Origin of the sequence: Pseudomonas sp. NPDC088890 (assembly GCF_044900155.1) — a bacterium.
Taxonomy (GTDB): Bacteria; Pseudomonadota; Gammaproteobacteria; order Pseudomonadales; family Pseudomonadaceae; genus Aquipseudomonas; species Aquipseudomonas urmiensis.
In genome coordinates this window covers 1-46,489 of record NZ_JBJDNG010000020.1, presented here as the reverse complement: position 1 = coordinate 46,489, position 46,489 = coordinate 1, and the positions used below count along the sequence as shown (strand labels likewise).

41 protein-coding genes and 1 pseudogene are annotated in these 46,489 nt (G+C 62.2%); 30 read left to right on the top strand and 12 right to left on the bottom strand.

Features of this window, described 5'->3' with window-relative positions; all coding sequences use genetic code 11:
• Positions 1–617: citrate/2-methylcitrate synthase (locus ACI2JX_RS24660; RefSeq protein WP_404691185.1), on the bottom strand; the 617-nt coding region annotated here is incomplete at its 3' end.
• A gap of 351 nt (positions 618–968) precedes the next feature.
• Between ACI2JX_RS24660 and sdhC the strand changes: the two genes are divergently transcribed.
• The 11 genes from sdhC (at position 969) to ACI2JX_RS24605 (ending at position 15,127) form a co-directional block, all read left to right on the top strand.
• Positions 969–1,355 carry a succinate dehydrogenase, cytochrome b556 subunit gene (gene sdhC / locus ACI2JX_RS24655; RefSeq protein ID WP_186555701.1) on the top strand — a complete coding sequence of 129 codons (387 nt, stop codon included), beginning with the start codon at positions 969–971 and terminating at the stop codon, positions 1,353–1,355.
• Positions 1,349–1,717 (top strand): succinate dehydrogenase, hydrophobic membrane anchor protein, encoded by a 369-nt coding sequence (gene sdhD, locus ACI2JX_RS24650; protein WP_186555702.1) that lies wholly within the window; start codon positions 1,349–1,351, stop codon positions 1,715–1,717. The genes sdhC and sdhD overlap by 7 nt, the downstream gene beginning before the upstream one ends.
• Before the next feature lie 3 nt (positions 1,718–1,720).
• Entirely contained in the window at positions 1,721–3,493 is a 1,773-nt protein-coding gene (gene sdhA, locus ACI2JX_RS24645; protein ID WP_186555703.1) for a succinate dehydrogenase flavoprotein subunit, read from the top strand.
• Positions 3,494–3,504: 11 nt separating this feature from the next.
• Complete coding sequence (locus ACI2JX_RS24640; protein ID WP_172231853.1) at positions 3,505–4,209, top strand: succinate dehydrogenase iron-sulfur subunit; 705 nt, start codon at positions 3,505–3,507, stop codon at positions 4,207–4,209.
• A 246-nt stretch (positions 4,210–4,455) separates the two neighbouring features.
• Entirely contained in the window at positions 4,456–7,287 is a 2,832-nt protein-coding gene (locus ACI2JX_RS24635; protein ID WP_186555704.1) for a 2-oxoglutarate dehydrogenase E1 component, read from the top strand.
• 42 nt (positions 7,288–7,329) lie between these two features.
• On the top strand, positions 7,330–8,553 hold the full coding sequence (gene odhB, locus ACI2JX_RS24630) for a 2-oxoglutarate dehydrogenase complex dihydrolipoyllysine-residue succinyltransferase (RefSeq protein WP_264234966.1): 1,224 nt from the start codon (positions 7,330–7,332) through the stop codon (positions 8,551–8,553).
• Positions 8,554–8,645: 92 nt separating this feature from the next.
• Positions 8,646–10,082 (top strand): dihydrolipoyl dehydrogenase, encoded by a 1,437-nt coding sequence (gene lpdA / locus ACI2JX_RS24625; protein WP_264234965.1) that lies wholly within the window; start codon positions 8,646–8,648, stop codon positions 10,080–10,082.
• Positions 10,083–10,254: 172 nt separating this feature from the next.
• Positions 10,255–11,421 carry an ADP-forming succinate--CoA ligase subunit beta gene (sucC, locus tag ACI2JX_RS24620; RefSeq protein ID WP_186555707.1) on the top strand — a complete coding sequence of 389 codons (1,167 nt, stop codon included), beginning with the start codon at positions 10,255–10,257 and terminating at the stop codon, positions 11,419–11,421.
• Positions 11,421–12,305 (top strand): succinate--CoA ligase subunit alpha, encoded by an 885-nt coding sequence (gene sucD / locus ACI2JX_RS24615; RefSeq protein WP_016393102.1) that lies wholly within the window; start codon positions 11,421–11,423, stop codon positions 12,303–12,305. Before sucC ends, sucD begins: the two co-directional genes overlap by 1 nt.
• A gap of 466 nt (positions 12,306–12,771) precedes the next feature.
• Positions 12,772–14,085, top strand: coding sequence for a branched-chain amino acid transport system II carrier protein (gene brnQ / locus ACI2JX_RS24610; protein ID WP_186555708.1), 1,314 nt, complete (start codon positions 12,772–12,774; stop codon positions 14,083–14,085).
• Between the two features lie 277 nt (positions 14,086–14,362).
• Entirely contained in the window at positions 14,363–15,127 is a 765-nt protein-coding gene (locus ACI2JX_RS24605) for a DUF599 domain-containing protein (RefSeq protein ID WP_404691184.1), read from the top strand.
• A gap of 51 nt (positions 15,128–15,178) precedes the next feature.
• Here the strand turns inward: ACI2JX_RS24605 and ACI2JX_RS24600 are convergent, their stop codons facing one another.
• Positions 15,179–15,454: a hypothetical protein gene (locus ACI2JX_RS24600; protein WP_186555710.1), complete on the bottom strand. Its 276-nt coding sequence runs from the start codon at positions 15,452–15,454 to the stop codon at positions 15,179–15,181.
• Between the two features lie 156 nt (positions 15,455–15,610).
• Between ACI2JX_RS24600 and ACI2JX_RS24595 the strand changes: the two genes are divergently transcribed.
• From ACI2JX_RS24595 to ACI2JX_RS24580, 4 genes are all read left to right on the top strand, one after another.
• Positions 15,611–16,090, top strand: a complete 480-nt coding sequence (locus ACI2JX_RS24595; protein WP_404691183.1) for a PaaI family thioesterase — start codon at positions 15,611–15,613, stop codon at positions 16,088–16,090.
• Entirely contained in the window at positions 16,087–16,545 is a 459-nt protein-coding gene (locus ACI2JX_RS24590) for a PaaI family thioesterase (protein WP_186555712.1), read from the top strand. Before ACI2JX_RS24595 ends, ACI2JX_RS24590 begins: the two co-directional genes overlap by 4 nt.
• A 95-nt stretch (positions 16,546–16,640) precedes the next feature.
• Entirely contained in the window at positions 16,641–18,548 is a 1,908-nt protein-coding gene (gene htpG / locus ACI2JX_RS24585) for a molecular chaperone HtpG (RefSeq protein WP_264234962.1), read from the top strand.
• Between the two features lie 59 nt (positions 18,549–18,607).
• Positions 18,608–19,333, top strand: a complete 726-nt coding sequence (locus ACI2JX_RS24580; RefSeq protein WP_368971521.1) for a dienelactone hydrolase family protein — start codon at positions 18,608–18,610, stop codon at positions 19,331–19,333.
• Between the two features lie 266 nt (positions 19,334–19,599).
• Here the strand turns inward: ACI2JX_RS24580 and ACI2JX_RS24575 are convergent, their stop codons facing one another.
• The gene (locus ACI2JX_RS24575) at positions 19,600–20,463 is read right to left on the bottom strand and encodes a pirin family protein (protein ID WP_404691182.1); all 864 of its coding nucleotides are present in this window, start codon (positions 20,461–20,463) and stop codon (positions 19,600–19,602) included.
• Positions 20,464–20,579: 116 nt separating this feature from the next.
• Between ACI2JX_RS24575 and ACI2JX_RS24570 the strand changes: the two genes are divergently transcribed.
• Positions 20,580–21,584 (top strand): amidohydrolase family protein, encoded by a 1,005-nt coding sequence (locus ACI2JX_RS24570; RefSeq protein WP_264234959.1) that lies wholly within the window; start codon positions 20,580–20,582, stop codon positions 21,582–21,584.
• Between the two features lie 296 nt (positions 21,585–21,880).
• Here the strand turns inward: ACI2JX_RS24570 and fabB are convergent, their stop codons facing one another.
• The 5 genes from fabB to ACI2JX_RS24545 form a co-directional block, all read right to left on the bottom strand.
• The gene (gene fabB, locus ACI2JX_RS24565) at positions 21,881–23,101 is read right to left on the bottom strand and encodes a beta-ketoacyl-ACP synthase I (RefSeq protein WP_186555717.1); all 1,221 of its coding nucleotides are present in this window, start codon (positions 23,099–23,101) and stop codon (positions 21,881–21,883) included.
• A gap of 11 nt (positions 23,102–23,112) precedes the next feature.
• A complete protein-coding gene (gene fabA / locus ACI2JX_RS24560; RefSeq protein ID WP_101318173.1) occupies positions 23,113–23,628 on the bottom strand; it encodes a 3-hydroxyacyl-[acyl-carrier-protein] dehydratase FabA in 516 nt (171 codons plus the stop codon).
• Positions 23,629–23,834: 206 nt separating this feature from the next.
• On the bottom strand, positions 23,835–25,766 hold the full coding sequence (locus ACI2JX_RS24555; protein ID WP_404691181.1) for a response regulator: 1,932 nt from the start codon (positions 25,764–25,766) through the stop codon (positions 23,835–23,837).
• On the bottom strand, positions 25,763–26,653 hold the full coding sequence (locus ACI2JX_RS24550; protein WP_264234957.1) for an ABC transporter substrate-binding protein: 891 nt from the start codon (positions 26,651–26,653) through the stop codon (positions 25,763–25,765). Before ACI2JX_RS24550 ends, ACI2JX_RS24555 begins: the two co-directional genes overlap by 4 nt.
• On the bottom strand, positions 26,653–28,800 hold the full coding sequence (locus ACI2JX_RS24545) for a TonB-dependent receptor plug domain-containing protein (protein WP_404691180.1): 2,148 nt from the start codon (positions 28,798–28,800) through the stop codon (positions 26,653–26,655). Before ACI2JX_RS24545 ends, ACI2JX_RS24550 begins: the two co-directional genes overlap by 1 nt.
• Positions 28,801–28,981: 181 nt before the next feature.
• On the opposite strand from ACI2JX_RS24545, the gene ACI2JX_RS24540 reads away from it, so the two are divergent.
• From ACI2JX_RS24540 to ACI2JX_RS24475, 14 genes are all read left to right on the top strand, one after another.
• Positions 28,982–30,007, top strand: a complete 1,026-nt coding sequence (locus ACI2JX_RS24540) for an NAD(P)H-dependent glycerol-3-phosphate dehydrogenase (RefSeq protein WP_186555721.1) — start codon at positions 28,982–28,984, stop codon at positions 30,005–30,007.
• Positions 30,008–30,043: 36 nt separating this feature from the next.
• Positions 30,044–30,391, top strand: coding sequence for a DUF4389 domain-containing protein (locus ACI2JX_RS24535; RefSeq protein ID WP_264234954.1), 348 nt, complete (start codon positions 30,044–30,046; stop codon positions 30,389–30,391).
• Positions 30,388–30,846, top strand: a complete 459-nt coding sequence (sixA, locus tag ACI2JX_RS24530; RefSeq protein WP_404691179.1) for a phosphohistidine phosphatase SixA — start codon at positions 30,388–30,390, stop codon at positions 30,844–30,846. Before ACI2JX_RS24535 ends, sixA begins: the two co-directional genes overlap by 4 nt.
• 96 nt (positions 30,847–30,942) lie before the next feature.
• Positions 30,943–31,284, top strand: coding sequence for a hypothetical protein (locus ACI2JX_RS24525; RefSeq protein WP_264234953.1), 342 nt, complete (start codon positions 30,943–30,945; stop codon positions 31,282–31,284).
• Between the two features lie 103 nt (positions 31,285–31,387).
• On the top strand, positions 31,388–32,176 hold the full coding sequence (locus ACI2JX_RS24520; protein ID WP_186555725.1) for an alpha/beta fold hydrolase: 789 nt from the start codon (positions 31,388–31,390) through the stop codon (positions 32,174–32,176).
• Complete coding sequence (locus tag ACI2JX_RS24515) at positions 32,173–33,027, top strand: alpha/beta hydrolase (protein ID WP_264234952.1); 855 nt, start codon at positions 32,173–32,175, stop codon at positions 33,025–33,027. Before ACI2JX_RS24520 ends, ACI2JX_RS24515 begins: the two co-directional genes overlap by 4 nt.
• A 109-nt stretch (positions 33,028–33,136) precedes the next feature.
• A complete protein-coding gene (locus ACI2JX_RS24510) occupies positions 33,137–33,919 on the top strand; it encodes a DUF4892 domain-containing protein (RefSeq protein WP_404691178.1) in 783 nt (260 codons plus the stop codon).
• A 12-nt stretch (positions 33,920–33,931) separates the two neighbouring features.
• Positions 33,932–34,984: an AI-2E family transporter gene (locus tag ACI2JX_RS24505; protein ID WP_264234951.1), complete on the top strand. Its 1,053-nt coding sequence runs from the start codon at positions 33,932–33,934 to the stop codon at positions 34,982–34,984.
• 367 nt (positions 34,985–35,351) lie between these two features.
• Positions 35,352–35,441: a K(+)-transporting ATPase subunit F gene (gene kdpF / locus ACI2JX_RS24500; RefSeq protein ID WP_404691177.1), complete on the top strand. Its 90-nt coding sequence runs from the start codon at positions 35,352–35,354 to the stop codon at positions 35,439–35,441.
• 9 nt (positions 35,442–35,450) lie between these two features.
• A complete protein-coding gene (kdpA, locus tag ACI2JX_RS24495) occupies positions 35,451–37,145 on the top strand; it encodes a potassium-transporting ATPase subunit KdpA (protein ID WP_404691176.1) in 1,695 nt (564 codons plus the stop codon).
• Positions 37,146–37,155: 10 nt separating this feature from the next.
• A complete protein-coding gene (kdpB, locus tag ACI2JX_RS24490) occupies positions 37,156–39,210 on the top strand; it encodes a potassium-transporting ATPase subunit KdpB (protein ID WP_404691175.1) in 2,055 nt (684 codons plus the stop codon).
• An 11-nt stretch (positions 39,211–39,221) separates the two neighbouring features.
• Entirely contained in the window at positions 39,222–39,773 is a 552-nt protein-coding gene (gene kdpC, locus ACI2JX_RS24485; RefSeq protein WP_404691174.1) for a potassium-transporting ATPase subunit KdpC, read from the top strand.
• Positions 39,774–39,833: 60 nt separating this feature from the next.
• Positions 39,834–42,488, top strand: a complete 2,655-nt coding sequence (locus tag ACI2JX_RS24480) for a DUF4118 domain-containing protein (RefSeq protein WP_404691173.1) — start codon at positions 39,834–39,836, stop codon at positions 42,486–42,488.
• Positions 42,485–43,174: a response regulator gene (locus ACI2JX_RS24475; RefSeq protein WP_404691172.1), complete on the top strand. Its 690-nt coding sequence runs from the start codon at positions 42,485–42,487 to the stop codon at positions 43,172–43,174. The genes ACI2JX_RS24480 and ACI2JX_RS24475 overlap by 4 nt, the downstream gene beginning before the upstream one ends.
• 159 nt (positions 43,175–43,333) lie before the next feature.
• Here ACI2JX_RS24475 and ACI2JX_RS24470 read toward each other — a convergent pair whose 3' ends face one another.
• The 4 genes and pseudogenes from ACI2JX_RS24470 to ACI2JX_RS24455 form a co-directional block, all read right to left on the bottom strand.
• Complete coding sequence (locus tag ACI2JX_RS24470; RefSeq protein ID WP_264234945.1) at positions 43,334–43,573, bottom strand: hypothetical protein; 240 nt, start codon at positions 43,571–43,573, stop codon at positions 43,334–43,336.
• Between the two features lie 12 nt (positions 43,574–43,585).
• The gene (locus tag ACI2JX_RS24465; protein ID WP_264234944.1) at positions 43,586–44,086 is read right to left on the bottom strand and encodes a hypothetical protein; all 501 of its coding nucleotides are present in this window, start codon (positions 44,084–44,086) and stop codon (positions 43,586–43,588) included.
• A gap of 349 nt (positions 44,087–44,435) precedes the next feature.
• Positions 44,436–45,596, bottom strand: coding sequence for a DUF6708 domain-containing protein (locus ACI2JX_RS24460; protein ID WP_404691171.1), 1,161 nt, complete (start codon positions 45,594–45,596; stop codon positions 44,436–44,438).
• Positions 45,596–46,489: pseudogene (locus ACI2JX_RS24455) on the bottom strand (hypothetical protein); the annotation flags it as partial. The gene ACI2JX_RS24460 and the pseudogene ACI2JX_RS24455, both read right to left, overlap by 1 nt.

The window sequence follows — 46,489 nt, the reverse complement described above, 5'->3', positions numbered from 1 at the left end:
GGGGTGTTGAACATCATGTGCAGGAAGTTCTCCGCGTACGACAGGTCGTTGCGCGGGTACATCATCGGCTGGCCCATGGAGTACTTGTAAACCATCGCGGCCAGGGTCGGCATCTTGGCGACCAGGCGCACCGCGGAGATTTCGCGGTGTTGCGGGTTATTGATATCCAGGGAGTCGTGGTAGAACGCCGAAAGGGCGCCAACCACGCCGCACATCACCGCCATCGGGTGAGCGTCGCGGCGGAAACCGTTGAAGAAGGACTTCAGCTGCTCGTGGACCATGGTGTGGTTCTTCACGGTGCTGACGAACTGGGCCTTCTGCTCAGCGTTCGGCAGTTCGCCGTTGAGCAGCAGGTAGCAGGTTTCGAGGTAGTCCGATTTCTCGGCGAGTTGTTCGATCGGGTAGCCGCGGTGCAGCAGGACACCCTTGTCGCCGTCGATATAGGTGATCTTCGACTCGCACGAGGCAGTCGCCATGAAACCAGGGTCGAAGGTGAAGTGACCGGTAGCCCCCAACCCGCGGACGTCGATTACATCGGGACCAACGGTGCCGGTTAAAATGGGCAGCTCGACGGGGGCAGCGCCCTCGATGACCAACTGCGCTTTTTTGTCAGCCATGTGGCCTCCTATTAATGCTAGAAATCATCAGACAGACCCCCCACGCAGGGCCCGCACCACTATAGAGGGATAAATTCGAATGTCAATTTGCCTAAAGGCTGGTTGAAATGCCCTCTAAGCCCTGATTTTTCACGAAATTGTCGCCCATTTACGCCTTTTGCTCGCTAAAGGCAATGCGCTATTTGGGCTAGCCCCTCACGTTGTCATAAGCAGCCTAACTGTCTATACTCGGCAGCCGACCGCCAGGGGCTTGCAAGCCCGACCTGATGGGGGTCGCCGTTCTCTGGGTGGTGGGTACCTGACCAGTACACTTACCAACAACTTTGCCCTGTTAGCTAGGGGCTCTTCAGTGTGAAAAAAGCCGTGAAAAGCCAACGACCTGTAAACCTAGACCTAAGGACCATCAAGCTCCCTGTCACCGCATACACGTCCATTCTTCACCGTATCTCCGGTGTCATCCTCTTCGTGGGTATTGCCATCATGCTTTATGCATTGGGCAAGTCGCTCGGATCCGAGGAAGGCTTCGCTGAGGTGAAAGCGTGTCTGACCAGCCCGCTGGCCAAGCTGGTGACCTGGGGCCTGCTATCCGCCCTGCTGTATCACCTGGTGGCAGGCGTGCGCCACCTGATCATGGACATGGGCATCGGTGAGACGCTGGAAGGCGGCAAACTGGGCTCGAAAATCGTGATTGTCATCTCCGTGGTGGTGATCGTTCTGGCGGGAGTTTGGGTATGGTAACCAATGTCACGAACCTGTCGCGTTCGGGCCTCTATGACTGGATGGCGCAGCGCGTTTCTGCGGTCGTTCTCGCGGCTTATTTCATCTTCCTGATCGGCTACCTGGTGGTGCACCCGGGCATTGATTACGCCCAGTGGCACATCCTGTTCTCCAACAACGCGATGCGTATCTTCAGTCTGTTGGCCCTGGTGGCCCTGGGCGCTCACGCCTGGGTCGGCATGTGGACCATCGCCACTGACTACCTGACGCCAATGGCGTTCGGCAAGTCGGCGACTGCGATTCGTTTCCTGTTCCAGGCGGTATGCGGCGTTGCAATGTTCGCGTACTTCGTCTGGGGTGTGCAGATTCTCTGGGGTATCTGATCCATGGCTAGCATTCCAACCATTTCCTTCGACGCCATCATCATCGGTGGCGGCGGCGCCGGCATGCGCGCAGCGCTGCAGCTGGCCCAGGGCGGTCACAAGACTGCCGTCGTGACCAAGGTCTTCCCGACCCGTTCGCACACTGTATCCGCCCAGGGCGGCATCACCTGCGCCATCGCTTCGGCCGACCCCAACGATGACTGGCGCTGGCACATGTACGATACCGTCAAGGGTTCCGACTACATCGGTGACCAGGACGCTATCGAATACATGTGTCAGGAAGGCCCGGCTGCGGTCTTCGAGCTGGACCACATGGGCCTGCCGTTCTCGCGCACCGAAACCGGCCGTATCTACCAGCGTCCGTTCGGTGGTCAGTCCAAGGACTTCGGTAAAGGTGGCCAGGCCGCCCGTACCTGTGCCGCTTCCGACCGTACTGGTCACGCGCTGCTGCACACCCTGTACCAGGGCAACCTGAAAGCCGGTACCACCTTCCTCAACGAGTACTACGCCGTTGACCTGGTGAAGAATCAGGAAGGCGCCTTTGTCGGTGTGATCGCGATCTGCATCGAAACCGGCGAAACCATGTACATCAAGTCCAAGGCCACCGTTCTGGCCACTGGCGGTGCGGGCCGTATCTACGCCTCCACCACCAATGCCCTGATCAATACCGGTGACGGTATCGGCATGGCCTTGCGTGCCGGTGTACCGGTGCAGGACATCGAGATGTGGCAGTTCCACCCGACCGGCATCGCCGGCGCCGGTGTACTGGTCACCGAAGGTTGCCGCGGTGAAGGTGGTTACCTGATCAACGCCCACGGCGAACGCTTCATGGAGCGTTACGCGCCGAACGCGAAAGACCTGGCCGGCCGCGACGTTGTCGCCCGCTCCATGGTCAAGGAAATCATCGCCGGCAACGGCGTGGGCCCGAACAAGGACCACGTACTGCTGAAGCTGGACCACCTGGGCGAGGAAGTGCTGCACAGCCGCCTGCCAGGTATCTGCGAACTGTCCAAGACCTTCGCTCACGTCGACCCAGTCGTCGCTCCGGTTCCGGTTGTCCCGACCTGCCACTACATGATGGGTGGCGTTGCCACCAACATCCATGGCCAGGCCATCACCATGGACGAAGAAGGCAAGGATCACATCATCCCTGGCCTGTTCGCCGTAGGTGAAGTGGCGTGCGTATCGGTTCACGGTGCCAACCGCCTGGGCGGTAACTCGCTGCTCGACCTGGTGGTGTTCGGCCGTGCGGCCGGCCTGCACCTGGAGAAGGCGCTGAGCGACGGCATCGAGCATCTCGACGCCAGCGACACCGACATCGAAGTTGCCCTGAATCGCCTGAACAAGCTCAACGAGCGCTCCACTGGCGAAGACGTTGCCAGCCTCAAGCGCGAGCTGCAGAGCTGCATGCAGAACTACTTCGGTGTATTCCGTACTGGCGAATACATGCAGAAGGGTATCGAGCAGTTGGCTGGCCTGCGTGACCGCATCGCCAACGTGAAGATCAACGACAAGTCCCAGGCCTTCAACACCGCGCGTATCGAAGCGCTGGAGCTGCAGAACCTGCTGGAAGTCGCCGAAGCTACCGCCATCGCGGCCGAAGCCCGTAAAGAGTCGCGCGGCGCTCACGCCCGTGAAGACTTCGAAGACCGTGACGACGAAAACTGGCTGTGCCACACCCTGTACTACCCGGGTGAGAAGCGCGTTGCCAAGCGCGGCGTCAACTTTGCGCCGAAGACCGTTCCGGCCTTCGAGCCAAAAATCCGGACTTACTAAGGGTGGCTGCTATGTTGAAAGTCGAAGTTTATCGTTACAACCCCGACACCGACTCGGCGCCCAAAATGGAGTCGTTCGACGTCGATACCGGCGGCAAAGACCTGATGGTGCTGGATGTGTTGGCACTGATCAAGGAAAAGGACGAGGGTTTCTCGTACCGTCGCTCCTGCCGTGAAGGCGTGTGCGGGTCCGATGGCATGAACATGAACGGCAAGAACGGCCTGGCCTGCATCACCCCGCTGTCGGGCGTGGTCAAGGGCAACAAGCTGATTCTGCGTCCGCTGCCAGGCTTGCCGGTCATTCGTGACCTGGTGGTCGATATGAGCATCTTCTACAAGCAGTACGAGAAGGTGAAGCCATTCCTGCAGAACGACACCCCGGCTCCGGCCATCGAGCGTCTGCAGTCGCCGGAAGACCGCGACAAGCTGGACGGTCTGTACGAGTGCATCCTGTGCGCTTGCTGCTCGACTTCCTGCCCGTCGTTCTGGTGGAACCCAGACAAGTTCCTCGGCCCAGCTGCTCTGCTGCAGGCTTATCGCTTCCTGGCCGATAGCCGTGACACCAAAACCCAGGAGCGCCTGGCGTCCCTGGATGACCCGTTCAGCGTATTCCGCTGCCGCGGGATCATGAACTGCGTAAACGTTTGCCCGAAAGGTCTGAACCCTACCAAGGCAATCGGTCACGTACGTAACATGCTGCTGCAAAGCGGCACCTGATTCAAAGCTGTTGCAAGTGCAAGACACCAAGGCGCGGGTGGTGAGCCCGCGCTGAGGTGAAACCCGAGCAAGGGCCCACAAAGCCCGCGCTCATTACCTATGAAGATATGAGACCAGCAGGGGCTTTCCGGGCTGGTACCCGGAAAATCTGCAGGATCCTCGGTGGCGTGGTTAGTCGCTGTTCTCGGGCTTTCTCATGTGTGCTGAGGCGCTTGCCGATCCGTCCCCGAACGAGGGTGACCAAGCATGCAAGAAAGCGTGATGCAGCGCATGTGGGAAAGCGCCCACCTTTCAGGTGGTAACGCTGCATATGTGGAAGAGCTCTACGAGCTCTACCTGCACGACCCTAACGCTGTGCCAGAAGAGTGGCGCACCTACTTCCAGAAGTTGCCCGCCGACGGCAGCACCGCTACCGATGTATCGCACTCGACAATCCGCGACCATTTCGTACTGCTGGCGAAGAACCAGCGCCGCGCCCAACCGGTTTCCGCCGGGAGCGTGAGCAGTGAACACGAGAAGAAGCAGGTTGAAGTTCTGCGACTGATCCAGGCCTATCGTATGCGCGGCCATCAAGCTGCCAAGCTCGACCCCTTGGGGTTGTGGCAGCGTCCTGCGCCCGTAGACCTGTCGATCAATCACTACGGCTTGACCAATGCCGATCTTGATACGACCTTCCGTGCCGGCGACCTGTTCATCGGCAAAGAGGAAGCGAGCCTACGCGAAATCCTCGATGCGCTGCAGAAGACATATTGTCGCACCATCGGCGCCGAGTTCACCCACATCGTCGATTCCGAGCAGCGCAGCTGGTTCCAGCAGCGTCTGGAAAGCGTGCGTGGGCGTCCGGAATTTTCCGCCGATGTGCAAACGCACCTGCTGGAGCGCGTGACCGCAGGCGAAGGCTTGGAAAAATACCTGGGCACCAAGTACCCAGGCACCAAGCGCTTCGGTCTTGAAGGTGGCGAAAGCCTGATCCCGATGCTGGACGAAATGATCCAGCGCTCCGGCTCCTACGGCACCAAGGAGGTCGTGATTGGCATGGCCCACCGCGGCCGCCTGAACGTGCTGGTCAACACCTTCGGCAAGAACCCGCGCGAGCTGTTCGACGAGTTCGAAGGCAAGAAGATGAACGAGCTGGGCTCCGGTGACGTGAAATATCACCAGGGCTTCTCCTCGAACGTGATGACCACCGGTGGCGAAGTTCACCTGGCCATGGCGTTCAACCCGTCCCACCTGGAAATCGTATCGCCAGTGGTCGAGGGTTCGGTGCGCGCCCGTCAGGACCGTCGCAACGACACCGTTGGCGACAAGGTGCTGCCGATCTCGATCCACGGCGACGCTGCCTTCGCCGGCCAAGGCGTGGTCATGGAAACCTTCCAGATGTCGCAGACCCGCGGTTTCAAGACCGGCGGTACCGTGCACATCGTGATCAACAACCAGGTCGGTTTCACCATCAGCAACCCGCTGGACTCGCGTTCCACCGAGTACGCCACCGACGTCGCCAAGATGATTCAGGCGCCGATCCTGCACGTCAACGGTGACGATCCGGAAGCGGTGCTGTTCGTGACCCAGCTGGCCATCGATTACCGTATGCAGTTCAAGCGTGACGTGGTCATCGACCTGGTCTGCTACCGTCGTCGCGGCCATAACGAGGCCGACGAGCCAAACGGTACCCAGCCGCTGATGTATCAGCAGATCAGCAAGCAGCGCACCACCCGTGAGCTGTATGCCGAGGCGCTGATCCAGGCCGGTCGCATCGACGCCGAGCGCGCTCAGGCCAAGATCGACGAGTACCGCAACGCGCTGGACAACGGCCTGCATGTGGTCAAGAGCCTGGTCAAGGAGCCGAACCGCGAGCTGTTCGTCGACTGGCGTCCATACCTGGGCCACGCCTGGACCGCGCGTCACGACACCCGCTTCGACCTCAAGACCCTGCAGGACCTGTCGGCCAAGCTGCTTGAGCTGCCGGAAGGCTTCGTGGTTCAGCGTCAGGTCGCGAAGATCTACGAAGATCGCCAGAAGATGCAGGCCGGTGGCTTGCCGATCAACTGGGGTTATGCAGAGACCATGGCCTACGCCACCCTGCAGTTCGAAGGTCACCCGATCCGCATGACCGGCCAGGACATCGGCCGTGGCACCTTCTCGCACCGCCACGCGGTGCTGCACAACCAGAAGGACGCCAGCACTTACGTGCCGCTGCAGAACCTGTTCCCGGGCCAGCCGCGCTTTGACCTGTACGACTCCTTCCTCTCGGAAGAAGCGGTACTGGCCTTCGAATATGGCTACTCGACCACCACGCCAAACGCGCTGGTTATCTGGGAAGCCCAGTTCGGCGACTTCGCCAACGGTGCGCAAGTGGTGATCGACCAGTTCATCACCAGTGGCGAGCACAAGTGGGGCCGTCTGTGCGGTCTGACCATGCTGCTGCCGCACGGCTACGAAGGCCAGGGTCCTGAGCACTCCTCGGCGCGTCTGGAGCGTTACCTGCAGCTGTGCGCTGAGCACAACATCCAGGTCTGCGTACCGACCACCCCAGCCCAGATCTACCACCTGCTGCGTCGCCAGGTGATCCGTCCGCTGCGTAAGCCGCTGGTGGTCCTGACGCCGAAGTCGCTGCTGCGCCACAAGTTGGCCATCTCGACGTTGGAAGACCTGGCCGAAGGCTCGTTCCAGACCGTGATCCCGGAAATCGACACGCTCGATCCGGCCAAGGTCGAACGCATCGTTCTGTGCAGCGGCAAGGTCTACTACGATCTGCTGGAAAAACGCCGTGCCGAAGGCCGCGAAGACATCGCCATCGTGCGTATCGAGCAGCTGTATCCGTTCCCTGAGGACGACCTGGTGGAGATCCTTGCCCCGTACAGCAACCTCAAGGCTGCAGTGTGGTGCCAGGAAGAGCCGATGAACCAGGGCGCCTGGTACAGCAGCCAGCACCACATGCGCCGTATCCTGGGCCGCCACAACAAGGCACTGGTCCTGGAATACGCCGGCCGCGACGCTTCCGCCGCGCCAGCCTGTGGTTACGCATCGAAGCACGCCGAGCAGCAAGAGAAACTGCTGCAAGACGCCTTCACTGTTTAATGCTTTCGCGCACCTGAAACCGAATTTAAGGAAACACTGATAATGGCTATCGAGATCAAAGCCCCAACCTTCCCGGAATCGGTTGCCGATGGCACCGTTGCCACCTGGCACAAACAGCCGGGCGAAGCCGTCAAGCGTGACGAACTGATCGTCGACATCGAGACCGACAAAGTCGTTCTGGAAGTGCTGGCTACCGCTGATGGCGTGCTGGGCGCAATCGTCAAGGGCGAGGGCGACACCGTCCTGTCCGACGAAGTCCTGGGCTCGATCGTTGAAGGCGGCGCTGCTGCCGCTGCGCCTGCTGCCGCCCCGGCTGCCGGCGCCGCTGCTCCGGCCGCTGCTGCCGATGCTGGCGAAGACGATCCAGTTGCTGCGCCTGCCGCACGCAAGCTGGCTGAAGAAAACGGCATCGACCTGGCGTCGGTCGCTGGCACCGGCAAAGGCGGTCGCGTCACTAAAGAAGACGTGGTTGCAGCCGTTGCCAACAAGAAGTCCGCACCTGCCGCAGCACCTGCTGCCAAGCCTGCCGCTGCCGCCGCCCCAGTTGTGACCGCCGCTGGCGATCGCACCGAGAAGCGCGTGCCGATGACCCGCCTGCGCGCCAAGATCGCCGAGCGTCTGGTCGAAGCCCAGTCGAACATGGCCATGCTGACCACCTTCAACGAAGTCGACATGACCGAAGTCATGGCCCTGCGTTCGAAGTACAAGGACCTGTTCGAGAAGTCCCACAACGGCGTCCGCCTGGGCTTCATGTCGTTCTTCGTCAAGGCCGCCACCGAAGCCCTCAAGCGCTTCCCAGCAGTCAACGCCTCGATCGACGGCAACGACATCGTCTACCACGGCTTTGCTGATGTCGGCGTCGCCGTCTCCAGCGACCGTGGCCTGGTGGTACCGGTACTGCGCAACGCCGAGCAAATGAGCCTGGCGGAAATCGAGAACGGCATCGCCACCTTCGGCAAGAAGGCGCGTGACGGCAAGCTGGGCATCGAAGAAATGACCGGTGGTACCTTCACCATCACCAACGGTGGTACATTCGGCTCGATGATGTCGACCCCGATCGTCAACCCACCGCAGGCGGCCATTCTGGGCATGCACAACATCATCCAGCGTCCGATGGCGATCAATGGCCAAGTGGTCATTCGCCCGATGATGTACCTGGCGCTGTCCTACGATCACCGCCTGATCGACGGTAAGGAAGCGGTAACCTTCCTGGTGACCATCAAGAACCTGCTGGAAGACCCGGCTCGTCTGCTGCTGGACATCTAAAACGCAGCTGCAAGCGGTAAGTGGCAAGCTCCAGGGGGAGTGCGCCACTTGCCGCTTGAGGCTTGCCGCTTGAAGCTTAAAAGGAATCTTTTATGACCCAGAAATTCGACGTGGTAGTGATTGGTGCAGGCCCTGGCGGCTATGTAGCCGCGATCAAGGCCGCTCAGCTCGGCCTGAGCACCGCCTGCATCGAGAAATATACCGACGCCGAGGGCAAACTGGCCCTGGGCGGTACCTGCTTGAACGTGGGTTGCATTCCTTCCAAGGCTCTGCTGGACAGCTCCTGGAAGTACAAGGAAGCCAAAGAGAGCTTCAACGTTCACGGTATCTCCACTGGCGAAGTGAAGATGGACGTGGCCGCGATGGTTGGCCGCAAGGCTGGCATCGTCAAGAACCTGACCGGTGGCGTTGCCACCCTGTTCAAGGCCAACGGCGTCACTTCGATCCAAGGCCACGGCAAACTGCTGGCTGGCAAGAAAGTCGAAGTCACCAAGCCTGACGGCAGCACCGAAGTCATCGAAGCCGAGAACGTCATTCTCGCTTCCGGCTCGCGCCCGATCGACATTCCGCCGGCTCCGGTCGACCAGAAGGTCATCGTCGACTCCACCGGCGCCCTGGAATTCCAGGAAGTGCCTAAGCGTCTGGGCGTCATCGGCGCTGGCGTGATCGGTCTGGAACTGGGTTCGGTATGGTCGCGCCTGGGTGCCCAGGTCACCGTTCTCGAAGCACTGGACACCTTCCTGATGGCCGCAGACACCGCGGTTGCCAAGGAAGCCCAGAAAACCCTGACCAAGCAAGGGCTGGACATCAAGCTGGGCGCTCGCGTGACCGGCTCGCAGGTCAACGGCAACGAAGTCGAAGTGACCTACACCGATGCCAACGGCGAGCAGAAGATCACCTTCGACAAGCTGATCGTTGCGGTCGGCCGTCGCCCTGTGACCACCGAGCTGCTGGCGGCTGACAGCGGCGTCAACATCGACGAACGTGGCTACATCTTCGTCGATGACTACTGCGCTACCAGCGTTCCGGGCGTCTACGCCATCGGTGACGTGGTACGCGGCATGATGCTGGCGCACAAGGCCTCGGAAGAGGGCATCATGGTCGTCGAGCGCATCAAGGGCCACAAAGCCCAGATGAACTACGACCTGATCCCATCGGTTATCTACACCCACCCGGAAATCGCGTGGGTCGGCAAGACCGAGCAGGCCTTGAAGGCTGAAGGCGTTGAGGTTAACGTGGGCACCTTCCCGTTCGCGGCCAGCGGCCGTGCGATGGCGGCCAACGACACCGGTGGTTTCGTCAAGGTCATCGCCGATGCCAAGACCGACCGCGTTCTGGGTGTACATGTGATTGGCCCATCGGCTGCCGAACTGGTGCAGCAGGGCGCAATCGCGATGGAATTCGGCACCAGCGCCGAAGACATCGGCATGATGGTGTTCAGCCATCCGACCCTGTCCGAAGCGCTGCATGAAGCCGCGCTGGCAGTGAATGGCGGTGCCATTCACGTAGCCAACCGTAAGAAGCGTTAATTATAAGAAACCACGGCGGGCTGCCCGTCGTGAGTCTTGCGTGCATGACTCACCGCGGAACGTCCGCCGGACCGGGCCTTTGGGACCACCCAATGGTTAAAGGTCACAGGTGGTGCGGCGCCGTAACTGGCGCAGCGCCGAAGCGCAGTACCTAACGAAGACGGTAAAAAGCATGAATCTTCACGAGTATCAGGGTAAGCAGCTGTTCGCTGAATACGGCCTGCCAGTTTCCAAGGGTTTCGCAGTCGACACCCCTGAAGCTGCAGCAGAAGCCTGCGAAAAGATCGGCGGTTCCGAGTGGGTTGTAAAAGCTCAGGTTCACGCTGGCGGTCGCGGTAAAGCGGGCGGCGTCAAGCTGGTTCGCAGCAAAGAAGACGCCAAGGCGTTCGCTGCGCAATGGTTGGGCAAGAATCTGGTCACTTACCAGACCGATGCCAACGGTCAACCAGTCTCCAAGATCCTGGTCGAATCCTGCACTGACATCGCCAAAGAGCTGTACCTGGGCGCTGTAGTCGACCGTTCGAGCCGTCGTATAGTGTTCATGGCTTCCACCGAAGGTGGCGTGGACATCGAGAAAGTCGCTCATGACACTCCTGAGAAGATCCTCAAGGCCACCATCGATCCGCTGGTCGGCGCTCAGCCGTTCCAGGGTCGCGAGCTGGCTTTCCAGCTGGGCCTGGAAGGCAAGCAAGTCACTCAGTTCGCCAAGATCTTCGTAGGTCTGGCCAAGCTGTTCAAGGATCACGATCTGGCCCTGCTGGAAGTGAACCCGCTGGTGATCAAGGCCGATGGCGATCTGCACTGCCTCGATGCCAAGATCAACATCGACGCCAACGCCATGTACCGTCAGCCTAAGCTGAAAACCTTCCACGACCCGTCGCAAGACGACGCCCGTGAAGCCCACGCTGCCAAGTTCGAACTGAACTACGTAGCCCTGGAAGGCAACATTGGCTGCATGGTCAACGGTGCCGGCCTGGCCATGGGTACCATGGACATCGTCAACCTGCACGGCGGCAAGCCAGCCAACTTCCTCGACGTAGGTGGTGGTGCTACCAAAGAGCGCGTGACCGAAGCCTTCAAGATCATCCTGTCCGACAGCAATGTCGCGGCCGTACTGGTCAACATCTTCGGCGGCATCGTTCGCTGCGACATGATTGCCGAAGGCATCATCGGCGCTGTGAAAGAAGTCGGCGTCAAAGTACCGGTTGTCGTCCGTCTGGAAGGCAACAATGCCGAACTCGGCGCTAAAGTACTGGCAGAAAGCGGTTTGAACATCATTGCTGCAACCAGCCTGACCGACGCTGCTCAACAAGTTGTCAAAGCTGCGGAGGGCAAGTAATGAGCGTCCTGATCAATAAAGACACCAAAGTCATCTGCCAGGGCTTCACCGGCTCGCAGGGTACTTTCCACTCCGAACAAGCCATCGCCTACGGCACCAAGATGGTTGGCGGCGTGACCCCAGGCAAAGGCGGCACCACTCACCTGGGCCTGCCAGTGTTCAACACTGTGAAAGAAGCTGTAGAAGCTACCGGCGCTGACGCGTCGGTGATCTACGTTCCGGCGCCTTTCTGCAAAGACTCGATCCTGGAAGCGGCCTTCGGCGGCATCAAGCTGATCGTCTGCATCACCGAAGGCATTCCTACCCTGGACATGCTCGATGCCAAGGTCAAGTGCGACGAGCTGGGTGTTACCCTGATCGGCCCTAACTGCCCAGGCGTTATCACTCCGGGCGAGTGCAAGATCGGCATCATGCCAGGTCACATCCACTTGCCAGGCAAGGTCGGTATCGTTTCGCGTTCCGGCACCCTGACCTATGAAGCCGTCAAGCAGACCACCGACGCCGGCTTCGGCCAGTCGACCTGCGTCGGCATCGGCGGTGACCCGATCCCAGGCTCCAACTTCATCGACATCCTGAAGCTGTTCCAGGAAGACCCGAAGACCGAAGCGATCGTCATGATCGGTGAGATCGGCGGTTCGGCTGAAGAAGAAGCGGCTGCCTACATCAAGGCCAACGTCACCAAGCCTGTCGTGTCTTACATCGCTGGTGTTACCGCACCTGCTGGTAAGCGCATGGGCCACGCTGGCGCGATCATCTCCGGCGGCAAGGGTACTGCAGACGAGAAGTTCGCTGCCCTGCAAGACGCTGGCGTGAAAACCGTGCGTTCCCTGGCAGACATCGGCAAGGCCCTGGCCGAGCTGACTGGCTGGGAAGCCAAGAAGTAAGTAACACGTAGTACCCCCCACGCGCACAGAGGCCACCTTCGGGTGGCCTTTGTCGTTTCTGGGGGCAAGATTGCTGTGGGCTGATCCGGTCTCTTGGCGGGCAAGCCCGCTCCCACAGCGCACATGAAGTCCCTGTGGGAGCGGGCTTGCCCGCGAAGAGGCCGGATCAGCCCACAGAAAATCGATCGCTTCAATAGAATTTTAAGCTTACGCCGTTCCCAGTCCTGCGATAATAGCCCGCGTCCTCGGTCGCGCAGACGACAAACACATACGCACATCGGACAAGCAGCACTGTTACAGTGCGTTTTCCAGGCAAAACGTTTAACCTACGCGCTCACTCTGTGCCCGTGCCCCAAAAGGGAACGACACGCTAAACGGGTCTGGCCTATCAAGCCGGGCAGCATTTCCCTCACCCATAGGGAAATCCCTCTCGAATCCCGATTTCAGCAGTGTGGTACGACCCTAAATGAAAGTGTTAAAAGGCCAGGATATCCTGGCACTTGGCTTTATGACGTTTGCGCTTTTCGTAGGCGCCGGCAATATCATCTTCCCGCCTATCGTCGGCCTGCAGTCCGGTCCGCACGTGTGGATGGCAGCCCTAGGCTTTTTGGTCACCGCAGTCGGCCTGCCGGTCATCACCGTGGTTGCCCTGGCCAAGGTCGGTGGCGGCATGGATGCGTTGAGCAGCCCGATCGGCAAGTTCTTCGGCGGCCTGCTGGCAGCTGTCTGCTACCTGTCGGTAGGTCCGCTGTTCGCCACCCCGCGTACCGCTACGGTGTCGTTCGAGGTAGGCGTGGCGCCGCTGACCGGTGAAAGCCCGTTGGCCTTGTTCATCTACAGCCTGGTGTACTTCCTGGTGGTGCTGGCGGTGTCGATGTATCCGGGCAAGCTGCTCGATACCGTTGGCCGCTTCTTGGCGCCGCTGAAGATCATTGCCCTGGCTGTGCTGGGCATCGCTGCCTTCGCGCTGCCAGCGGGGACCATTGGCGAAGCGCAACCGGCCTATGCTGCCGCAGCCTTCTCCAAGGGCTTCTCCGATGGCTACCTGACCATGGATACCCTGGGCGCCCTGGTGTTCGGTATCGTCATCGTCAATGCCATCCGCTCGCGCGGTGTCGAGTCGCCGCAGCTGATTACCCGCTATGCCATCATTGCCGGCCTGATTGCCGGTGTCGGCCTGGCCCTGGTGTACATCAGCCTGTTCCGCCTGGGTGCCGGTAGCCACGACATTGCGGCGGATGCCACTAACGGCGCAGCGGTATTGCATGCCTATGTGCAGCACACCTTCGGATCGCTGGGCAGTGGCTTCCTGGCGGTGTTGATCGCGCTGGCCTGCCTGGTAACTGCGGTAGGCCTGACCTGCGCCTGCGCCGAGTACTTCAGCCAGATCCTGCCGCTGTCGTATCGCGCCTTGGTGGTGATCCTGGCAGGCTTCTCGCTGCTGATCTCCAACCTGGGCCTGACCAAGCTGATCATGTTCTCGATTCCGGTGCTGACCGCCATCTACCCGCCATGCATCGTGGTGGTGGGCTTGAGCTTCGTCAAAGACCTGTGGAACTCGCCGACGCGCATTCTGGCGCCGGTGATGTTGGTCTCGCTGGTATTTGGCGTAGTCGATGCGATCAAGGGCAGCAGCCTGGCTCACGTGCTGCCAGACTTCATGGCTCACCTGCCGTTCAGCAATGAAGGCATGGCCTGGCTGGTGCCTTCGGTCATCACCCTGGCTGGGGCCGTGGTCTGCGACCGCATGCTCGGCAAGCCGCGCGAGGCCATGGCCTGATGGATTGAGACCAGGAGGCAGGCGCCGGCCACAAGCCGAAGGGCACCTGCAAATGGTTGAGACCAAAAACCCCGTATCCGTCAGGATGCGGGGTTTTTTTCTGGTCGGTCCCCACTCAGGCATCTGCGCAGACGTCGTGCGTGGGAGCGGGCTTGCCCCGCGATAAGGCCCGCACGAGCAAAGCAGATTATTCTCTCAAGTACGTGCCTTTTACCGAATCCAAACGTCGAAAACCGGTCAACATCCTTCTTTGCACCTGAACGGTCGAGAACCCTGCATGAGCTTCATCCAAAGCAATTTGAGCAATCTGTTGGCGGTCTGCTGGTTCGCCCTGTGCTGGGGTGGCTACACCCGCTACGCCATCTGGAAGGGCCGCGACACCGCTTGCCTGGCCAGCGTCCTGCACTTGTACCGCGAGGACTGGATGCGCCGCATGCTCCTGCGCGACAACCGCATCGCCGATGCCAGCGTAATCGGTAACCTGGAGCGCAACGCCTCGTTCTTCGCCTCCAGTACCCTGATCATCCTGGCCGGTATCCTCACCGTGCTTGGCGCCTCGGATCGGGCCTTGTCGCTGCTGGCCGACCTGCCCTTAGTGCAGGAGGCGTCGCAGGGCGTCTCGGAGATCAAGCTGTTGAGCCTGGCGGCGGTGTTCGTCTATGCCTTCTTCACCTTCAGCTGGTGCATGCGCCAATACAACTTTGCCGCCGTGCTGGTCGGTTCGGCGCCGATGATCGGCGAACGCCTGGTCAATGAACTGGAGCGCAAGGCGTTTGCCTCGCGCGCGGCGCGGGTGTTGTCGCTGGCGGCCAACCAGTTCAACTTGGGCTTGCGCTCTTATTACTTCGGCATGGCCATGCTCACCTGGTTCATTAGCCCCTGGATATTCATGGCCACTACAATCGGCGTAGTGCTGATTCTTTATCGCCGCGAGTTCCATTCGGATGTGTTGGATGTGATGGTGTTCACACCCACCGAAAGTGCACCGATCGACGCGGCTAAAGAAAGTTCCATCGCATCGACTGAAACGATTAACCCTTAAACTTCAGGCACAAAAAAACCCGACAATGTCGGGTTTTTTTGTTTAAACCGATTACTGCTTAGCTGGCTCGGTTGGAGCCGGGGTAGCAGGTGCGGTTTCTTCAGCGGCTTCTTCAGCAGCTTTTTGCTGCGCTTCGGCCTGATCTTTGGCGGCTTCGGCGTTTTCCTTGGCAGCCTCGTTCATTTTATCCTGAGCTTCGCCCGCTTTTTCCTGGGCTTGCTCAGCGTGTTGCTGTGCGTCCTGGGCTTTGTCTTCACTTGCCTTGTCGCAAGCGGCCAGACCCATGGCAGCGGCCAGCATCAGAGCAAAAGCAAAAGGTTTACGCATGGGGGTGTCTCTCCTTGGTGGAATAACTTACTTGTTCCTTCGAGCTCAAGTAAGCGGAATAAGTTCCGCGAAGATTACAGATATATAACGCCCCGTTCTACATAGACTTTTCACTGATTTTGTGCCGCTGACCAATCAGTACAAGGAAATCGCCCGATGAGCGACACGCCCTTGATAGCCATGGCTGAGCGCTTTCTCTCAGCATTGAAACATTGTCAGGTTTTGCAGATGCGCGTGCATCACGCTGACGCCAGTGGCATGACCCTGGTAATGCCCTGGTCGCCAATGATTGTCGGCAACCCCCAGTCCGGCGCCGTGCATGGCGGTGCGCTGACCACGCTGATGGACACCACCTGCGGCATGGCCACGCTCTGCGCGCTGGAGCAGTTCGAGGTGTGCCCGACCCTGGATTTGCGCATCGATTACATGCACCCGGCCGAGCCCGGCAAGGCTATCCACGGTCACGCATACTGCTATCGGGTGACCCGTGATGTGATCTTCACCCGCGGCACGGCCTATCAGGATGACCCCGAGCAACCCATCTGCCAGGTGGTCGGCACCTTCATGCGCCTGGGCCAGGAGGTCAAAGGGGGCATCCGCTTTGGAAACAGCTTGAACAAGGAGCAGGGCGTATGATCCCCCGCGATGTTCGCCAGCGCCTTAACGAAGCGCACGCGGCGGGCGACTACCGGCCGCTGCTGGCATTGATCCCTTATGCAGGCCTGATTGGCATCGAGTGCGAACGTCGCGGCGACGAGCTGCTGTTCCGCCTGCCGGCCAACCCGGACAACGTTGGCAATCCGCTGTTGCCGGCGATTCATGGCGGGGTGATCGCAGGCTTCATGGAGCTCAGCGCCGCGCTGTACCTGCTGATCTACAGCGAAAGCGTGAGCATTCCCAAGATCATCGATTTTTCCATCGATTACCTGCGCGCCGGCCACCTGCGCGACACCTTTGCCCACTGCCAGCTGTGGCGCCAGGGCAGGCGGGTGACCAACGTCGCCATCACCGCCTGGCAGGCGGATCGGGACACGCCGATCGCCACCGCCCGTGCGCATTTCAAGATCGAACCAGAAAAGCCCTTGAAATAGTCAGGCCAGCCCCCATCTGCTTGTCATCCCGCCGTAAAAGCTGGCCAATCGGGCCGCCGGGCGACAACTGCCATCAGATCGGAGTTTTGAAGACCATGAGTGTGGAGACACAAAAAGAAACCCTGGGCTTCCAGACCGAGGTAAAGCAACTGCTGCACCTCATGATCCACTCGCTGTACTCGAACAAGGAAATCTTCCTGCGCGAGCTGATTTCCAACGCCTCCGACGCCGCTGACAAGCTGCGTTTCGAGGCCTTGGCCAAGCCTGAGCTGCTCGAAGGCGACGCCGACCTGAAGATCCGCGTCAGCTTCGATAAAGACGCCAACACCGTGACCCTTGAGGACAACGGTATCGGCATGAGCCGTGAAGACGTCATCGCCCACCTGGGCACCATCGCCAAGTCTGGCACCGCCGACTTCATGAAGAACCTCAGTGGCGACCAGAAGAAAGATTCGCACCTGATCGGCCAATTCGGCGTGGGCTTCTATTCGGCGTTCATCGTCGCCGACAAAGTCGACGTCTACAGCCGCCGCGCCGGTCTGCCAGCTGCCGAGGGCGTGCACTGGTCGTCCAAGGGCGAGGGGGAGTTCGAAGTCGCCACCATCGACAAGCCACAGCGTGGCACCCGTATCGTCCTGCACCTGAAAAAGGGTGAGGAAGAGTTCGCCGATGGCTGGCGTCTGCGCAACGTGGTCAAGAAGTACTCCGACCACATTGCCTTGCCGATCGAGCTGCCCAAAGAGCAAGCCGCAGCCGCTGAAGGCGAAGAGCAACCTACGCAAGAGTGGGAAACCGTCAACCGCGCCAGCGCCCTGTGGACCCGTCCGCGGACCGAGGTCAAGGACGAGGAGTACCAGGAGTTCTACAAGCACATCGGCCATGACTTCGAGAACCCGCTGGCCTGGAGCCACAATAAGGTCGAAGGCAAGCTTGAATACAACTCGCTGCTGTACGTCCCGGCCCGCGCGCCGTTCGACCTGTACCAGCGCGAAGCGCCACGCGGCCTGAAGCTGTACGTACAGCGCGTATTCATCATGGACCAGGCCGAGTCGTTCCTGCCGCTGTACCTGCGCTTCATCAAGGGTGTGGTCGACTCCAACGACCTGTCGCTGAACGTCTCGCGTGAAATCCTGCAGAAGGACCCGATCATCGACTCGATGAAAACGGCCCTGACCAAGCGCGTGCTGGACATGCTGGAGAAACTGGCCAAGAACGAGCCTGAGCAGTACAAGGGCTTCTGGAAGAACTTTGGCCAGGTGCTCAAAGAAGGCCCGGCTGAAGACTTCGCCAACAAAGAGAAGATCGCCGGTCTGCTGCGTTTCGCTTCGACCCATGACGACAGCGGCGAGCAAAGCGTGTCGCTGGCTGACTACCTGGCGCGTGCCAAGGAAGGTCAGGACAAGATCTACTACCTCACCGGCGAAACCTACGCGCAGGTCAAGAACAGCCCGCACCTGGAAGTCTTCCGCAAGAAAGGCATCGAAGTGCTGCTGCTGACCGACCGTATCGATGAGTGGCTGATGAGCTACCTGAGCGATTTCGACGGCAAGAGCTTCGTCGACGTCGCTCGCGGTGACCTGGACCTGGGCCAGCTGGATTCGGAAGAAGACAAGAAGGCCCAGGAGGAAGTCGCTAAAAACAAGGAAGGCTTGGTCGAGCGTCTGAAGACGGCCCTGGGTGACAGCGTCGCCGAGGTGCGTGTCTCGCACCGCCTGACCGATTCGCCGGCGATCCTCGCCATTGGCGAGCAGGACCTGGGTCTGCAGATGCGCCAGATCCTCGAAGCCAGTGGGCAGAAGGTGCCGGACTCCAAGCCGATCTTCGAATTCAACCCGGCTCATCCGCTGATCGACAAGCTCGACAACGAGCAGAGCGAAGACCGCTTCGCCGAACTTTCGCACATCCTGTTCGATCAGGCCGCGCTGGCGGCTGGCGACAGCCTGAAGGACCCAGCGGCCTACGTTCGTCGCTTGAACAAGCTGCTGGTCGAGCTGTCTGCTTGAGTTAGTTGCTAGGAAAGCCCGCTTCGGCGGGCTTTTTTCATGGTGCAAGGAGGAGTTTGATGAGCAAGGTAATCGTCGAATCGCTGGTCTATCACCTGTCCGGCAAGACCTATGAGAGCCGCTTGGTGTATGAGCCCGGTGCGCTGGGGCGACCAGGTCTGGTGATGGCGCCGAACTGGATGGGCATCGGTGAAGGTGCCGAGCGTATTGCCAAGGAAGTTGCCGAGAAAGGTTATGTGGTATTGATCGCTGACCTGTATGGCCAGTCGGTGCGCCCGGCCAATGCCGATGAGGCAGGCAACGCGATGATGCCGCTGAAGAATGATCGCGCCGAGCTGCGCAAGCGCATGAAAGAGGCGTTGGATCAACTGCTGGGGCAGTCCAAGGCGCTGCTGGAGCCGGGTAAGGTGGCAACCTTCGGGTTCTGCTTTGGCGGTTGCTGTGCGCTGGAGTTGGCGCGTACCGGGGCGGATCTCAAGGCTGCCGTGTCGTTCCACGGCACCCTGGATACGCCGAACCCAGAGGACGCCAAGCGCATCAAAGGCTCGGTACTGGTGCTGCATGGTGCCTCGGACCCCTTGGTGCCGCGTGAGCAGTTGCCGGCGTTCGAGGAAGAAATGAATGCCGCCAAGGTCGATTGGCAATTGCTCAGCTATGGCGGGGCGGTGCATTCGTTCACTGATCCGAATGCCAATGTGCCGGGCAAGATGCAGTACGACCGCAAGACTTCAGAGCGGGCGTTCAAGGCGATGCACAACCTGCTGACAGAAGTGTTCAGAGGTTGAGTGTGCCGGGGCCGCACAGCGGCCCTTCGCGGGCAAGCCCGCTCCCACAGGGATTGCGGCGCTGTGGGGGTCAGTGGTGAGCTAGACCAGACGCCCTGTTTGGTGCGGGCTTGCCGGGCCGCCGAACCGCCGCAAGGAGTGGAAAACAGCCCCAACGCTTTTAATAAAGCTCTTTGCGGATCTAACTTAGCTCACCCCTGACCGGCGCAGCGCCGCTATCCCTGTGGGAGCGGGCTTGCCCGCGAAGGGCCGCGCAGCGGCCCCAACTAGCGCGGTAATTCGATCCGCTCGATTTCCCCAGGCACCACCGGCCAATCCCCAGCAGCCCAGCGCACTCGGGCCTGTTCGATCAGTGCCGGATCACTCGCGACAAAATTCCAGTTCATCCGCCGCGGACCATCCAGCGGCGCGCCACCGATCAGCACCAACTGGCATTCGCCCTCGGCATACAGCGTCACCTCTTCACCCTCCGGCAACACCAGCAGGCTGCACGGCTCGACCTCCTGCCCATTGAGCTGCAACTCGCCATCGAGCAGGTACAGCGCCCGCTGGGCATGTTCATTCGGCACCAGCAGGGTTGTCGCAGGTTGCATGCGCACATGGGCGTACAGGGTAGGGGAGAGCACTGGCACCGGAGATTCCAGGCAAAAGCCGTTGCCGGCAATCAAGCAGATGCGCACGCCCAGCGTTTCACTGACCGGCAGGCTCGCCGCCGGGTGATGACTGTAGCTCGCCAGGCCCTGCTCATGTTCACGTGGCGAGGCCAGCCATACCTGCAGCCCATGCAGGCGCGAGCCCTTGGCAAAACCCTCCGCGGGAGTGCGCTCGACATGGGCGACGCCGCGCCCGGCCGTCATCCAGCTGACATCGCCAGGCAGTACCCGCTGATCCGAGCCCAGGCTGTCCTTGTGCAGGATTTCGCCCTCGAACAAGTAGGTCAGGGTCGACAGGCCAATATGCGGATGCTGGCGGATATCCATGCCGCTGCCAGGCGCATAATCGGTCTCCAGCATATGGTCGAAGAATACGAACGGGCCGACGCTGCGGCACTGCGCCGAAGGCAGTGGGCGCAGGATCGGCTGGCCCTCGACCGATTCGGCGCGCGGACGGATGATCAACGGGCTGCTCATGTTCGGCTCCAGGCGGCGCGGTAAGTGCCCACCAGCATAACGGGTTGTGGTCGATTGCTGAACCGCGGCGAGCGCGCGCGGGTCTACTCTGTTCGAATCAGGATAAGGATGCTGCCATGATCGCCAGAACACTGGCTGCCGTGCTGGTTTCGGGCCTGCTGTGCCAGCTGGCCCAGGCCCGCGAGTACCGCTACAGCGATGCCCACCTGCACTACGTCGACTTCTTCCAGGAAACCGAAGGCATGCCGGCCTTGCTCAAGGCGATGGACCAGGCAGGGATCGACCAGTCGATGATTTCCGGGGTTTCGGTGGCCAAGAAATGGCATGAAGACGAACCCAAGCGCCCACGCTATTACGCGGGTGACGACGCCGATGCATATTGGTACAGCGCCACTGATATCTATGTGGCGGCTGCTCTTGAAAAGTTAACGCCGCAGCAGCGCAAACGCTTTCATCCGTTTCTGACCGGCTTCAATCCGGTGGACAAGAATGCTGTCAGCCATATCGAGCGCATGCTTGAGCTGTATCCGGGGCTGTGGCAAGGCATTGGCGAGGTGTTCACCCGCCACGATGACCTTACTGCCCTGACCAGCGGCGACACGCCCAGGGCTAACAACGAGGCGATGACGCGCATCTATCACCTGGCGGCCGAGCGCGATCTACCCGTACTGATTCACTCCAACATCACCTCCAAGCGCGAGCGCAACCCGCTGTACCTGGCCGAGATCGAGGAGCCGCTGCGCAACCATCCGCACACCCGCTTCATCTGGGCGCATGCCGGCACCAGCATGGAGATTCATCGGCACCAGACGCAGATGGACTTTCTCTTGCCAGTGCTGACCCGAATGCTCAAGGATTACCCCAACTTGTACATTGATCTGTCGTGGAGCGTGCTTGAGCCGTACTTGCTTGATGAGCAGGGCAGGCCGCGCCAGGCTTGGTTGGCGTTGGTCGAGCGCTATCCTGATCGGTTCATGCTCGGCTCGGATGTGGTGGGGCGGTTTGGTAGCTTGGGCGAGCAGTTGCATGGCTTTGATCCGTTCCTGGATGCATTGCCAGAGCAGGTCGCGCAGAAGGTGGCGAGGGAGAATTTTCTGGCGGTGTTGCCCAAGGGGCATTGAGCTGGCTGTACCGGCCCTATCGCGGGGCAAGCCCGCTCCCACGTAATGCGCGTACATCCACGCAATGCGCCTAGATCCACGCCATGCGCGTACAGCCACGTAATGCGAGTAGATCCACGCCATGCGCGTACTTCCACTCAATGCGCGTACTTCCACGCCATGCGCGTACATCTACGCCATGCGCGTACTTCACGTGGGAGCGGGCTTGCCCCGCGATAGCGTCGGCACAGCCCAACACCGCCACAAACAAAAACGCCCCGAACCAGTCGGGGCGTTTTCGCTTGAGCGCTAAGGTCTTACTTGCCTTCCCAACGCTTCAGTACCAGGGTGGCATTGGTGCCACCGAAGCCGAAGCTGTTGCTCATGACCGTATCGATCTTGGCGTTCTCGATGGTTTCGCGCTGGATCGGCAGGTCAGCGACCTCTGGGTCCAGCTCATCGATGTTGGCGGAGCCGGCGATGAAGTTGTTTTCCATCATCAGCAGGCAGTAGATCGCCTCGTGCACGCCAGCGGCGCCCAGCGAGTGACCGGACAGGCTCTTGGTCGAGCTGATCTTCGGCGCTTTGTCGCCGAATACTTCACGCACACCTTTCATTTCCGCGACGTCACCAACCGGAGTCGAGGTGCCGTGGGTGTTCAGGTAGTCGATCGGTGTGTCGACGGTGGACAGTGCCTGCTGCATGCAGCGGATGGCGCCTTCACCGCTCGGGGCGACCATGTCGTAACCATCGGAAGTTGCGCCGTAGCCGACGATTTCGGCGTAGATCTTGGCGCCACGGGCCAGGGCGTGTTCCAGCTCTTCGACCACCACCATGCCGCCGCCGCCGGCGATAACGAAACCGTCACGGTCAGCGTCGTAGGCGCGCGAGGCCAGCTCAGGGGTGTCGTTGCGCTTGGTGGAAAGCGCGCCCATGGCGTCGAACAGGAACGATTGACTCCAGTGCTCTTCTTCACCGCCGCCGGCGAAGACGATGTCCTGCTTGCCCCACTGGATCTGCTCCAGTGCGGTACCGATGCAGTGGGCGCTGGTGGCGCAAGCCGAGGAGATCGAGTAGTTGATGCCCTTGATCTTGAACGGCGTTGCCAGGCACGCCGATACAGTGCTGCCCATGGTCCGGGTGACACGGTATGGACCGACGCGCTTGACGCCCTTCTCGCGCAGGGTATCCAGCGCTTCCATCTGGTTCAGGGTCGATGCGCCGCCGGAGCCTGCTACCAGGCCGGTGCGTGGGTTGGAAACCTGCTCTTCGGTCAGGCCCGAGTCCTTGATCGCGTCCTGCATCGCCAGGTAGGCGTAGGCAGCCGCGTGGCCGACGAAGCGGAACACCTTGCGGTCGATCAGTTCTTCGAGGTTGAGGTCGATGGAACCGGAAACCTGGCTACGCAGCCCCATTTCCTTATATTCCGGGTTGTAGCGAATGCCCGGACGGCTCTTGCGCAGGTTTTCGGTGACGGTCTCTTTGTCATTGCCCAGGCACGATACGATGCCCAGACCAGTGATAACGACGCGGCGCATGCGAATAACCCTTAGAAATTGTCAGTGGAGGTGAACACGCCGACCCGCAGGGCTTCGGCGGTGTAGATCTCGCGGCCGTCGACGCTGACCGAGCCATCGGCGATGGCCATGTTCAGCTTGCCCTTCAGGACGCGCTTGATATGAATGTTGTAGGTGACTTTCTTGGCGGTAGGCAGCACCTGACCGAAGAATTTCACTTCGCCCGAACCCAGGGCGCGACCGCGGCCCGGCAGACCCTGCCAGCCGAGGAAGAAACCGACCAACTGCCACATGGCATCGAGGCCCAGGCAGCCCGGCATCACCGGATCACCCTCGAAGTGGCAGGCGAAGAACCACAGGTCTGGGGTGATATCCAGCTCGGCGACCAATTCACCTTTGCCGAACTTTCCGCCTTCCTCGCTGATATGCGTGATGCGATCGACCATCAACATGTTCGGGGCGGGCAGTTGCGCGTTACCTGGGCCGAACAGCTCACCGCGACTGCAGCGCAGCAGGTCTTCCCGAGTAAAGGCGTTTTGTTTGGTCATGCGAGCTCCTCAATAATCCCCATGCGGCAGGGGATGAATCTTCCCGGCCATCCCAGAGCACTATGAGCTCAAGGCGGCAGCCTACAGGTAGACTATTGCGTTGTGGTGAAAGTCACAGCGCACCTGGCAAATGAAGTACAGGTGTTCACTGAAACCAGTATTTTCAGGCCCAGCGGCGGTCCTGTCTAGTCTAAGACTGCCGCACTTTAGCATTTATCGCCAGTCGCGGCTGTCTGTCCGGGTAACCAACGCTGCAGGATCCGCTGCAGTTCCGTGCGTTTGAAGGGTTTGCTCAGGTAATCGTCCATGCCAGCCGCCAGGCAACGCTCGCGATCGCCCTGCAAGGCACTGGCGGTCAAGGCGATGATCGGTAGCCCGGCGCCTTGGCGTAGCTGACGAATGCGCCGGGTCGCTTCATAGCCGTCCATCAGCGGCAGGCGGCAATCCATCAGTACCGCAGCGAAGCGCTGCTGGTCGACCTGCTCTACCGCCTGCGCGCCGTCCAGCGCCACGCTGACCTCAAAGCCGAGGCTGCGCAGCATCGCCTCGATCACGCTTTGGTTGACCGGGTTGTCCTCGACCAGCAGGATCCGCCCGCCAGCCTCGCCTGGCTGGCCCTGCGCCGCGCGGCCTGGGAGCAGGGCGGCGGGCTTGCTGGCCAGGGCCAGGGGCATTTCCAGAGTAAAGGTCGAGCCCAAGCCCTCGCGGCTCTCGGCGCGCAACTGGCCGCCCATGCGTTCGGCCAGGGTGCGCGCAATTGCCAGGCCCAGGCCAGTACCGCCGTAGCGTCGGGAGATCGAACTGTCGGCCTGCTGGAAGGCGACGAACATCATTTCCAGGCGGTCGCTGTCGATACCGATGCCGGTGTCGCGTACCGCGCAGCTGAACCAGATCAACTGGCGGTCGAGCACCTGCCAGCGCGGCTCGACTTCGACCTGGCCGCGCTCGGTGAACTTCAAGGCGTTGCCGATAAGGTTCAGGAGAATCTGGCGGATGCGTGTCGGATCGCCGACAACTTCCAGGCGGTCCAGGCCTGTCGGCAGTTTCAACTGCAGGTCCAGGCCGCGCTGCTGGGCGCTGTGCTGGAACGACTGCACGCTGCTGCTGATCAGCTCGCCCAGGTTGAAATCGATATGCTCCAGCTCAAGGCTGGTGCGCTCGATCCGCGAGAAGTCGAGGATGTCATTGATCACCTTGAGCAGGTGCCCGGTCGATTCGCTGGCCACTGCCGTGTAGTCAGCCTGCTCGTGGGTCAGCTGGGTGGTTTCGAGCAATTGCAGCATGCCCAACACACCGTTCATCGGCGTGCGCAGTTCATGGCTCATCATGGCCAGGAAGTCCGACTTGGCGCGGTTGGCCTGTTCGGCCTCTTCGCGGGCCTGGATCAACTGCGCGATTGCCTGCTTCTGTTCTTGGCTGGCCTGCTCCAAGGCACTGGCCAGGTTGTTGATATGACGCGCCAGATGGCCCAGCTCGCTGTCGTCGACCACCGGCACCGGGGCATTGAACTCGCCCTGCTGGATCGCCTTGACCGCGTGGCCCATGTCGCTGATGGGCTTGGCCAGGCTCATGGCCAAGCGGCGCGCGAGGAGGAAGGTGAACAACAGGGCGAACAGGGCCAGGATCCCGGCCTTGATGACGATTTCCTGCTGGCGCTGGCTGAAGGCGTCGTCCGACATGCCGACGATTACCCGGCCCAGGTAGTCATCGCCAATGCGCGGCATCGGCGTCTTGCCTTGCTGCAGGAAGTCGTTGTCCAGGCGGATCTGCTGGAGGCGGATCGGCGCCTGGAACACTTCCACGCGCTGCGCGCGGTTGGCGCTTTCATCGGCTTGCTCGACGTACACCAGGATATGGTTGCGGCTGTCCTGCACTTCCAGAAAACGCACGTGCGGAATGCTCAAGGTCGCGCGCATCAGGCTTTCCAGCACCTCGTTATTGCCGGAGATCACCCCGTACTCCGAGGCCGGCGCCAGCTGGTTGGCGATTAGCTGGCCGGTGTGGTTGAGCTCCTGGCGCAAGTCCTGGATACGCACGAAGGTAAAGAAGCTGATCAGCAACAGCGTGAGCAACAAGGCCGGGCCAAGGCTGATGATTTGCGTGCGGGTATGGATGTCCCAGCTCAGGCGCTTTCTCATGGGGTGGGTTCTCCTTCGGCCAGGGCCAGGGCGGCGGCCTTCGGATCAATCGGCTCCAGGCCCAGGGCGCGGGCGACCTGTTGGTTGCCACTGACGCCAAAGTGCGAGGGATACAGGCTACGCGGCCAGCGCGCCGGGGACTGGTCGAGCAGCCGGTCGAGCACCGCCAGCCAGTCGTCCTGGTCGCTGTAGGTGCTGGCCAGGGCGCCAGCGCGGACGAAGCCGACGTTGGGGCCGATCAGTGCCAGCTGGCGGCCATAGCTGCTGAGCAGGACGTTCTTGGCGGTCTTGGAGTTGTACAGGTCGGGGTCATCGATCCCCAGCAGCACGTCGCTATTGCCCAACAGGTGCTGCAGCGGGCGGCTGTCACGCAGGTCGGGCCAGTCCTGGGCGACTATCTCCAGGCCCAGGGGCTGGGCGGCCTGGCGCAGTTCGTCGAGTAGAAAGCGGCTTTGCTCACCGTACAGCACGCCAATTCGGCGGGCCTGGGGCAGCAGCAAGCGTGTCAGGCGCAGTTGCCGGGCCAGCGGCGGGTCACTCCAGAGCAGGCACAAATAGGCCGGACGCGACTTTCCCAGGCGCTGTTCAACTTGCACCCGGCTGACCCGCATGGCCAAAGCCGGCGGCCCGGCGGTTTCGCCCAGGCGCCATTCCAGCGCGGCGCTGTCGAGCAGGATCAGGCGAATATCGCTTTTCAGCTGGCTGGGGCGGGGCAGCTCGGCCACGCTCTGAAAGCGCACCTGGTCATGGCTGCGACGGCTTTGCATGGCCTCGACGAAGCTGCGGATGCCAGGCTGATCGTCACCCCCGACCAACAGGATTTCGCTGGCTGACAGCGTCCCCAGTGGCCATAGGCAGAGCAGCAGCAGGCGCAGCAGACGCAGCATCAGAATTCCAGCTCCGCGCTGACGCTCAGGCGGTGACGGCTGTCATAACGGTTCTGGGGCAGGGTGATCGGCTCGTCGTCCAGGCGCTGCTGCCAGAGTGCGGCAAGCTCCAGGGTGGTGCCCTGAATGCGCAGGCGCTTGGCCACGCGCAGGTCGATGCGCTCGAAGCGATAGTCGTTGAGGTTGGCATCGCCATAGTAGAACAGCGCGCTGGACCAACCCGCGCCCCAGTCACGCATCCAGCCAGCCGAGCCGCTGTTGCGTGCGCTGTTCTGGCTGTCGTTGCGGTTGCTGGCCCAGGCGTCGACGTAGGCGTAGCTCAGTCGCAGACGATCGCGCCGGCTCGGGCGCCAGTCGACCTGCGCTTCGGTGCCGCGAAAACTGGCCTTGTTAGCGTTGCTGGCAATGTACTGGTTGTTGCGCAGCGGTTCACTGATCATTCCGGTGATCTCGTCGTAGAACAGCTTCACATCCATGCTCAGGTCGATATCGCTGAAGTTACCGTTGTAACCCAGCTCGCGCGAGCGCATCCGCTCCTGGTCCAGATCGCCCGGGCCGCGGGTCTTGACGAAGTACTCACCATTGCCCATCCAGGGTTGATAGGGCGTCAGGTTGTTGACCGTGTAGCTCCAGTTGACGTTGTTCTCGAACATGTCTGGCGAGCGCACCGCCTCAGAGTAGACGGCCCGCAAGCCATGACGCGGGGTGATCAGGTAATTGACCGCGACCCGCGGCGTCAGCGAGCTGCCGGACAGGCGACTGTCTTCGAACATCGCCCCGCCTTGCAGGATCCAGTGTTCGTCCGCGCGCCACTCCAGTTGGCCGAACAGGCGCCAGGTCTGATCGTCCAGGGTGCCATTGAAGTAGGTCTGCGAGTCGGCTTTGTCATAGCGGAAATTGGCACCACTGAGCAGGCGCAGGTTGTCGGTCAGGCTCAGGGTGTCCTGGATCTCCAGGTCATAGCGGGTTTCACGGGTGCTCTGGTCGACATCGCCACACACCACCTGGCTGCCACCCTGGCTGTCCCACTGCTGTTTCACCTGGTCACGCAACGCCTGCAAGGCGGGGTTGCTGTTGCCCGGGGGATTGGTGATGTTGCGTGCCACCTGCTCGGCATAGTTCGAGTCCAGCTGCCACAGACGAGTCAGTTCCTGGCTGAACGAGAGCGCCGCATCACAGGCCCGCCACACCTGCTGGCGGTCGAAGTGCTGCGCCGAACCCTGCACGTACAGGCTGTGTTCGGGGTTGATATCGATGCTCCAGCGCAGCGAACCCGCGTAGTCCTTGGCGTTGACATCAGCGCTGTCGCCGGCGCGGGTGACGAAGGGGAACACCGGTTTGTAGGTGTAAGGCCGTTGGTTGCTGCCTTCCTTGGCCGCCAACTGCCACTCCAAGGTCTGGTTGGGCGCGAGCATTTGACTGACATTGAGGTTGATCCGGTTCAGCCGGCGGCTGTCGCGGTAGTCACGGCCGTACTGGTCCTGATCGAAGCCGTCATCTTGCTGGCCAGACAGCGACAGGCGCAGGTCGCCACCGTCCCAGCCAAGCCCTTGGCTGGCATAGAAGTCATTGATGCCATCTTCACCGCGGGTCATTTTCAGACGCGTACCGTGGCTGTCGGCGGGGTTGCGGGTGAGGATGTTGACCACCGCCATCAGCGCGTTGGCGCCGTAGCTGACGGTGTTGGGGCCGCGAAACACCTCGATCCGCTCGATATCCTCGAGGGCTACCGGGATATCGCTCCAGTCCACCGTGGCCAGGCCTGCGCGGTACACCGAGCGGCCATCGATCAACACCTGCATGCGGCGGGCTTCGCTGACGTTACTGCCGTGGTAGTTGACCGTCGGCTGGTTGCCGGCGCCATAGCCGATCATCATCCCTGGCACCAGGCGCAGGAGCTCGGGAATATCCCGGGCGCCGCTGGCGCGGATCAGGTCGCTGTCGAGCACGGTCATGCTGCCCGGCACTGCGGCAGGGGATTGTTTCAGGCGGGTGGCGGTCAGAACTTGCGGCAGGTCCTGGTTGTCGATGAACAGATCGTCGGCCACAGCAGGGCCGCCGAGCAGGGCAGTCAGCAATAGCAGGCGAGGAACCGGTGGCGGGCCAGGAAACACGGTACGGCCTTGTATCAGTGTTGAAACAGGCATGTTAACTGACCTTGCGGGTTTTTCCAGCGGCTCAGGTCAAGGCTGAGTACTGTGTTGGCTTGTTCACGCGTGCAGGCTGCCTGCGACTTCGCAGCTCGCACGCGTCTGCCACTGGTTCTGACGCACACGGGCCGTATAATGCAGCGGTTGCCACTTAACTTATGGCTTTAACGGATTGGATATGACTGAACAGCAACCTGTTGCGGTGCTGGGAGGCGGCAGCTTCGGCACCGCCGTGGCGAACCTGCTGGCGGAAAACGGCAACCCGGTACGCCAATGGATGCGCGATCCAGACCAGGCCCAGGCCATGCGCGTCAATCGCGAGAACCCGCGCTACCTCAAAGGCATTCGCCTGCAGGACGGCGTCGAGCCAGTCAACGACCTGCTGGCTACCCTGCAAGCCGCCGAGCTGATCTTCGTCGCCCTGCCATCCAGCGCGCTGCGCAGCGTGCTGGCGCCGCATGCCGAGCTGCTGCGAGGCAAATGCCTGGTCAGCCTGACCAAAGGCATCGAGGCGCAGAGCTTCAAGCTGATGAGCCAGATCCTCGAAGAGATTGCCCCGCAGGCGCGCATTGGCGTGCTGTCCGGGCCGAACCTGGCCCGCGAGATCGCCGAGCACGCGCTGACCGCCACCGTGGTCGCCAGTGAAGACGAAGCGCTGTGCCAGCGCGTACAAGAGGTGCTGCATGGCCGCACCTTCCGTGTCTACGCCAGCGCCGACCGCTTCGGCGTCGAGCTGGGCGGTGCGCTGAAGAACGTCTACGCGATCATCGCCGGCATGGCTGTGGCGCTGGGCATGGGCGAGAACACCAAGAGCATGCTGATTACCCGTGCCCTGGCCGAGATGACCCGCTTTGCCGTGAGCCTGGGCGCCAACCCGATGACCTTCCTTGGCCTGGCCGGGGTCGGCGACCTGATCGTCACCTGCTCTTCGCCCAAAAGCCGCAACTACCAGGTCGGCCATGCCTTGGGCCAAGGACTGTCGCTGGAACAGGCCGTCAGCCGCTTGGGCGAAGTGGCCGAAGGGGTCAACACCCTCAAGGTACTCAAGGCCAAGGCCCACGAGGCGCAGGTGTACATGCCGCTGGTGGCCGGCCTGCACGCGATCCTGTTCGAGGGGCGAACGCTCAACCAGGTCATTGAACACCTGATGCGCGCCGAACCGAAAACCGACGTCGACTTCATTTCCACCAGTGGTTTCAACTGAGCCGTCAGCGGCTCTGACCAGAGCAAGGAGCAATACATGAACGATACCCCCGAGCGCGCCCAGCGCGAGTCGATCATCCTGCGGGTGCTGTGGATGCTGGTGTTCCTGGTGGTCTGGCAGCTGGCCGAGCTGCTGCTCGGCGGCCTGGTCCTGGTCCAGCTGATCTACCGGCTGATCTATGGCGCGCCCAGCGCCAGCCTGATGAACTTTGGCGACAGCCTCAGCCAGTACCTGGCGCAGATCGGTCGCTTCGGCACTTTCCATACCGATAGCAAGCCATGGCCGTTCGCCGACTGGCCAACCCCGCGTACCCCGGAAGGCGAGGCGCCGCATGCCGTTGCCCCAGCGCCCCATCCGGTGCGTGACGAGGAGCCCAAGCTGTGAAGCTGTGGGTGCTGCGCCATGGTGAGGCCGAGCCGCGCGCCAATACCGATGCCGAGCGACGCCTCACTGCCCATGGCCGCGAGCAAGTGTTGCACAGCGCTGCGCGGCTGCTCGGCCAGCCGCTGCAGGCGATCATCGCCAGCCCCTATGTGCGCGCCCAGCAGACCGCAGCACTGGTGCATGACACCCTGGGCTTCACCGAGCCGGTGCGCACCGTGCCCTGGTTGACTCCGGAAAGCGATGTGCAAAAGGTTATCGGTGAGATCGAGCGGTTGGGCCTGGAGCATGTCTTGTTGGTCAGCCACCAGCCTTTGGTTGGGGCGCTGGTCGGCATGCTCGAGCATGGCCATGGGCAACAAGCTGCGCCAATGAGCACCGCCAGCCTCGCTGAGCTGGAAGGCGATTGGCCGCTGGCGGGCCTGATGACCCTGCGCGCCCTTAGCCACCCAGGCTGATCCCTGGCAACTGGTAGTTTTGTCAGTTGCTTTGGCGTTGGGCGCGTTGCTAGCGTTGCCGGCACATCAAGCGAGCAGTGGGCCAGGGAGGATTGTATGAGCAGTCGGCGTCTGGAGTTGGTGCAGTCGGTAAAGCCGCAGGCGGCACTGGACAAACTCAATGAGCGGGGCGTCCCGGATTTTGCCGAGCACCGTTTGTTGCAAGACTGCGCAGATGCCAGCTTCAACCTGTTGCTGCGCAAGTTCGAGGGCCAATACGAACTCGAACAGCTGCGCCAGGCCAGTATGCGCATGGCGCACTTGCTGCAAACCAGCTGCCTGGCCTTGCGCAGGCTCAAGCTCAGTGAGCGCGATAAAGGCCTGGCGCGTGAGGCGCTGGAGTATCAGCTGGCGTATATGCACGCCTGTCTGCGCCGCTCGATGGCCAGTTTCGATTGACTTCGATGACCTGATCGCCCTTGGCGATGACCTATCCAAACGTTGCCGCCATCGCCGCGCTTGCCGACAATGGGCCATCATTCCCCCAGCAGAGCAGCCGGCCATGTCGCAGCAGATCTTCTTCGCCCATGCCAATGGCTTCCCCTCGGCCACCTACGGCAAGCTGTTCGCCGCACTGGCGCCGGACTACCAGGTCCAGCACCTGGAGCAGCATGCGCACGATCCGCGCTTTCCGGTCGATGACAACTGGCTGAACCTGGTCAATGAGCTGCTCCATCACCTGGCCCAGCAGGACGCGCCGGTCTGGGGCGTCGGCCACTCGCTGGGCGGCGTGCTGCACTTGCATGCGGCGCTGCGTTGCCCGCAGTACTACCGCGGCGTGGTAATGCTCGACTCGCCCGTGCTGACCCGCGCCGATCAATGGGTAATCCGCGCGGCCAAGCGCTTTGGCTTCATCGACCGCATCACCCCGGCTGGGCGCACCTTGGGCCGGCGCGAGTCGTTCAGTGATCGCGACAGCGCCCGTGGCTACTTTGCCGGCAAGACCTTGTTCCGCCACTTCGACCCGGATTGCCTGGAAGCTTATCTGGAACACGGCCTGCAAGCTGCGCAAGACGGCCTGCGCCTGCGCTTCGATCCGGCCACCGAGATCAGCATCTACCGCAGCATTCCCCACCTCAGCCCAGCTCCGGCGCGCCAGCTACAGGTGCCGCTGGCGATGGTCCGCGGCGAGCGCAGTCGGGTGATCCGCCGCCACCATGCCTTGGCCGTGCGCGGCATGCCCCAGGGCGAATACCACAGCGTGCCGGGCGGGCACATGTTCCCGCTGGAGCGCCCCGACGACACCGCCAGCCTGATCAAGGGCCTGTTCGATCGCTGGAGCCAGGCATGAGCGCGCAGGTCGAGGAAATCCGCCTGAACCTGGGCCATATCGAACTGGCCGCGCACCTGTTCGGTCCCGCCGACGGCATCCCGGTGATCGCCCTGCATGGCTGGCTGGACAATGCCAATAGCTTCGCCCGCCTGGCACCTCGTCTCAAAGGGCTGCGCATCGTCGCGCTGGACTTGGCCGGGCATGGCTACTCGGAGCATCGCCCGGCCGGCGCCAGCTATGCGCTGGCCGATTACGCCCACGACGTAGTGCGGGTTGCCCAGCAGCTCGGCTGGGAGCGCTTCGGCCTGCTTGGGCACTCATTGGGGGCGATCATTTCCGTGCAACTGGCCGGCGCCTTGCCTGATCGGGTCAGCCATTTGCTGATGATCGACGGCGTCATTCCGCCGACCGGCGTCGAGCAAGACGCTGCCGAACGGCTAGGCATGGCGCTGCAGGCCCAGTTGCGCCTGGATGGCAAGCGCAAGTCGGTGTACGCCAACCTGGAAGAGGGCGTCGAGGCGCGCATGAAAGGCATGGTCGCAGTCAGTCGCGAAGCCGCCGAACTGCTGGCCCAGCGCGGCCTGATGCCGGTGCCCGGCGGCTACAGCTGGCGCAGCGACAGCCGCCTGACCCTGCCGTCACCCGTGCGGCTGAGCGAAACCCAGGCCATGGCCTTCGTCAAACGCATACAGTGCGAGGCCTGCCTGGTGGTGGCCGCCGATGGCATGCTCGCCCGGCACACGGCGCTGCTGGAGCAGCTACCCTTTGAACAGGTTTCACTGCCAGGCGGCCATCACCTGCACCTGAATGACGAGCACGGCGCGACCCTTGTCGCAGACTGTATCAATCGCTTTTTCGGGTTTCCTTGACTTGCACCGGACAAGTGTCGAGGCTTGGCGGGTTGAACAGGGAGACAACCATGTACATGCCAGACATCCATCCATCGATCACCGGCGCTGCGTGCGGCATGGGTGGCCGATGAGCATTCGAATCGTCATCGCCGCCTGCCTGGGCCTGGCCAGCCCGATAGTGTGGGCCGGCACGCTGCCGGTACCGTTGGACGGCAAAGTGGTCGATGAGCGCCCTGCGGTCGAGCAGGAGCGCGTCTATCCGATGGGCGCATTGCGCAAGATCAGTGGCCGCCTGCGCGTTGATGGCAAGGTCGAGAGCCGTGGCCAGGTCAATTCCGTCACTTACCTGTTGCCCACCGAGCGTACCGCGCGCGAAGCCTTCACCAGCGCCCGCGAAGCGCTGCAGCGTGACGGCGGCTACCCGTTGTTCTGGTGTGAAAAGCGTGACTGCGGTGAAGCCAGCCTGTGGGCCAATGAAGTGTTCAAGAACGCTCGGCTCAATGGCGGCGACGACCAGCAGGCGTTCATCCTCCTGCGGCGTTCGGCGGAAGAGGCCAACACCCTGGTAGCGCTGTACAGCGTCACCGCTGGCAACAAGCGCGCCTACCTGCATGTGGAAGAGTTCGTTGCCGAGCAACCGCTGGGCGAACTGCTGCCCACCTCGGCTACGGTGATGCGCGAGCTGCGCGACACCGGCAAGCTCGACTACCCTGATCTTGCTGAGCCCAAGGATGCCTGGGTGACCCTGCTGAGCCGCAGCCTCAACCTCGACAGCACCCTGCGCGTGAGCTTGAGCGGCGAGCAAGCCGAAGCCTGGCGCGAACAACTGGCCAAGGCCGGTGTGCGTAGCGCGCGCCTGGAAGTGGGCACGGCACCGACAGAAGGCTTGCACCTGGAATTGATCCGCTGAAAGTGAGTCACCATGGCCAACAATGATCGCCTGCTGGTCCAGATCCTCCTGCTGGCGCTGCTCGGTGCCGGCTTGTGGGTGATGGCGCCGTTTATTTCCGCGCTGCTGTGGGGCGCTATCCTGGCGTTCGCCAGCTGGCCATTGATGCGCCTGCTCACGCGCCTGCTCGGCGGGCGCGAGACCCTCGCCGCCAGCGTGCTGACCACGATGTGGATCTTGCTGGTGGCGCTGCCGCTGGTGTGGCTGGGGTTCAACCTGGCCGACCATATCCGTGATGCCACGGCCTTCGTGCGCGATGTCCAGGTCGATGGCTTGCCCGACGCACCGAGTTGGCTGGGGGGTATTCCCTTTGTCGGTGAACGGCTGGTGGCGATGTGGGACTCTGTCGACCAGCAAGGCGCTGCGCTGATTGCATCGATCAAACCGTATCTGGGCCAGGTGGGCAACTGGCTACTGGCGCGCAGTGCACAGATCGGCAGCGGCGTGCTCGAGCTGACCTTGAGCCTGGTGTTCGTGTTCTTCTTCTACCGTGACGGGCCACGTCTGGCGGCGTTCGTCTTGCGCTTGTTGCAGCGGTTGATTGGCGAGCGTGCCGAGTACTACATCGACCTGGTGGCCGGCACCGTGCAGCGGGTGGTCAACGGCGTGATTGGTACCGCGGCTGCGCAAGGGCTGCTGGCGATGATCGGATTCCTGATCGCTGGGGTCCCTGGCGCTATCGTGCTTGGCCTGGTCACCTTCATGCTCAGCCTGATCCCCATGGGGCCACCGTTGGCCTGGATCCCCGCGACGGCCTGGCTGGTGTGGCAGGGGGAGTATGGGATGGCGGTGTTCCTCGGTATCTGGGGTACCTTCGTCATCAGCGGTGTGGACAACGTGCTCAAGCCCTACCTGATCAGCCGCGGCGGCAACCTGCCGTTGGTGATCGTGCTGCTTGGGGTGTTCGGCGGCTTGATCGCGTTCGGCTTCATTGGCCTGTTCATCGGGCCGACCTTGCTCGCAGTAGCCTACAGCCTGCTGCTGGACTGGAGCCGTAGCGCCGGGCAGCACACCCCGCAGCGCTGATCCGGCCTGCACAATCCCTGTAGGAGCGTAATGCTGTTCACTTAAGATTTTGGGGCCGCGTTGCGGCCCTTCGCGGGCAAGCCCGCTCCCACAGGTACGGCGCTGACCGTCCGAGCGGCGCTATATCTGTGGGAGCGGGCTTGCCCGCGAAGGGCCGCAACGCGGCCCCAAAGCAGGCGACAAGGGCCTTAAGTGAACAGCATTACTGGGGCGGGACAAGCCCGCAGGCTCAGCAGCTGCCAACAGCAAACTGCTGGTCTTTACGCATTCTTTATGGCTTGAGCCACCCCCCGATCTCGCCCCTTTACGCCCCTCCCTCGGACAATTTCCCCAAAGCGGCCAACGCCGCAATTCGGGGAGATCGCTCATGCATATGCTCGACGGGGTGTCACTGCTGTTGGCAGTGGCGTTGGCGGTTTACCTGCTGGTGGCGCTGTTGCGCGCCGATCGCAGCTAGGGAGCGGCCATGCACAGTTATGATTTCGCGTTGTTGCTGGCGTTCTTCGCCATTGTGCTGCTGCCAGCACCGTGGCTTGGAAGGTTCTACTACAAAGTCATGGAAGGCCAGCGTACCTGGCTGTCACCCGTTCTCGCGCCAGTGGAGCAGGGCTGCTATCGCCTGGCGGGGGTGCGCCCCGAGCAGGAGCAGAACTGGAAGCAGTACACCTTGGCGCTGCTGGCATTCAACCTGGCCGGCTTCCTCCTGCTGTTCGCGGTGCTGCTGTTGCAGGGTTACCTGCCCCTGAACCCGCAGCACTTGCCGGGCCAAGAGTGGTCGCTGGCGTTCAACACGGCGGTGAGCTTCGTCACCAACACCAACTGGCAGGCCTACAGCGGTGAAGCCTCGGTCAGTTACCTGAGCCAGATGCTGGGCCTGACCGTGCAGAACTTCGTCAGTGCCGCCACCGGTCTTGCCGTGCTGGTCGCCCTGTGCCGTGGCATCGCCCGGCGCTCGGCCACCACCCTCGGTAACTTCTGGGTCGACATGACCCGCGCTACCCTCTACGGCCTGCTGCCGCTGTGCATCGTGCTGGCGCTGCTGCTGGTCTGGCAGGGCGTACCGCAGACGTTCGCCGACTATGCCCACGCGCTGACCCTGCAAGGCAGCGAGCAGACCATTCCACTGGGCCCTGCCGCCAGCCAGATCGCCATCAAGCAGCTGGGCACCAACGGCGGCGGCTTCTTCGGCGTCAACTCGGCGCACCCGTTCGAGAACCCAACGGCCTGGAGCAACCTGTTCGAGGTGGCCTCGATCATCCTTATCCCGGTCGCACTGGTGTTCACCTTCGGCCACTACGTCAAGGACCTGCGCCAGAGCCGGGCAATCCTTGCCTGCATGCTGGCGCTGTTCCTGATCGGTGGCAGCACCGCGCTGTGGTCCGAATATCAGCCCAACCCCGCGCTTGAGAACCCTCAGGTGCAGCAATCGGCGCCGATGGAGGGCAAGGAGAGCCGCTTCGGTACCACCGGTTCGGTGCTATGGACGGTCACCACCACCGCCGCTTCCAACGGCTCGGTCAACGCCATGCACGACAGCCTCAACCCGCTGACCGGCATGGTCGCGATGGTCAACATGATGGTCGGCGAGGTGATCTTCGGCGGCGTCGGCGCTGGGCTGTACGGCATGCTGCTGTTCGTCTTGATCGCGGTGTTCCTGGCCGGGCTGATGATCGGACGCACTCCGGAATACCTGGGCAAGAAGCTCCAGGCCCGCGAAGTGCAGTTGCTGGTGGCGACGTTGTTGGTGATGCCCGTTGGCGTGCTGGTGCTCGGCGCCATCGCCGCCAGCCTGCCAGGCCCGGCCGCTGCCGTAACCAATCCCGGCGCGCACGGCTTTAGCCAGCTGCTCTATGCCTACACCTCCGGCGCCGCCAACAACGGCTCGGCCTTCGCCGGCTTCGGCGCCAACACGGTCTACCACAACGTGATGATCGCCCTGGCCATGCTCATCGGCCGCTTCGGCTACATCCTGCCGGTGCTGGCCCTGGCCGGCAGCTTGGCGGCGAAGAAAAGCACGCCGCTGGGGCACAACAGCTTCCCCACCCACGGCCCACTGTTCACCAGCCTGCTGCTGGTCACCATCCTGCTGGTCGGCGGCCTGACCTTCTTGCCAACGCTGGCGCTGGGCCCCATTGCCGAACACCTGAGCCTGGGTTTCTGAGGAATCAACCATGAACATGCCCATTGCTGAAGTCAAAGCGCCGCGCGTCAGCGCCGACCAGACCCGCCTCGCCGCGTTGTGGCGGCCGGCCCTGATCCAGGCGTTGGTCAAGCTCGACCCACGCCAGCTCAAACGCTCGCCTGTGATGCTGGTGGTCGAACTGACCGCCATCCTCACCACCCTGCTGTGCTTCGCGCCGGACAGCGGCGTGAGTACCGCGGTGGCGGTGCAGATCGCCCTGTGGCTGTGGTTCACCGTGCTGTTCGCCAACTTCGCCGAAGCCCTCGCCGAAGGCCGTGGCAAGGCCCGAGCCGACAGCCTCAAGGCCGGCAGCCAAGGGTTGCAAGCCACCCGTCGCAACGCCGCTGGCCAGTTCGAGCAGGTTGCCGCCAGCGAGCTGCGCAAGGGCGACGTGGTCAAGGTGATTGCCGGTGAGTTGATCCCCGGTGACGGCGAAGTGATCGAAGGCATCGCTGCGGTCAATGAAGCGGCCATTACCGGTGAGTCAGCGCCGGTGATCCGCGAGTCCGGCGGCGACCGCTCGGCCGTCACCGGCAACACCCGCCTGGTGTCCGACTGGCTGCTGATCCGCATCAGCAGCAACCCCGGCGAGTCGACCCTGGACCGCATGATCGCCCTGGTCGAAGGCGCCAAACGGCAGAAAACCCCCAACGAAATTGCCCTGGACATCCTGCTGATTGGCCTGACCCTGATCTTCTTGATCGTGGTGGTGACCTTGCAGCCGTTCACCCATTTCGTAGGGGGCAGCCTGCCGCTGATCTTCCTTGCCGCACTGTTGGTCACGCTCATCCCCACCACTATCGGTGGCTTGCTGTCGGCGATCGGTATCGCCGGCATGGATCGTCTGGTGAGGTTGAATGTGATCGCTCGCTCCGGTCGCGCCGTCGAGGCCGCGGGTGATGTGCACACGCTGATGCTCGACAAGACCGGCACCATCACCTTCGGCAACCGTCGTTGCAGCGCACTGCACGCGGCACCCGGCATTAGCGCCAAAGAGCTGGGGGAGGGCGCCTTGCTCGCATCGCTGGCCGACGATACCGCCGAAGGCAAGTCGATTGTCGAGTACCTGCGCCAACTGCACGACTTCATCGAGCCCTCGCCTGAGCAATTGACCCCGATCGCCTTTAGCGCCGAGACCCGTCTCTCCGGCGTCGACCTGCAACAACACCGCTACCGCAAGGGCGCCGTCGATGCCGTGTTGGCCTTCGTCGGCATGCAACGCCTGGAGATGCCCGTGTCGCTGGCCAAGGAGGTCGAGCGCATCGCCCAGAGCGGCGGTACGCCCTTGCTGGTTTGCGTCGACAAACGCCTGCTCGGCGTGATCCACCTCAAGGACGTGGTCAAGCCCGGCATTCGCGAACGCTTCGCCCAATTGCGCAAGCTGGGCATCCGCACCGTGATGGTCACCGGCGACAACCCGCTGACCGCCGCCGCCATTGCTGCCGAGGCTGGGGTCGATGACGTGCTCGCCGAAGCCACTCCAGAGAAGAAGCTCGCCCGCATCCGCCTGGAGCAGAACGACGGCCGCCTGGTCGCCATGTGTGGTGACGGTGCCAACGATGCCCCGGCCCTGGCCCAGGCAGACGTCGGCATGGCCATGAACGACGGCACCCAGGCGGCCCGCGAGGCGGCCAACATGGTTGACCTGGACAGCGACCCGACCAAGCTGCTCGACGTGGTCCAGGTGGGTAAAGAACTGCTGGTCACCCGTGGCGCGCTGACCACCTTCTCGATCGCCAACGACGTGGCCAAGTACTTCGCCATTCTTCCGGCGCTGTTCGCCGCGATCTACCCGCAACTGGGCGTGCTCAACCTGATGCAACTGGCCAGCCCGCAGAGTGCGATCCTTTCGGCGATCGTGTTCAACGCGCTGATCATCATCGTGCTGATCCCGCTGGCCCTGCGCGGCGTGCGCGTGCAAGCCGCCAGTGCCGCCCACCTGCTGCGGCGCAACCTGCTGATCTACGGCGTGGGCGGGCTCATCGTGCCGTTTGCCGGGATCAAGCTGATCGACCTGCTGCTCAACGCATTGCACCTGGTGTGAAGGAGACCAACATGACTGCTTATGTACGCCCGGCCTTGAGCCTGGCCCTGCTGATGACCCTGGTGACCGGTGCGTTCTATCCCCTGGCGGTGACCGGCCTTGCCCAGCTCGCTTTTCCCGTACAGGCCAATGGCAGCCTGGTGCGCGACGCTCAAGGGCAGGTGCGTGGGTCGGCCCTGATCGCCCAGCAGGCCACGGGCGATGGCTGGTTCCACCCACGGCCCTCGGCGGCAGCGTATGCCACTGTGGCCAGTGGTGCGAGTAACCTAGGCCCGAGTAATCCGGCGCTGGCGCAGCGGATAACGGCCGATGCCAGTGCGCTTCACCGCGCAGATCTTGGCCCTGTGCCGCTGGCCCTGCTGACCACCTCCGGCAGCGGTCTGGACCCGCACCTGCCGCCAGCGGCGGTGGCCTATCAGATCCCGCGGGTGGCAGCGGCGCGGCAAGTACCGGTAGAGCGCTTGCAAGCCCTGCTCGAAGAGGCCACCCTCCACCCACTGATCGGCCCGCCAGTGGTCAACGTCCTGGCCTTGAATCAGGCCTTGGAAAAATGGCCACATTGATTGTGGGGGCCGCAACGCGGCCCAAGCCCGACTGACCGCCGCAAAAGTGAAGGATGCAACATGAGTGATTCCGCCCGCGCCGACGCGCTGTTGGCGGGCTTGCCCCGCGAAGGCCGCGGCAGGCTCAAGGTATTTCTCGGCGCCGCCCCCGGCGTAGGCAAGACCTACGCCATGCTCCAGGCCGCCCACGCCCAGCAACGCCAAGGCGTGCAAGTGGTCGCCGGGGTGGTCGAAACCCACGGCCGCGGCGAAACCGAAGCGCTGCTCGCCGGTCTGCTCCAGCAACCCTTGCTACGCAGCGACTACCGCGGGGTAACCCTGGAAGAGATGGACCTCGACGGCCTGCTCAAGGCCGCACCGCCACTGGTCCTGGTCGATGAACTGGCTCACACCAACGCCCCCAACAGCCGCCACGCCAAACGCTGGCAAGACGTCCAGGAACTGCTGGCGGCCGGCATCGACGTCTACACCACGGTCAACGTCCAGCACCTGGAAAGCCTCAACGACAAAGTCCGCGACATCACCGGCGTGCAAGTGCGCGAAACTTTGCCGGATTGGGTCCTGCAAGAAGCTTTCGAACTGGTCCTGATCGACCTGCCGCCGCGCGAGCTGCTCGAGCGCCTGCGCGAAGGCAAGGTCTACGTACCCGAGCAGGCCCGCGCCGCCATCGACGCGTTCTTCTCGCAAACCAACCTCAGCGCCCTGCGCGAGCTGGCCATGCAAACCGCTGCCGCACAGGTCGATGCCGACCTCGCTCACGGCTACCGCCAACGCGGCCAGGAAGCCCCGGCCTTGCGCGGCCGGCTATTGGTCGGTGTCGACGGCGACGAGCAGGCCGAGCGCCTGGTGCGCCACGCCAGCCGCGTCGCCCAGCGCCGCCACCTGCCGTGGAGCCTGGTCCATGTCGATAACGGCAAGCTGCGCGACGAGAGTGCCAGGCAACGCTTGCAAGCGGCCCAGCAATTGGCCGAACGGCTGGGCGGCGAGGTGGTGTTGCTGCGCGCTGGCGAAGTCGCACGCACGTTGATCCAACACGCCAGCGAACGCCGCGCCAGCCTGGTGCTGGTCGGCCAATCGCGTGACCGCTGGCGCCGACGTCTGTTCGGCGCGGGTGTAGCGACGCGCCTGCTGCGCGAAAGCCATGGCCTGGAGATCAACGTGCTCGACCGCGATGTGCAGCCGGTAGCGGCGCGGGCGGTGGTCAAGCGTGTCTGGGTCTGGCGCCATTACCTGCTGGCGCTGCTCGCCACCGCGCTGGCGGCGGGTCTGGCCTGGGCGGTGTCCAGCGTGTTGGCGCTGCCGAATATCTCGCTGGTGTTCCTCGCCGCTGTCTTGCTGGTTGCGGTGCGCAGTAGCCTCGGCCCGGCACTGGCCTGCGCCGCGCTGTCGTTCCTGACCTATGATTTTCTGTTCATCCCGCCCAACTTCTCCTTCAGCATCCAGCGCGAAGAAGACGTGCTGACCCTGGTGTTCTTCCTGCTCATGGCCGCACTGACCGGCAACCTCGCCGCACGCCAGCGTCGCCAGCTGCAAGCCCTGCGCGAGACTCAGGCGCAGACCAACCAACTGCTCGACCTGTCGCGCCGCCTGACCGTGGCCACCGATCGTCAGGCCGTGCTCAACGCCGCCAACCAGCACCTCGATGGCTGGCAAGACGTGCAGGTGTGCCTGATGGAGCGCGGTAGCGAAGGCCTGCTGCAGGTCGCCAGTGGCCAGCCGCCGGCGCTGACCGATAACGAGCGCGCCGCGGCCGACTGGGCCTGGCAACATGGCCAGGCCGCCGGCCACGGCAGCGACACCTTGCCCCATGGCCGCTGGTGGTGGTGGCCGCTGTCGGTCGAAGACCAGCCGCTGGCCCTGCTTGGCGTGCGCCCGCGCACAGACGACAGCCTGAGCGCCCAGCGCCGCCGTCTGCTGATGGCCCTGGCCCAACCGCTGGCCCAGGCCCTGGCCCGCGCGCGCCTGGGCGAGCAACTGGAAGCGGCGCGTCTGCACGGCGAAACCGAACAACTGCGCAGCGCCTTGCTCGCCTCGGTCTCGCACGACCTGCGCACCCCACTGACCGCCATGCGCGGCAGCATCGACAGCCTGCTGGCGCTGGGCGATGCGATCCCTCCCGAGGACCGCCGCGAGTTGCTCGAAGGCACCCGCAACGAAGCTGAGCGTCTCGATCGCTACATCCAGAACCTGCTCGACATGACTCGCCTCGGCCATGGCGGTCTCAAGCTGGCCCGCGACTGGGTCGCCCCGGCTGACATCGTCGGCAGCGCCCTCAACCGCCTGCGTGTGGTGCTGGCGCCACTGCGGGTGAGCACCGACGTGCCCACTGAGTTGCCGCTGCTGTTCGTGCACGCTGCGTTGATCGAGCAGGCATTGGTCAACGTCCTGGAAAACGCCGCGCGCTTCTCGCCCAACAACGGCCGCCTCGAACTGCACGTACAGGTGCGCGACGAGCAACTGTGCTTTGCCGTTAGCGACCAAGGCCCAGGCATCCCGGTGGCCGAGCGCGAGAAGATCTTCGACATGTTCTACACCGCTGCCCGTGGCGACCGCGGTGGCCAAGGCACCGGCCTGGGCCTGGCGATCTGCCAAGGCATGATCGGCGCCCACGGCGGCAGCATCCTGGTCAGCGAAGGCATCGATGGCCAGGGCACCTGCATCACTCTATGCTTGCCGCTGCCCACCCAACCTGAAACCGAAAGCCAAGACTCATGAGCCAAGCCGCCACCCTGTTGGTCATCGACGATGAGCCACAGATTCGCAAGTTCCTGCGCATCAGCCTGGTGTCCCAGGGCTACAAAGTGATCGAAGCCGCCACCGGCGCCGAAGGCCTGGCTCAAGCCGCGCTGGCCAAACCGGACCTGGTGGTGCTCGACCTCGGCCTGCCTGATATGGACGGCCAGCAAGTGCTGCGCGAGCTGCGCGAATGGAGCACGGTGCCGGTGATGGTGCTGTCGGTGCGCGCCAGCGAAGTGCAGAAAGTCGATGCGCTGGATGGCGGCGCCAACGACTACGTGACCAAGCCGTTTGGCATCCAGGAGTTTCTCGCGCGCATTCGCGCCTTGTTACGCCAAGCCCCGCAAGCCGAAGTAGGGCAGGCGACGGCCAGCTTCGGCCCGCTGCTGGTCGATTTTGCTTTTCGCAAAGTGACCCTCGATGGCGTCGAAGTGGCGTTGACTCGCAAAGAGTACGCGCTGCTGGCCCAGCTGGCCGGGCACCCCGGTCGCGTGATTACCCAGCAACAACTGCTCAAGGACATCTGGGGCCCGACCCATGTCGACGACAGCCATTACCTGCGCATCGTCGTCGCTCATGTGCGGCAAAAGCTTGGCGATGACCCAACCGCGCCGCGCTTCATCATTACCGAGCCTGGGGTTGGGTATCGATTGGTCACGCCTTAAGCTGCAACCTGTCTCCCTCAGCCTCAGTGGCAGCGGTTTACCCGCGAAGAAGCGGGCATGGCCACCATCCCCTTACGGCGAGGGCTACGCCCTCGTTCGCGGGTAAACCCGCTCCCACAGGGTCCCTGCTCAGGCAAGTTTGCATCTCTGCAGTGAAGATCAGTCCGCTGCATAGTGCCGACGGGTCATGAACAGCACCACGCCAATTGGCACCGCAAAAGACGCCATCAAGCCCAGGTCAAAGCCCAGCAGCTGGGTTTGGCTCAATGCAATGCAGCCGACCGCGCCAAGTATCACCAGCGCCACCCCGAGCCACTTGCGCAGCGGGTACGGCTTCACCCACCAATGCAGTACAAAGGCCAGTACTACGACGATAACTGTCTGGGTAACTTCGGACATGAGCAACTCCCGTCAGGCCCTGATGAGCAGGGATTCAGTCGTGCGTTGAGGGCCAATGCCGCCATTGACCTGCGCCTCGATGCTGACGATAACGTCGCCAGCATGATGGGTGCTTAGCGCGCCGTTGACGTACGAGCTCACGCCCGTCTTTGCCGCCAACCCCGCGACGAAACCGGCAGCGGGGCCAGCCAAGCTACCGGCGGCTCCGGCAGCGCCACCAGCGGCCGAGCCGGCTGCATTGGCGATGCTGGTGCGACGGGTGTTGAGGGCATCGGCCTGTTGCCGGGTCAGCGGCTTGGAGATACCGACCATCATCAGGCATGGCCGGTTGTTGGCCTGCATCTTGTCGTAAATCTCTACGACCTTGCTGTTGACCTGATAATGGGCGCTTTTCGCCTCGCCAAAATGCAGTTCGCGCAGATTGCCGCGCTCATTGTCGGTGAGGGTGATTTGCGAGACGGTGAAGATGATCCCGTGCTGGGCCATGTATTGGAAAGTCCTTTCGAACTTCATTGCGCGCATCCTTTCGAGCAGAAGGGCGCCGATTCTCTACAAGACAGGCTGCAGATGCAACCCATGTACACATCTGTCCTACACGCAAATCCTGTAGGAGCGGGCTTGCCCGCGAATAGGCCAGACCAGCCAACAACGCGCTAAAGTTTCAATGCACAGCCCGCGCCTCAGCCGGCATCTGCACCTGAATCAGCGCCGACTCAAGCGACACCCGCAGCATCTCAAGCTCTTGCATCGAGGCCATCATCAAAGCCGAGACGGGGGACTTGGGTAGTGGATATATCGATTATGCAAAATACCAAGGCTTGAGCCCTTATACCGTTGAGCGTACGGACATCTTGCCAGGCAATCACGGCTTAGCCTTGGAAGCAGGCTTGGCGTCGGTGCTCCGGCGTTTGGAGGGCGCTCGCGGCTTTTTCTCCGGGCGCTGCCCAGGGTGTGCCGTCCAAAGGTGAGCGTTTTCTCGTAGGCGCTGCTGAATGTGGGGTGGATAGTCAGCAAGTGTAGTCAACGGTGGAACGGGTTTGCCTGGCATGCCGGCCTGGCGAATGATCTTGGGCCAGCGCGGTTTCCAGCACAGCAGCAGGCTGAGCCAGTGGCCGGTGCCGATGATCAAGAAGGCGGGGGAGATCAGGACCAGGCCGACCTTGATCAGCTTCGAGGCGTTGCGAAAATAGTGCGTGACCCCTTCGAACTGCGGGGTGAACGCTTGCCATGGCCAGGGGAAGTGCGAGGTGATGCGCGGGCGGGGTAGTCCTTCCGGGCCTTCGTCCATGAAGCGGCGGATGAACTCCCACTCGTCGCGGATTTCGCCTTGATGGTTTGCTGATTTGCCGACCCAGGCCAGTTCGGGGTGCAGAGTGCCTGTGACCCGGGCTGACCAGTGGAGCGCCAGCGGCACGCCCACGCCGTCAGCAATGGCGTACTTGTTGGCGGACCCGCTTGAAGCGACTCCTTCCCACGGCAGAACCACGATACCGCCACAGTGAGGCGGTCGATGAAGATAGACCTGTTGGGTAGTACGGTTGAAGCGAATCAACAGGTGGCGCGAGGTGAACATTTCCAGTCGGGTGAAGCGAAGGCCATATTTTAAGTAAAACCAAGTTGTGGGTAGGGTGAGTATCGTGAGCCACGTGGCCATCCATAAATACCCCGTTGCAATACCCCCTGTGCTATGGAAGTAGTCGATGGTCCAGATAGTGCCAGCGATCATGCCAATGAAGCCGTTGATAATCAAAAATATGACTGTGGCTGATAAGATACTAATCAATCCGCGTTTTTCCTCAAACATACCGCTGCGTATTTCTAGGATACGGTTGTCGAAGGCGTAAACGGGGCCTCGGCTTTTTGGCGTTTCACTTACGCTTAACTTTGCAGCGGCTTCTTCTTCTGCTTGTTCATTTTCATAAGGTGTGATTTTTTTGCGCAGCCTGCGAGTTCGCGCATCTTCATTCTTGTCCGCATCTTGCTCGAGGGCGGCTTCCCATGACCCCCATTCAAAAAAGTACATTACAAAACCTCGGTGACGGATTTTAAGAAGTCCACCATTTCGTCTGCATCAGAGCTATAGCGCTTCGCTGTTGGATTTAGACTAAAGCAACATTTTTCGCACCACTGCTCCAAGGCGTCCTCATCCATTATCAATAAGTAAGTGGTTGCACCAAGTGCTAATGCTCCACCAATCCAGCCGAGCCGACTAAGCAGCAACATCATCGCTCGATTTGCAGCAAGACGATTGGATAATAAAGATAATCGAAAGAATATTGAGCCACGGCTATTGTTGCCACGTAGGGCTAACCATTCGAAGTACATACCTGCTTGTGAAAAGGCAACTCCGCCCTGACCAAGTACAAGCGCTCCAGTTGCCAGCGCTCTCAGGGAGTAGGCTGTTCCCAGCCTGGTTGAGCGATCTCCTAGAGCTTTTCCTTGGTCAAAGTTAGTCTTCGCATCAGCAACATCCCAATAAATGCTAACAACCCCTCCCGCAGCCGCCATCCCCGCTCCCCACAAGCGAAAGCGCCCCAGGCTGACTTGCGCCCCCCGTGCCGCTGCCGAGCCCTGACCTACAGTGGCCAGCGCCTGTTCGGTCCCCACCGCGAGTAACTCCATCCCCGCCGCCGCACTGGTCAACCCCGCGGCTGCCACTTCACTCCAGAACCGCCGGTCCTTGTTGTCCCGCTGCCCCTGCAGCAACAGCAGGCTCGCCTCAAGCAGCAACAACCCACTGGCGACCCGCAATCGGTAGAACGCATTGCTCTGCGCGCCCCGCACACTGTCGACATAGGCTTGCTCCAGGCGGCGCACGATCGGGGCGGCGACGCGTCCGGGGGAGGGGGTGCGGCCATCCTGGGCGTGTTCGGCCAGGCGCAAGTTCAACGCCTGTTCACCCAGCGAGGCCACCAG

Excerpts from the sequence above, each read along its gene's own strand:
- fabA (WP_101318173.1), bottom strand. The coding sequence starts at position 23,628 with ATGACCAAACAAAACGCCTTTACTCGGGAAGACCTGCTGCGCTGCAGT.
- ACI2JX_RS24575 (WP_404691182.1), bottom strand. The coding sequence starts at position 20,463 with ATGAGCAGCCCGTTGATCATCCGTCCGCGCGCCGAATCGGTCGAGGGC.
- ACI2JX_RS24520 (WP_186555725.1), top strand. The coding sequence starts at position 31,388 with ATGTCGCAGCAGATCTTCTTCGCCCATGCCAATGGCTTCCCCTCGGCC.
- ACI2JX_RS24480 (WP_404691173.1), top strand. The coding sequence starts at position 39,834 with ATGAGTGATTCCGCCCGCGCCGACGCGCTGTTGGCGGGCTTGCCCCGC.
- ACI2JX_RS24510 (WP_404691178.1), top strand. The coding sequence starts at position 33,137 with ATGAGCATTCGAATCGTCATCGCCGCCTGCCTGGGCCTGGCCAGCCCG.
- odhB (WP_264234966.1), top strand. The coding sequence starts at position 7,330 with ATGGCTATCGAGATCAAAGCCCCAACCTTCCCGGAATCGGTTGCCGAT.
- ACI2JX_RS24475 (WP_404691172.1), top strand. The coding sequence starts at position 42,485 with ATGAGCCAAGCCGCCACCCTGTTGGTCATCGACGATGAGCCACAGATT.
- sucC (WP_186555707.1), top strand. The coding sequence starts at position 10,255 with ATGAATCTTCACGAGTATCAGGGTAAGCAGCTGTTCGCTGAATACGGC.
- ACI2JX_RS24505 (WP_264234951.1), top strand. The coding sequence starts at position 33,932 with ATGGCCAACAATGATCGCCTGCTGGTCCAGATCCTCCTGCTGGCGCTG.
- ACI2JX_RS24595 (WP_404691183.1), top strand. The coding sequence starts at position 15,611 with ATGAGCGACACGCCCTTGATAGCCATGGCTGAGCGCTTTCTCTCAGCA.
- ACI2JX_RS24535 (WP_264234954.1), top strand. The coding sequence starts at position 30,044 with ATGAACGATACCCCCGAGCGCGCCCAGCGCGAGTCGATCATCCTGCGG.
- fabB (WP_186555717.1), bottom strand. The coding sequence starts at position 23,101 with ATGCGCCGCGTCGTTATCACTGGTCTGGGCATCGTATCGTGCCTGGGC.
- lpdA (WP_264234965.1), top strand. The coding sequence starts at position 8,646 with ATGACCCAGAAATTCGACGTGGTAGTGATTGGTGCAGGCCCTGGCGGC.
- ACI2JX_RS24550 (WP_264234957.1), bottom strand. The coding sequence starts at position 26,653 with ATGCTGCGTCTGCTGCGCCTGCTGCTGCTCTGCCTATGGCCACTGGGG.
- brnQ (WP_186555708.1), top strand. The coding sequence starts at position 12,772 with ATGAAAGTGTTAAAAGGCCAGGATATCCTGGCACTTGGCTTTATGACG.
- ACI2JX_RS24470 (WP_264234945.1), bottom strand. The coding sequence starts at position 43,573 with ATGTCCGAAGTTACCCAGACAGTTATCGTCGTAGTACTGGCCTTTGTA.
- ACI2JX_RS24545 (WP_404691180.1), bottom strand. The coding sequence starts at position 28,800 with ATGCCTGTTTCAACACTGATACAAGGCCGTACCGTGTTTCCTGGCCCG.
- ACI2JX_RS24540 (WP_186555721.1), top strand. The coding sequence starts at position 28,982 with ATGACTGAACAGCAACCTGTTGCGGTGCTGGGAGGCGGCAGCTTCGGC.
- ACI2JX_RS24515 (WP_264234952.1), top strand. The coding sequence starts at position 32,173 with ATGAGCGCGCAGGTCGAGGAAATCCGCCTGAACCTGGGCCATATCGAA.
- kdpC (WP_404691174.1), top strand. The coding sequence starts at position 39,222 with ATGACTGCTTATGTACGCCCGGCCTTGAGCCTGGCCCTGCTGATGACC.
- ACI2JX_RS24635 (WP_186555704.1), top strand. The coding sequence starts at position 4,456 with ATGCAAGAAAGCGTGATGCAGCGCATGTGGGAAAGCGCCCACCTTTCA.
- ACI2JX_RS24640 (WP_172231853.1), top strand. The coding sequence starts at position 3,505 with ATGTTGAAAGTCGAAGTTTATCGTTACAACCCCGACACCGACTCGGCG.
- ACI2JX_RS24465 (WP_264234944.1), bottom strand. The coding sequence starts at position 44,086 with ATGAAGTTCGAAAGGACTTTCCAATACATGGCCCAGCACGGGATCATC.
- ACI2JX_RS24605 (WP_404691184.1), top strand. The coding sequence starts at position 14,363 with ATGAGCTTCATCCAAAGCAATTTGAGCAATCTGTTGGCGGTCTGCTGG.
- kdpF (WP_404691177.1), top strand. The coding sequence starts at position 35,352 with ATGCATATGCTCGACGGGGTGTCACTGCTGTTGGCAGTGGCGTTGGCG.
- ACI2JX_RS24555 (WP_404691181.1), bottom strand. The coding sequence starts at position 25,766 with ATGAGAAAGCGCCTGAGCTGGGACATCCATACCCGCACGCAAATCATC.
- ACI2JX_RS24460 (WP_404691171.1), bottom strand. The coding sequence starts at position 45,596 with ATGTACTTTTTTGAATGGGGGTCATGGGAAGCCGCCCTCGAGCAAGAT.
- kdpB (WP_404691175.1), top strand. The coding sequence starts at position 37,156 with ATGAACATGCCCATTGCTGAAGTCAAAGCGCCGCGCGTCAGCGCCGAC.
- sucD (WP_016393102.1), top strand. The coding sequence starts at position 11,421 with ATGAGCGTCCTGATCAATAAAGACACCAAAGTCATCTGCCAGGGCTTC.
- ACI2JX_RS24590 (WP_186555712.1), top strand. The coding sequence starts at position 16,087 with ATGATCCCCCGCGATGTTCGCCAGCGCCTTAACGAAGCGCACGCGGCG.
- ACI2JX_RS24580 (WP_368971521.1), top strand. The coding sequence starts at position 18,608 with ATGAGCAAGGTAATCGTCGAATCGCTGGTCTATCACCTGTCCGGCAAG.
- ACI2JX_RS24570 (WP_264234959.1), top strand. The coding sequence starts at position 20,580 with ATGATCGCCAGAACACTGGCTGCCGTGCTGGTTTCGGGCCTGCTGTGC.
- sdhA (WP_186555703.1), top strand. The coding sequence starts at position 1,721 with ATGGCTAGCATTCCAACCATTTCCTTCGACGCCATCATCATCGGTGGC.
- ACI2JX_RS24600 (WP_186555710.1), bottom strand. The coding sequence starts at position 15,454 with ATGCGTAAACCTTTTGCTTTTGCTCTGATGCTGGCCGCTGCCATGGGT.
- sdhD (WP_186555702.1), top strand. The coding sequence starts at position 1,349 with ATGGTAACCAATGTCACGAACCTGTCGCGTTCGGGCCTCTATGACTGG.
- htpG (WP_264234962.1), top strand. The coding sequence starts at position 16,641 with ATGAGTGTGGAGACACAAAAAGAAACCCTGGGCTTCCAGACCGAGGTA.
- kdpA (WP_404691176.1), top strand. The coding sequence starts at position 35,451 with ATGCACAGTTATGATTTCGCGTTGTTGCTGGCGTTCTTCGCCATTGTG.
- ACI2JX_RS24525 (WP_264234953.1), top strand. The coding sequence starts at position 30,943 with ATGAGCAGTCGGCGTCTGGAGTTGGTGCAGTCGGTAAAGCCGCAGGCG.